The sequence below is a fragment of the Pseudomonas sp. I8001 genome (assembly GCF_013385345.1).
In the GTDB taxonomy this organism is placed as follows: domain Bacteria; phylum Pseudomonadota; class Gammaproteobacteria; order Pseudomonadales; family Pseudomonadaceae; genus Aquipseudomonas.
This window is the reverse complement of record NZ_JACAQC010000043.1, coordinates 57,672-115,342: the sequence shown is the minus strand read 5'-3', so window position 1 is coordinate 115,342 and position 57,671 is coordinate 57,672. Positions and strand designations below refer to the sequence as shown.

The window sequence follows — 57,671 nt, the reverse complement described above, 5'->3', positions numbered from 1 at the left end:
CCAATGGCCATTGCTGCTCGCGCGGCAGCGCCTGGACGCTGGCGGGCTCACGCACAAAGCCGCTGGCCGAGCCGGGAGGCACATCGTCCAGCAGCAGACTGATGCCGTTGTTGAGCTCGGCAATGCCCGGTACGCCGCGATGGGTATTGGCGTGCGTTTCGCCCACCAGCGCGACCCACTTGTGTGGCCCCTGTTGAAGCTGGTCGGCGCGGATCACCTGGGTCGCAAAGTAGTTGAACATTGATGTCCTGGAGGCGGGCATGCCGTCCACCCGCAAGCTGGCGACACAGTCGAGTGCGCGGATCCGCACGTTATGCTTCATCGCCACCTGCACCAGGCTGACAAAACCGTAGGGGCTGTCGGCCGGTACGCCGTGGCCTTTGTCCAATGCGTTGAGGTAGCTCCACAGTTCATCTGGCATAAAGCCCAGGCTGTGGACGATATCCAGGTCGGCCTGATGCAGCTCGGTGGTGAGTTGCTCCATGTACAGGGTTTTTACTTCTCGCGGGCCCTTCAGGTATTCCATGTGCCGGCTGAGGAAGCCTTTGCTCGATGTACCGGCGTGGGCTTCGCCGACTACCAGGCCATCGGCGGTGTCCAGCAGTTGATCGATAAATTTCGCCTCATCCAGGGTCGGGTCGACCGCAGGCAGTGCTCCCCGAGCAGGCGGTGTGTGTTCGGTAAAAAACGCCTGGGCCTGATCCTGAAGTTTTTTGCGGGTCTGGTCGAAGGTGGTTTGCGCCGCGCGACGGCTGCTGGCGGTCTCCCTGTAGGCGGTGGCGAAGAGCGCTTCACGCGTGCCTATCGGCAAGGTGATTTCCTCGCTGATCAGGCCCAGGTGTTCATGGGGCAGGTCAAAGGTGCTGAAGTGGCGCGGCGCCTCAACAGGCAGAGGGCGCGTTGGCCGTAGCGCGTGTGAGCGCTCCACCGAGGGCCCCGGGTGCGGCGCCGGTTGGCGTGCCGTGTGCAACGACAGCTTCAGGTCGCCCTTGGCCAGGGCATCGCCGGGAATGCCGCCGGCCACATCCGCGATGACTCGGGTGGGTTGGTCGAAGGCGTCGTCGACCCGCAGGGCAATGCTCTTTTGCAGGTCGGCCAGGCCCGGCGTGCCGCGATAGGTGCTCATGCGTTTTTGATCAACCAACGCTATCCAGCGTTCGCCCGGTTTTTTCGCCTGGTCGTCGTTGATGAGGGTGTGGGAGTAAAAGTTGGTCAGCCGGTTGGCGCGAATCGGGGCCGGGCGTGAATCAAACAGGCACAGGGTGTTTTCCAGGTCGTAGGAGCTTGAGGCGTTCAACGGGCGAACCTCAATCCCGTGCTGTTGCGCGGTGTTTACCAGCATCCAGTGGCCGTACAACCCTTCGGGGTCGCGGTAATTTTCCTTGTCGATGGATTTGAGCTGGCCCTCGGCCCGTTTCGAGAAACCACTGGAAAACCGTGAGTGGGTTTTCAGGTGATGAATGTCGCGCCACAGCGGCTCGATATAGAGAACCGTGACGTTCAGTTCGCGCAGGTATTGCATGTTTTCGATCAGCACCTGTTTAGCCGCGGTGGAAAACGGTGCCTCGCCTACCACCAGGTTGTGCGCGTCATCGATCAGCAGCTTGAGCAAGTCACGCAGGGCAATGTCTGGCGCCGGGTTCAGGGTTTCGGCCCGGGGAACCACGGCGGGCAACCGTGCAAAAAACGCGTCGGCGTCATCCGTCAGGGCCCTCACATTGTCCAGGTGCTGTTTGAGTGCCGGGGCGAGTTGCCGACGCGAGATCCAGATGCTGTGGGTATTGAGGTCTCGATCCAGGTAGGCGATCTGCAGGAACAGCGCCGACCTGTCCTCGGGGGCGATGACGGCCGCTACGTCCCGGCGAAACTTTTCCGACAACTCATAGGGCTGCCCGAGTCTTTCAGGGCCAGGCATGCCACCGATGACACCGGAGCGCTGCCACTGGCCGTCCACCGTCTGGTTCACCAGCTTGCCGGTGGAGCGCAATTGCCCGCTGGTGTTGTCGTAGCGAAACAACAGGAATCGCCCCAGGCTGTCCGGGGTGTGCGAGGCCCACAGGCTGTCGCCGGCAAACAGCACAGGCTGCATGCCCTGGGGCAATGGGGGCTGCGGTTGCAGTTGCTTGATCAAGGTCATGGCCTGTTGGTCCTTGGTCACCCGGGCAATATGGCGTAAAGGCGGACGGGCGAGCTTGACGGGGGCGAACAGCAGGGGCCGCAGGTCGGTCAACAACGTCCCGCCGGCATTGAGCAGCGCACCCAGATAGTGTCCCAGCGCGGCGGCGGTGTCGTTGCGGCTGTAGGCATGCAGGGCGAGCATCGAATCCTTGAACACCAGCAAGCCGCCCAAGGCCAGGCTCAGTGCCGGGAAGGGCGCGGTCAGCACGGCAATGGTGATTTCGCCGATCACGCTGACCAGCTCCATGATCATCTGCAAGCGCCCGGTGGTGGTGCTTTTGACTTCGTCGATACGGTGACGCAGCTTTTTGTCGTAGGTGTGGTAATGCAGGTTCTTGAGCGGCAGTGCGGTGCGAGGCACTTCGTCGAACACCGGCTTGGAATACAGCCCCTTGAGCTGTGCCGGCAGGCCGGCCACCAACGCATGCAACCTCGGCTCGAACGCCGCGCGCTCAACGCTGGCGACCCGGCTGATGTAGTAGGTGTCCATGCCTTCAAGGTTTTTCAGGCGTTCGTTGAATTCCCGTTGCGGCCTGAAGGCGATGCCATCCGGTGCGTGCGGGGTGTAGAGCAGGGGCAGGTCGTTGGCGTGGTGGAACAGGTAGCAGCCATCGATCACTTGCCCGCTGATGTGCAGGGGATAGAGCCGATACCGATTGCGCACGGCATCGCTGTTATCGGCCAGGCTGTCGATGCTTTTTTCCAGCCAGGCCAGGTCGCTTGTTGCCAGGCAGCCTTGCAGGCAGCACTCAAGCGCAGCGACGTGCATGTGCAGTTGGGCAACCTCCAGGGCCATATTGCGGCGCCATGCATAGTGGGGGCCTTGCGGGTCCAACAGGGTTTTCTCGACCTCGGCGACATAGCGGTCACCGATCCAGGTACCTCTGACCGAGTTGCTCACCGTTTGCGCGGTGAGTCGACTCAGGTCGACGCCGGGCGGTCCCTTGAACTGCGCGGTGGTGCTGGCGTCGGGGTTGATAAAGCCCAGGCTGGCGTCGTAGCCGTTGCGGTACAGCGTGGTGTAGCTGACGCGTTCGCGCGGGGTGATCACGCCTACGAGGTTTGGGTCTACCGCCGGGATCGGGTTGCCGAGCAGTTGGTTGAGGGCGGCTTTTGCCGCCTTGTGCAAGTAACTGTCGAAGTCGGGAAGCTGTTGCGGGCTACCCGGGCTTGCGGCGTAGGCCTGTGCCGCGCCCAGTGCCTGTTCCTTGAGGTCGGCGAGTTTCTGTCGGTCGGCTGCCGATGCCTGGCTCAGCCACTTTGGCATCTGATGCAGGTATTCATCGGCCTGCATGGCCAGCGTCGTGGTGCTCATTTCCACCAGGCAGGCCTCATAGGTGGAGGGCGCGCCGAAACTGATCATCAAATACTCAAGGCTGGCCGGGGTAAAACCCAGGGCGGAAAGCATCGCGCTGTATTTGGGCCGGATCCGGCTGACCAACTGTTCAAGCAGGTAGTCTTTCATGCTGCGCGAACCGGGAGCGAACGCTATCTCCTGGCTCCAGCCGAGGATATGCGCCTGCAATTCCCGCTCGCTGCCAAAGGCCTGGAACTGTTCGGCGCGTGGCGCGTGAGGCGTGCACAGCAGCAAGCGTTTGACCGCGCCCGTTGCATCGGTCTGGCGCAGCACCCACAGGTCCTTGAGCGGAGCCTTGTGCAGGAACAGGCAGCAGGCAGTGAGTGTGGGCGAGGGGCCTTCACTGAGGGTTTGCAGCAGTGCGTAGTCGTCCGCGCTGATATGGTTTTGCAACGATGCACTGTAGGCCAGCGCGTGCAGGCGGCTGTCGAGCATCTGCTGCATGGCTTCCTGTACGGCGGGCAAACTGTGGGCGCGCTTTTGTTCTTCGGCGAAGCTCAGGCTTGGTTGAACCTTGGCCAGCAGGTCGGCGAGGTAAGCCGGGGTGACGTCCCGGAACTCGGGCGGCAATGGCTGCTGGGCGTAGGTCAGTTGGGTGTGCTTGAGAAACTCGGAACCGGCGTGTTCATCGCCACGGTGCAAGCCACGTACCGCCAGTTGCACCAGGTTGTTGTGCTGGTTGTACGAGTTGCCTGACTTCAGGGTGCGCTCGGTGCTGATCTGCAGTTGCTCGGGGATCAGGCCCTGGATATCCAGGTCGTCGTCCAGGTGCTCAAGCAATTGCAGGCGCGCCATGGCCTCCGGCGAGGCCGCCGGGCCGAGCAGCGCCAGCACTTGCAGGCTGAGGTGTTCGTAAGTGCGCAGGTGTTCGGCGAGGGTTTTGCGCTGGGCCTCATTGGCGCTGCGGTACCAGTCGGGGGCGGATTCGTGGAGCAGTTTTTCCAGTAACTGTTGCGCGCGCAGTTCCAGGCGCGAGGACAAGTCCCAAGGCGAGCAGCGCAGCGCCTGGTCCAGTTCGAGGGTCATTCTGGCGACGTCTGTCGGCGCGGGGTGGCCGTCCAGGCCAAGGGCAAACGCGATGTCCTGATGTTGTTTGTCCTGCAGGGCGTTGTAGGTGTGTTCGTTCAGCGGGAGGCTGTCGATAGGGCCTGGCACCAGCGGCCAGATACTCGCCGCGCGCAAGTGCTGGTAACGGCGCGGCAGGTGTTGCAGCAGTTCCTGACGCCAGGCCGCCTGCTTCATGCGCTCTTGCAGCGTGCGATCCAGATGCTTGAGCGAGGTGAAAGCCTCCAGGCCTCTGGACGGGGTGAACAGCAATACATCACCGTCCTCTATCTCCAGGTGGGTGACCGGTGTCTGGCTGCGCGTGAGGACGAACACCCCGGCGAACTCGATGGCCTGCTGGCGGTAGCGAAACGTCAGGCGATGGATACCCGGGCGCAGCTCGGGGCCGCTGACGATATTCGTCACCAGCAGCTGGTCGGCAGGGCTGAGCAGGCGATCCTTGACCTTCAGCCTGGCCTCGGCCTCCAGCATCGGCTGATGGCTGTCGAGTATCCAGTTCTTGCGTAAATGGCCGTTGGGCCGCCGTTCGATTTCCAGGGCGGCCAGCTTCTTGTGCAATGCCTGGCTGATGCGCGTGCGGTTCAACCGGCCGGGTTCGCCCTGGATCACCCAGTCGCCGGGGACGGTGTAATGCACTTGCGCGTTCTGCAGGCTCCAGCGGCTTTCTTCTGCCAGGGCGGCGTGCAATGCCTGCACCTCCAGCAACTCGGTAGAAGACTGCGCTGCCGGTGCGTGGCCGTTGGGGAAAATCTGTAGACGATGACCGATTTGCAGCAGGTAGCCGTTCAGTTGTTCCGGGGTAAGTGGTGATGTGTTCGGGGGCTGGGCGGGCATGGCCGGTCCTCAGGGTGGATTGATCCCTGAGGGTGCGCAGTCTTGCAGTGTCGATGGCGGTAGTTAGTTACTCGTGGCAGGCGCCTCTTTCATCACTGCTCGACGAAATAGTACGGCTGACGGTTGATCGCCATCTCCTTGACCACCCTCACCGGGACGTTCAGCCGGTCAGTATTGTCCACCAGGGCCACGTTACCGGGCTTGGCCGCGAGGTAACTCTTGAGTTCCTCCGGCGTCTGCAGAATCGTCAAATAGCCCTGCATGTAGAACACCCCGGCGCCGGCGATTCGCTCGTTGGCCTGATACAGCACCACTTCCTTGCCCTGCGCCTGCATCGCCTGGATCTGGCTGATTACCGGCACAAACGACTGGCGCACATCGGCCTTGGGCGCGAACCAGAAAGCGGCAATCAGGTAGCAGGTCACTACCACGGTGAAGAAGCCACCTACCAGACCCCGTCGGTTTTCATAAACGTGTTCGGCAACGTGTGAAACCTGCCCACGACTTTTCAGCCAGCCCAGCAGCACGCCGCCATACTCGGCGGCCAGCACTGCCGCGGCGGGCGTCAAGGCCATCAGATAAACCGTGCGCTTGCTGGAGGCGAACGTCAGCAGGGTGAACTGCGCCACCAGCCATACGCTGAAAAACAGCCGGTAGCGGTTGCGCACCAGGCTCTTGCGGAAGTGCCACAGCCCCAGGTACACCAGGATATTCCAGGGCAAAAAGGCTTCGGGCAGTTTGACGATGTAGTAATAGAACGGCTCGTAGTGACCGGCTTCGACAAATGAACCGCTGAAGCGTCCAACGCTGTTGGTCAGCAGCACTTCACGTACCCCCTGCAACCCGTCGCGCTGGTACAGGAAACCCAGCCAGATCATCAGCGGCACTAGCGCCAGCAGCGTGAACAGCCCGGGCTTGACCCAATCGCCGAGCTTGAAGCGTTTATCCATCAGGCTGGTGCTGGCCAGATAGACGAAGATCACCACGCCAGGCATGGCCAGGCCCAGAACACCTTTACTCAGCGTGGCGATGACCATCCCCAAGGTGAACAGCAACCAGGTGCCCAGGTTGGAACGGTCGCGCTCCGACTCGGGGCGGTTGGCTTGATAAAACGCCAGCAGGGCCATGGTGACCCCGAGCGTGAGCAGCGAGTCCTCACCCACACCGCGCACGTTGCTCCAGTAACTGGCCATGGTCGCCAGCATCAGGCCCGCGACAAACGCCAGCGTCTTGGGCCGGCCAAACTTGCGCAGCATCCCGTACAGCAGCATCACGCTGAACAGCCCGGCAAATGCGGACGCCAGACGCACTGCCCAAGTGGTACCGCCAAACAGCCGGATCGCCCCGGCGTCGAGCCACAGGCTCAGCGGCGGTTTCTCCAGGAACGGTTCACGAAACAATCGCGGCACCACCCAATCGTTATCCAGATGCATGGCCATGGCGATCCCGGCCACACGGGCCTCGGTCGAGCCTTGCAACTCGTGATTGCCAAGGGCAAAGAAAAACAACAGCGCAGCGAGCAGGAGCAGCAGAGGAGCGGAACGCGTCATGGATTCTGGCTACCGGGGCAGGGGGCCGTTCGGGGGAACGGCCCGGGCGATCGGTGAGTATACGAGGGCGATTCTTAATAATTCGTGAATGAATGTGAGGTTTTTGTAGGGTCAGGGTTGTTTCAGCAGTGGCCAGTGGGTTAGCCAGTCTTTGGAGGTGATGCGTTGTTGGTAGATGGCGTGTTTTTCCTGGGTAAAGCGGGGCGTGGGTTTGAGTTGGAGATTGAACAGGTCTTCCAGGCCGAGAGGGGCTGAAACTTCACATAGGTCTTCTGCGGTTCTCCTGACGGCTACTGCGGTGGCGGTTTCGGGCCAGAAGCGCATGGCGTCGCTGGCGTTGCGGTAAGGTGCATCGCCGTTTCGCAGGTGCATGCGGGCCTGGTTTTTGACGGACCAGTCGATGGAGGGTTCGGCTGCGTGTAAGAGGGCTTCGAGGCGGCGGTCTTCGTCGGGGCTGGTGCAGGTGGCGTCGAACCACAGTACGTCGACGTCACCGGTCGGTGGTGATAGGGGGCGACCGTGGAGGTGATCCCATACCGCGTTGCGTACGAAGCCGGCGCCGATCCAGCAGTCGGGGAGGGCGAGGGCGCGGACGATGTCCAGTAGGTGCCAGCGTTGGGCATCGCTGCTGATCAGGGTCTGGAGGGCTTTCTCGCTCAAAGGATAACGGCCTCTTTCACAACGATCCCCAGGTCATTGCTGACTTTCACCACCCTCACTTCATCGCGATAACCGATCCACGTGGGGCGGCAGATTTTAATCGTATTATTCAGCTCAGCATCGAAGACCGTGATTCCGCTGCAGCTTTTACTGCCGCCTGACGAATATTCGTAGTGAGCCGTATAGCTGCTGCGGGTGCCGCCCGAACATAAAATGGCCAACGAAAACAGCGTCACCGAGACCAGCGTGCATAAGATGAACATCCCGGCAAACGCCTTAAGCAGGGTCCATTTTTTTTCGAGCCGCAGCTGAGGTTTTCTTACCCGCCAGACAATCACGGACGCAGCCAGGGTCAGGACGAGAGATACGGATAAACAGGCTTTCTCCGCGACCGGTTTGAAGTGGATGGCGGGTGAGATGCTGAACTGCCATATAAACAGCACGGCCAACAGAAGCTGTACGCCCAGCACGACAGGTATCAGGTAGGCGTAGGAATTCTTGTTCACTGCGGCACACATCCTTATGTTCAAAAAAAGTGACGGATTTATTGTCGCAGAATAGCTCCGTCACCTTTTTCACTTCTGGCGCGTTGCGGCAGATTCGTTTTTTTAGTGTTAAGGCGATGTCCTGCCCGTTCCTTCCGAATCTACTGATGGCACAAGAATGTCCAGTGCGCGCGTCACCAGCAACTCACCGAGGACGCTCAATTGCTGGGTGGCCAGGAGTTTATGGCGAAAGGCACCATCGAACTCGAAAGCCAGGTCGGTAGTGAGCGCGTTCAGTGAGGCGAGGGTTTCGCAGGCCTGTACGAGCAGGGTTTCGGGGTCGATGTTTTGGGCAATACAGAAGATATCCGCGCCGGATTGGCTCGGGCATGGAGGATTGGGGCTGTGCTTTTTCATGACTGCAACTCCTTGATTGGTGGAGTCGCCAGACATCGCTGCTAAACGAAAAGGGTGGCGACTGTACGCGGGTTAGCAGACCAGGAATCAAGGAACCCAGCGCACTCGAAAGTGCCCCACGCACAGCCGCCATAACGCGGACTAGCGAACGCGGATGCTTCGCTTGAACGGATGGTGGCATTGCATGCCTTGATATTAACCGAGCCGCTAAACCCGGTCGCTGATTTTGCAGCGACGTTTCAAGGCTAGTCGTGTCGATTGATGAGCACCAGTTCATCAAGGGCTCGATGTCTTGCGGGAAAAATCCGAAGGGCTAATCTGCTGTGTGTTTCCAGGAGCACAGAAACAACAAAACCCGCACAAGGCGGGTTGGGCCGGGGTAATCTGAAACGTTTCCCCAGTGAATTGATTTAAAAGGGTATTTTCTGTTTGAAGATGTACTTGGAATACCGTTTGGAATAACGCAAGCATCGGGTTGGCGACGCGGAGAGTACGGTAGGTGCCGAGTTGCCCTCCAGTTACTCTCAATAGGCGCCACCCGGTGAGTCGGGTGAGCTTTTTCGATTTGGAGTACGTCTGTAAGCGTAAGCAAACGTGCGTGAGCGTTTCCTGGCCGAGATGAATGAAATCAGCACCTTAGCCGTTTGCCGATACTGGCTCGAAGCTATCCAACCGGTTAAGGTGTGGCATTGATCATATATATCTCACAGGGATGCGGCGAGAACGCCCTCCCTGCTTCTGTGTAAGGAACGTGCGCGTGAACCAGCAGACCCTGGCCCCCTTCATATGGAATATCGCAGATCTGCTTTTGGGAGCCTTCAAGCCCTCCGAATATGGCCGCATCATCCTGCCGTTCACCGTGTTGCGTCGTCTGGAATGTGTGCTGGAACCCTCCCGCGGCAAGGTACGCAGCCAGTATGAGGCGATGAAGGCCAGTGGCGTGGACATGGACCTGATTTTGCCGACCACGGCCGGCGCAACCTTCTACAATGTCTCGCAGTTTTCCCTGCACAGTGTGGGCTCCACCAGCACCCGCGCCAACCTGGAAGACTACATCGCCAAGTTCTCCGCCAACGCCCGCCAGGTGTTCGAGCACTTCGCCTTTGACCGTTGGTTGGAGAAGCTGGAGAAAGCCAACCTGCTTTACCTGGTCACGCAGAAGTTTGCAGCAGTCGATTTGCACCCAGACAAGATCAGCAATCACGAAATGGGGCTCGTCTTCGAGCACCTCATCCGCAAGTTTGCCGAGTCATCCAACGATGATGCTGGGCAGTACTTTACGCCGCGCGATGTGGTGCGCCTGGCCACCACCGTGGTCTTTGCGCCGGATCATCAGGCACTCAACGGCGATGGTGTGGTGCGCACCGTGTACGACTGCGCCGCCGGCACGGGCGGCTTTCTATCTTCGGCCATCGAGCAGGTTTACGAGTGGAACTCCAATGCCCGCTTGGTGCCCTACGCCCAGGAGCTGAACCCGGAAACCTACGCCATCTCCGTGGCGGACAAGCTGATCCAGGGCTACGACACCCGTAACATCAAGCTCGGCAACACCCTGTCCGACGATCACCTGCCCCATGAGCAGTTCGACTACTGCCTGGCCAACCCGCCGTTCGGCGTGAAGTGGGAGAACGTCCAGAAGCAGGTGCAGGCCGAGCACTGCCAGCAAGGCTTCGCCGGCCGCTTCGGCGCCGGCCTGCCGCGCGTGGGCGATGGTTCGCTGCTGTTCCTCATGCACCTGCTGTCCAAGCGCAAACCGCTTGAACTGGGCGGTAGCCGTATTGGCATCGTGCTGTCCGGCTCACCGCTGTTCAATGGCGGGGCCGGTTCGGGCGAGTCGGAGATCCGCCGCTGGATTCTGGAGAACGACTGGCTGGAGGCGATCATTGCCCTGCCTACTGACCTGTTCTACAACACCGGCATCGGTACCTACATTTGGGTGCTGTCCAACCATAAGGACGCATTGCGTACGGGCAAGGTGCAACTGATCGACGCCAGCGCCATGCACGCGCCAATGCGCAAGAGCCTGGGCAGCAAGCGCAAATACCTGTCGGGTGAACAGATCGCCGAAATCGCCAAGCTGTATGAGGCGGTCGAGGATGGGCCGAACAGCAAGATCTTCGCCACTACCGACTTTGGTTATCGCCGTATCACCGTCGATCGCCCGCTACGCCTGCGTTTCTCGGTCACGCCGGACAAGCTCGCTGCCTACCAGAGCACCAAGGGCGCCGACCAAGCTGACTCATTCGCGAGCGTTGCGGGCGAGCTAGACAACCTGCCGGCCTTCCTCAAGGCCGCCGGTATCAAAAAACTTGGCAAGGGCGCGTTGAAAGCTGCGCTGGCCTGCTTTGGCGAGCGTGACCCCAACGCCCAGCCGATGCTGGACGACAAGGGGAATGTGCTGGCCGACTCGGACCTACGCGAGTTCGAAAATGTGCCGTTGAATCAGTCCATCGACGACTACTTTGCCCGCGAAGTGCTGCCGCATGTACCAGACGCCTGTATCGATACCAGCAAGACGGATGCGAAGGACGGCAAGGTCGGCATCGTCGGCTACGAGATAAACTTCAACCGCTACTTCTATGTCTACCAGCCGCCACGCGAGCTGGCCGAGATTGATGCAGACCTCAAGGCCGTGGAGGCTGAGATTGCTGCTCTGCTGGGCGAGGTGACTGCATGAGTCATTACAAGCCCTATCCGGCCTACAAGGATTCCGGGGTGGAGTGGTTGGGGCGAGTGCCTGACCATTGGGAAGCGCTCACTCTTCGACGAGTGGTTGCAGCTGTAAAAACTGGTGGAACTCCTTCCTCCGAGTCGCCAAGTGCAGATATTCCCGATGGGGTTGCCTGGTACACACCAGGGGATTTCGGAAGCGAAATGGTCCTGGAGGCCGCTGGAAAACGTGTTAGCCGAACAGCTATTTCAACCGGCGACGTCAAGGTTTTTCCAGCAGGGTCAATCCTCGTGGTCAGCATTGGTGCAACCCTTGGTAAAGTTGGTTTTGTTGCTGAAGAGGTATCGGCCAACCAGCAAATCAATGTAGTGATTCCGAACGCCCGTGTAGATGGCTATTTCTTGGCATATTCGCTATCTGTCAAAACCGAAGCGATGTGGTATCTGGCCAATGCCGCCACTATCGGAATCATGAACCAAGAAAAAACAAAGGACATTTGGCTAGCAATCCCTTCAATTGGGGAGCAGAAGTCAATCGCGACTCACCTCGACCGCGAAACCGCCCGCATAGACGCGCTCATTGAAAAGAAAACCCGCTTTATCGAACTGCTGCGCGAAAAGCGCCAAGCGCTGATCACCCAGGCCGCCACAAGGGGCCTCGACCCCAGCGTTAAGATGAAAGACTCCGGTGTGGAGTGGTTGGGGGAAGTGCCGGAGCATTGGGAGGTTCGTTCCGTTTCCTCCGTGAGCACCAAAATCACAAACGGCTATGTTGGGCCAACCAGAGATATCCTGGTTGAGGAGGGAGTGCGCTACCTTCAATCACTCCATATCAAGGGCAATCAGATTAAGTTTGATGTCCCTTACTTTGTGACGAAGGATTGGAGCAATCAGCACCGGAAGTCCATCCTCGAGACCGGAGATGTGCTGATTGTTCAGACAGGTGATATTGGGCAGGCCACTGTTGTAACCGATGAGTTTGCTGGGTGCAATTGCCACGCTCTCATTATTGTTGCGCCTGAGCGAAGCATCATTTGGGGGGAGTGGATGTCGTGGGTTTTCAACTCCAGCTACGGCTATCACACGCTGCTATCCATCCAGACCGGTGCTATGCACCCACATCTGAACTGCGGCAACGTCAAAGATGTGTTGCTCCCGGTGCCGCCACTCACTGAGCAGCTTGAGATCGTGAAGCATATCGAGCATGAGGAGCGGAGAGTTGCTGCATTGGCTGGCAAAACTGAGCGAAGCATCGAACTCCTAAAAGAGCGTCGATCCGCCCTGATCACCGCCGCCGTCACTGGCCAGATCGACCTGCGGGAGGCGGCATGAACCAAGGCCGTAGCCTGCGTCTGTTTCTGTTGGATGGCACGCCCAACGGGCTGCTCACCGCCGATATCATGAACTGGACCGGCCATGTGCAGACCTGCCCGTGCTCCAAGTTGGCTGAACTGGTGATGCGCCCCGAATGCGCGCGTACCAGTGCGTACTTTGTTGTCGGCCCCGACCCGGACGACGACCTGCGTGCGCGGGTGTATAGAGAATAAGATCGAGCAGCCGCAGCGGTTGATCCTGGTACGCCACGAGAACATCAGCGTATACGCCAGGTAATTTAGATTCGGTCTTTGGATTTGTCGCAGTAAGGGATTAGGCGTCGATGAAACTCACCACCAGCTGGTTGAAGCCACCCTATGCAAGTGGTGGTATTGATCACCTCGGCACTCAGGCGCCCTGCGTAATGATCTATGGCCAGTTACTGCCTGGCATTACCAATGTCACTGATCGGGCGCGCTATTACTCGTTTTATCCTTGGTTGGTATGGTCCTATGACCAGCGTTACGCGAAGAATGACTACAATCACTTTGTCGAGCGGTTTCGGCGTGCAGACTGCCTATTCACCCTGATTGCCGAGCAGCACGCACAGGTGACCGACCACAACAACGAGCGACACGGCGTCGCTATGGTCGGTCGCACCAAGCTGGTTCCATCACTCGCCAGTCTGAAAACCGGTGAACCACTGCGGCTATCGCTCTACGCGACGACCGAGGAAACGCCACAGCGCTACTTCATGAATAGGCTAGGTGGTCTTTCGCAGTACTACGCGGGCACTCTGGCCGATCTGCAATTGATGGAGTCGTCCGGCCGTTCCTGGAGTTTCTATAGCAGCCAGTATGGCGCGCCACTGGCGCAGAGTGTCGATGCGTCTGTACCTGGTGAGCGGTTCTGGCAGGTTGTAGAAAACGACTTGGTGACACTCGAAGAGCTCGACGAGCTGAGCGGTTTCTGTGCCTGCAACGTTGCTGGCAGCCGACGCGAGCATCAGCAGCTCACTGATATTTTCTTCGATACAGGCAACCGCTATTCAGAGGAAGGCACTCAGCGACGCCGAAGCCTGGGTCTGATTCAGCAACTGGCGGAATCCCTGCCGAACGGATGGGATCTGACCGAGGATGTGTTCCGAGCCTGTGTCTATAGCGCCACTCTACCCTATGGTACTGCGTGGGAAATTCCCGATGCCTTGCAATCCACTCAGGCGCACTGGGCTGTCTATGTGCGTAATGACCTCATGTCGGTGGCCTTCCAGACGATCCTCGCCATCTGCCTGCAGGAACTGCAACCGCAATCAGCGGCGCAGCGGCGGGTATTTCATAGCGTCGAGATGTTCGCTGACTGGTTTGCCGGCTCGGCAACGGTTGCCGGAGTACTGAGTAATCTGGGGGCGGGCAGTTTTGCAGATCTGGTTGCCAGCAGCAGGGCGAACGCTCCGGCGCTTACTGACTGGACAAACGACGCGCATGAGATTCAGTTGGGTTGGCAGTTAATTGGTGGCTGGCAGCCGGGAGTGGATATTGCGCCGCTGCTTTCAAATAGCCTGAGCCTGCTGGCAATGTTAGTCGCTCGCGATGATCCAGGGGCGCAGCCGTATTCAGGGTTGGCAATTACTTATGAGGCACTCAGGGACTATCCGATCAACCTCATCAGCTTCCGCAGCCGTGGTGTCGACTGGCTGACGATGTCTCTCGAGCATGTGGTTACCGATCTGGTCGTTTGGTGTCTGGATACCCATCTTCGAGTGGCACTGCGCAAGCTCCGACAGTCCAACCGCTCGACCTTCCATTTGCGACCGTCCGAGCGAGGCCTGGAAGTTGTGGGTGACCAGGTCCCGCCGCCATCCCAGACCACTCCTCGTTTCCGACAGGCGGTTCAGATTCTTCGCGACCTTGGAATGCTGGTGCGTGATGACAACCACATGACCAGGTTGACTGCATCTGGTCGGACGCAGATGGAGGTTGCTAGTGTCTGACGACGTATCCCTCCTAGACGTGATCAAACGTGGGGGTTACGAGGCCTCGCTGATCACCACCTTCAACGCGACTCTGCCTTTCTACGAGGAGGTGTTGCTGCGCAAGCTGGTAACAGCCGGATGTCGGCATAACGTGGTGCTGATGGATCGGGGCCAATGTGCAGCCTCATGGGAAAGCCAGGCGACCCGGCCTCGGCTGGCTGGTCATGCCTACACGCTGCTACCGATTGGCGTCAGCGGCGCGTTTCACCCGAAGGTCTGTCTGTTACTGGGGGCAAAGAAGGCGACGATTCTGGTCGGCAGCCACAATCTCACGCTCTCGGGGCTTGGCTTCAACCGCGAAATCACCAACTGGATCGAAGTTGGTGGTTCCAAAGATGGTGAGGGTATCGCCGTTCTCAAGGCTGTTTGGCTGATGCTTCGTGAGTGGATCGAGCTGGAACGCGGCAAGGCTCCTGAGCCTCTATTGGAGTCGGCGCTGGCAATTGGCCGTTTCATCAGCCCTTTAATTGCCACGGCCGGAGACATGGGCTCGCCTGCGGTCTTGGCGCAAGGTCCGAGAGGGCTGGCGTTGATCGATCAAGTTGCTGAGCGGATTACAGCTCCGGTCAGGAGGATTGCTGTGCTGGGGGCGTTCTTCGATCGGGAGCTGGCTCTGCTCAAGGAGTTGAAGGCACGTTGGCCCGCTACAGATATCGTGGTGGGTATCGATCCCGACTCGGTCCATCATCCAGGCAACTTTGATAGCGAAATCGTTCGGTATGTGGATGCGCGAGAGGTTGCTAATCGGGCCGGCTATCTGCATGCCAAGGTGCTCTATTTTGAAACGCATGGCGCTGCGCCCGATGTGTTTGTCAGTGGTAGCGCGAACCCCAGCCGTCCCGCCTGGATGGGAGGTGTGAATGTCAATGTCGAGGCCATAGTGCTTCAGGCAGGCACTGCCGCCCGAAGTGCTGCTGAGGCCACTTCAATGCTCAGCCTGTTCGAGTTGCCCGAGCTGGCGCCAGAGGAGTTCGCTGCGATCCAAGAGCGCAACAAGACCATCGAGATCGAGCAGCAGACGTCGTTGCCACTACTTTCGGGATTTTCGGATGGGGGGAGTGGCCTGATACGAATCAGTTATCGGGGCGAACTGATGTCGGTGACTGCAGCTGTAATGCTTGGCCCGAACCAGGAGAAGCTGGAGACGCTTGCCCCACTGGAAATACGTGACGACGAGGTCGTGTTCAGAACCAATGTTGAGGCGACAAACATTCGCTCCTGTCTATTGGAGCAGAACGGCAGGTCGATCGCCCGGGCGATGATTCTGCACCCCTCGATCCTTGAGGCGAGCTCCCGGTCCTCTAAGCAGTACCAGATTCGTTCGGCACTCAGTGAGCTGGGCTCGAGTGAGGCCGATATATCGAAGGTCATCGCCACCGTTGAGAGGGTGATCTTCGCGGAGCAGTCCGATCACGAGATCCAGATGGCAATCCGCGAGTGTCGGGATAAGAAAGATGCGCTTCCAGTTGAGGACGGACCACCATCGTTGGTGATTAGTGTGAGCGACATGGCTCGGATGAGGCGCAAGCAACGTGTGTTGAAGTCCGGTGACTTGGCCTACCTGATCGATGTGCTCATGCGACGCCTGAGCGACGGTCTCGAGGTGCAGAGTGTTGAGGTCGATCAGGCTGGGCGGAGCGAAGAGGAACAGGTTGGCCAGGAGGACGATGGCGGCGATAAAACGAGCGATCCAGTCGACAAACCCCAGTTCTGGGACGCTGAAATCGCTTTGGCAGTTGCCAGGAAGGCAAGGTCATTGAGTAGAAAAATGGTCGAGCAACTGAAGCTGGCCAGCCAGGACGAGTCAAGGAAAGTCAGTGCGTCGATCCAGTTGATTGCCGTATTGGCTCTGATTCGTGAGCTACGCCATCTCGACAAGCAGAAACGCTGGCGAGCAACCGGGCAGGATCTCGTGGAAGAGCGAGATCGTCGTTATCTCCTCGATGAAAGTATCAGGTATTTGCTCGGTTCGGGGGCGCGGCTCCTCGAAGTGATCGACAAGTCGATCGACGACGATGCCGATGAGACGATGCAGCTAACTACCTTGCTGATTTGGCTGGCTTGGGACCTGGGTGATGAATTGACGGCCAGGATCAGCCTAATGTGGGGTACGGATGAAAAACTCCGGAGGTTGCAGGCGAATGCGTTGTTCCTGAGGTTAATGCCGTCAATCGCTGCCGACCAGGATGCGAGTTCAGAGCTGCGCGAGAGCATTCAGCGAACACTCAAGCCAACTCCGAGCGCCTCCATTCAGGCAGAGCAATGGCTAATCCTGCATCTGGCTTATGGTTCATCGTGGTCGCAGGGGCAGAAGGAGACCGACGAGTTGGAGCTCGGCGGATACTGCAGGATTTTTGGTTTGGACGATAAGCCGAGAGTCATCGTGGAGATTGATCAGAATAACGTCGGCTTCTGGGATTTCGATGACGTACGGAAGTTTAAGCGTGACCGGGTAGTTGCACTGATGCCGACACAGCCAGCAAGTTACGCCCCGAATTGAGCCGCATCGGGACAAACTGTAGAGAAGCGAGACTGAATATATGAGCCACATCCACCACGAATGCGAACTGGAACGCCATATTGTCGAGCAGCTTGAAGCTGCCGGCTGGCTGGTGGGTAAGTCTGCTTATGACCAAGGGCGGGCGCTAGTACCCGAGGATGTGCTGGGTTGGCTGGAGGAAAGTCAGCCCCAGGCTATGGCTAAGATCCTCGCCATGAATGGTGTTGGCACGCGTGATGTGGTGCTGGATCGGCTGGTCAAGCAGTTGGAGAACAAGGTCGATGGCGGCACGGTGAATGTGTTGCGTTACGGCTTTGCCGTGGCCGGTGGCGGCACCCTGGCTATGAGCCAGGCTCTGCCCGAGGACGCGCGCAACGACACGGTGATCGCACGTTATGCGGCCAATCGGCTGCGCGTCGTGCCACAGCTGCGTTACTCGTTGGACAAGGCCGACGAGATCGATCTGACCTTCTTTATCAACGGCATTCCGGTGGCCACGGTGGAGTTGAAGACCGATTTCACCCAGTCAGTCCAGGCTGCCATGCAGCAGTATTGCATGGACCGCCGACCTGAGCGCAAGAGCGGTAGCCTTGAGCCGCTGCTTACCTTCAAGCGTGGGGCGGTGGTGCATTTCGCCATGAGCGATAGCGACATACGCATGACCACCAAGCTGGCCGGGGACTCGACCTTCTTCCTGCCGTTCAACCGGGGCAACGATGGTGCCGCCGGTAACCCACCGGGTGAAAACGGTAGCTACCCGGTGAGCTACTTTTGGGAGCGGGTGCTGCAGAAGGACAACTGGCTGCACATCTTCCACCGCTTCGTGCTGCAGGAGCGTAAGGAAGCCCAGGACGTCAACGGCAAAACCTACTTCAAGGAAGGCCTGATCTTCCCGCGCTTCCATCAGTGGGAAGGTGTGACGAGGATGATCGACACGGTGCGGGTAGAAGGGGCAGGGCAACCGTATCTGATCCAGCACAGCGCCGGCTCGGGCAAGACCAATACCATCGCCTGGACCGCGCATTTGCTGATTCGTGTGCGCCGTCCGGACGGTGAGCCGTATTTCCACAGCGTGATAGTGGTGACCGACCGCCAGGTGCTGGACCAGCAGTTGCAGGATGCCATCCAGCAGATCGAGCATCAGGCCGGCGTGGTGTGCGCTATCGACCGCCAACAGTCGAGCCTGCCCAAGAGCCAGCAGTTGGCCAAGGCCATGCTCGATGGTGTGCCGATTATCGTCTGTACCCTACAGACGTTCCCCTATGCGCAGAAGGCCATCCTCGGCGAGCAGAGCCTGCGGAATCGCCGTTTCGCCATCATCATCGACGAGGCGCACAGCTCCACCGGGGGCAGCACGGCGGATGACCTGCACTATGTACTGACCGGGCAGAGCGAGGCGGAGTGGGAGAAGCTCTCCAAGACGGAGCGGTTGTCCGTGTGGCAGAGCTCGCGCTCGCGTCCAGGCAATGCCAGCTACTTCGCCTTCACCGCCACGCCCAAACATTCGACGCTGAGCCTGTTCGGTCGTCCGCGCAATCCGGCGCAGCCGGTGAGCACCGATAACCCGCCGGCGCCGTTCCATCTTTACACCATGCAGCAGGCCATCGACGAAGGCTTCATCCTCGATGTGCTGAAGAACTACACCAGCTACGAGGTGGCGTTCAAAATTGGCAGCGAGATGATCGATGACAAGCGCGTGGACGAGAAGAGCGCCGGGCGCAAGCTGGCCAAGTGGCTTTCGCTCAACCCTGTAAATGTGGGGCAGAAGGTCGAGCTGATCACCGAGCATTTCCGCAAGAACGTGGCGCACCTGCTCGGTGGCCAGGCCAAGGCGATGGTGGTAACTAGTTCACGTGCAGCAGCAGTGAAGTACCACCTGGCGTTGGAGGATTACTGCAAGCGCAAGGGCTACAAAAACGTGCAGGCCATGGTGGCATTCTCCGGAGAGGTGGCCAACGCCGATGTGGAGGAATCCAACCTGCCGGTCGATCACCAATTCAGCGAGATCAACCTAAATCCAGGCCTCAATGGCCGTGATATGCGTAAGGTGTTCGATACCCCGGACTACCGCGTGATGATCGTGGCCAACAAGTACCAGACCGGCTTCGATCAGCCGAAGTTGGTAGCTATGTATTTGGACAAAAAAATCTCCGGAGTTGAGGCCGTACAGACGCTCTCACGCCTGAATCGTACCTTCCCTGGCAAGGATAAAACTTTTGTGATCGACTTCGCCAACAAGGCAGAGGAGATCCTGGCGTCGTTCAAGACCTTCTACCGTGATGCTCAGGTGGCGGATATTCAAGATCCGAACATCGTTTACGACGTCAAGCAGCGCCTGGATGGCATGTTCATCTACGAGTTGGCCGAAGTGGAGGCCTTCGGCGATGCCATCGTGGATCCGAAGGTGACGCACCAGAAGCTGTTCTCCCTGACGCAATCGGCAACCGATCGCTTTAACGGCAAGCTTAAGACACTTAACGATGCCATTGATCTGTGGGAGAAGGCCTGGGAAAAGGCCCATGATGAAGGCAACGAAAAGGACATGGAGTACGCTGACGTACAGCGCTCAGAGTACTGCAAGGTTCGCGACGAGCTGATGATCTTCAGTGAAAGCCTGACCAAGTTCGTGCGTAACTACGAGTACATCGCTCAGCTCATCGACTTTGGCGATCCAAGTCTCGAGGCATTTGCCAGCTTTGCGCGCCTGCTGCGTAAGCGCCTTAAAGGTATTACAGCCGAGCAGGTGGATCTGGGCGACCTCAAGCTCAGCCATTACAAAATCAAGAAGGGGAATAACCTGGGCGGTGTAACCGTCGTGTCGGAAACGCCCAGCCTTTACGGTATAACCGACAACGGACTACGTGATGCCCGCGATCGTGAGAAAAAGTACCTCACCGAACTGATTGAGAAACTCAACAATGCTTTCGGCAAGGACATCACTGACACTGATCAGGTGGCCTTCGCAGTGCATGTGTCTGAGAAGCTGCGCGCAGATAACGTAGTGATGGCTCAAGTGCACAACAACACCATGGAGCAGGCTATGAAGGCTGACCTTCCATCCAAAGCCGTCGCCGCAATCGCCGCAGCGATGAGTAGCCATACCAGCATGGCAACGAAGCTACTTAGTGATGAGTCTACGCGAGATGTGTTCCTGACGGTGGTGTACGAGCTGCTGAAGAAGGGTGCGGGGAAAGATCTTTTTGACTTAGCGAGGCCGAATATTTAGCACTCGTGTAGCTGATAAAATTTAAGCGTGCAAGCAGCCACTGAGGGCTGCTTGCCAAGTATTGTAGGAAATCCTGTTAAACCTAACCGTTACCTGAATAGTATGGGGAATACATTTTGGCTTGGGGCGTCTTATTGGTAGTGTTAATGAAGACGGTAATTTGAGGTCTATATGTTTTTAGGTAGATAAAGCTTTGACCAGAATATGAGCTCAATTAAACTTAGGATTGAAGATCTTAGGGTGTAATTACTAATATAATATTTTTCAGCGGGGTCCGCATGGATGTATTTTCCACACACCCAGTAAAGAGAGTTTGCTAGGTTAAATATAGCTGAATTATGGTATTCCGTCTTTGTTGGAGTGAAATTGGCGGATGGGTATCCGTTAAGGTGCTTCATTAATTTGTTGAAATCTAACATTCCGTTAGGTCTTATCAAGCTGTCTGGGACGACGGGCTTATTGTATAGATTGATCGTTTTATAGATGGTCTCCTGAAGCGATCTGATGTCTCGAAATATGCCGCCAAAGCGAGGGAAGCTAGTCTCATTTTCATTTTTTAGAATCTCTACAAGAGTTGACTCAGCACTTTGGTTGTAGCCATAGTTTCTAAGGACGGAGAATGCTTCGTTGTGTGCTATGGTTATTTTTATAAGTTCAGAGTTCTCGCAGTAAAATTTTAATTTTGCGATGGCTTCGTTTAGGCCGTCTGGAGTCTTTTGGTAGATGTTTTTTTCTTCTGCAAAGCGCTTGAAATTATTGAAGGCATCATCGTCGCCAGTGAGCACGATTCGAGGGAAGTTTGGGAAATTGGTGTCGAGGTATTTAAGTGCGGTCCCAATGAAGTTCTCATTCTCAATTGCCTGATCATCAGAAATCAAGCATTTTATATCGAGAACTACTGCGGATATGGAAGCGTGATGCTTTGGCATCACATCTTGTAAGCCTTCAAGACTTTTTCTATGTATTAGTCGAAGGTCATTATTCTGAGCCTCGATTTGAAATGTATCTTTAAAGTTTTCGTCGTCATCGATGAGGAGAATATTATTCATTTATCGCTCTTCCTTGTTGGGTATTTCGATTTTCATTGAAAAGCCTTTGACTTTGTTTTCGTCTATTTCAATGTCTCCATCATGCGCTCGAATTATTCTATAGATGTAGTTTCCGCCAATCCCAGAGCCGTTGCTTGATTTGCTCTTGGTGAAAAACTGAATGTAGTCTGATTTTGTCAGTGTGAATGGCTTTCCGTTGTTGCTGTATTCTATGATCGCAATTTTTCTTTCTTTATCTTCCTTTACGGTAAAGGTTATTCTGTCTTTGCTGGATGGCGCTGAAAATGCGTGGTGCTCAGCGTTTGCTATAAGTTGATCTATTACTTGTAATATTGAAGCTTGATGTATGTTTGCTTCAATGTCGTAGCCCTTGATCTCTATTTTGTACTTGTGAGGGCGTTCAATTGTCTTATCTCTAAGGTGCTCGCTCAAAAAGTTCAATAGCCTGGTTTTTATGAATTCTGAAGGCTTTAAGTTCAGGGTCATAATTTCTTTAACAAGTGACAGTGTGTCGTTTAGCTCTTTAGAGTTGATGGCTATTTTTTGAGACACGGATCCAATGTCAAGGTTTTCAGGTTGCTCAAGTAGTCCCATAAGGTCATCATCTACTCCTAGCTCCTCTTTGTCGTATTGAGCAAGCGAAGAGATGTTATGCTTTTCAATGATTCGAATAAGCTTGTTGGATAGGGAGTTGATTTTGACTAGCTTTGGGCGTAGTTCGTGAACCAGTGTGCTTATTAGTTCATTCTCCTTCTGGATATTTTCCTCTTCAAAGCCTATTGCTCGTAATCTTTGGGTAACTCTTTCTTTTTCCGCAGATATCAGATTAGACTTTTGTGTTGCGATAAATTCTCTTTGGGAGTCCAACGGCATCATTGGAATGATTATTTCTGAAAGTAGCCGTTTGCTAATGAAAGGCATCACAGTACCAATGCGCCTCTGCTCCACTTGTTTTTGTATTAATGGTGAGTAAAGTTGATAATATAGGTACTCAATGTCAAGAGATGATTTTGGAAAAGGGCGTAGGGTAAGTACCCCGTTGTGCGTTATGATTTCGGGAAGCATCTTGGAAGGCTTAAATATTGTAGGCTTTAAATTGTCGCCAATGCGGGCAATAAGCAGCGACTCTTCCCTGATTAACGATTTTTCTGATTGCTTGGTTTTAACTATGCGTGAGTTGGACTTTCCTGAGGAAAGACGCATGTCCAAAATATCTTTTTCTAGACTCTCAATTTTAATAAATGGGGTGTCTTCGGCGACGGCTTGAGTATCTCGTGTTATGGTGCCAGAGATTATTTCAACGAGCTCGCCAAGTTTTCGAGCCTTGCCACCCTTTAATAACTTTCCAGCTTCTTTAAATTCGTCGGTGTAATAAGATGCACTTAAGCTTTTTTGAGAGGCTACTTCTTCTGCGCTGACTATCTGTGAGTTCAGGGAGTCAGTATTTTTTTCTTGATACTGTCCGAGGATACTAGATATGTCGAGAATTGGAAGTTGCGACGCTGGTGCTAAATTCTCAGCAGTTATAAATTTTATTCTGTTGATTAAAAAGGATGGTTTTGATTTGTTTAGAATGATTATTGACGATTTGCCGTTTGTATATGGTTTTAAGCTGCCTGCCGGTAAGCTTATGATGCATTCTATGATGTCGTTATGTAAAAGATGGTCTCTGTAGTTCTGCTCTTTTCCTTGGGATAGTAAGAAGCTGTCTGAAACTGTTAATACTGCTTTGCCGTGCTCGGCAAGTTTTGAAATTACAAATTCAAGTAGAGGAATAAAACCTTTTTCCTTCCAAGGAGATACATGGCTGGTAAAGCCTGTTAGAGGAAGGTCGCCAATAATGAAGTCGTAGTATAAGCCGTCGTGTATCTGATTTAAGCAGTTTTCTGAAATGATCTCGTAGTTCGGAATTTCGTGCATCTCGAGATTCATTAGTGCAATCTGAGCAATGCTATTCTGAATTTCACTACCTTTTATATATGGTTGTGCATCAGCTATTCTGGATACATGGCTAAGTAAGCTTCCTATTCCGCACACGGGATCATAAACGACCCCGGATTTAGGATTTAATAGTTTAGCCATTAGCTCAGAAACTTGCGGCGCTGTACCAGTGACGTATTTTTTTTGCGCCGAGGGTGTTCGTGTTTCGAGTATGTATTCGAAGGCAGTGCTAAATTCACTTTTACTGAAAAGTAATGTATCTACTTGCTGTATCATGTTTATGATGTCTTCTAATTTCTCAGGCGGGCATTTGCTGAGAAGGCTAGAAAAATCATTGAAGAGGCCTAAGTCGTCTTTCTGGTAGTTTCTGGCAGACTCAATGGAGTCGAGCCATGCTGCGAGTATGCTCTTTGAACTTAAGTTTTTGTTGTGGTTGATTAGGCTTTTTGATTCGTTAGTTGCGCCGTGCCCCTCGTGTGTATCAATAAGCCTTTTGTAATAAAATAGAGCGATCACAAGAAAATGTAGCTCATGGCTTTTGTAGTTGGCTTGAAGTGTGCTTAATAAATACCAGTGCGCCCTTATTAGTTCTTTCCATTTATAGTTGGAAATTGATATTATTTTTCCATTGATTTCTTGGAGTACCTCTTGGTTTTTTTTGACTGTATCGATTACATCGATGATCGAGTGTTTTCTGCTGCGTCGAAAATTTAATTCTTCTGCGATTTCTGATGCAGTAAGAGGGCGCTTCTCTACAATGCCTACTATTTCTTCAGTTAATTGCACTGGAGTCTCCGGCGAGGTAGTGGGTAAATGATTTTGTGCTGAGCTCAATGCAGGCTTCTTCTGGTTTGATGTTTAGGTTTGTGTTGAGTGATCTAGATCTTTTGCGATTTGTTGGCTCAGGATCTTTGGTGTCAACTATACAAAAAAATTTATGGACTCTGCAAAGCGATTGCCTGTACCAGCGAAACTCTCGAGTCGTCTGTCTATAGAAAGCGGGATTGGTTATTTTAGGCAATGAGTTTTTTGCCCAGGGAGGGAGAAAGACGGGCCTCTGCGCCGGGAGCTGGAGCACTTCAGGATACAAATGTAAGAGAGCCCAGTCTGAGGTCATTCTTTAATCGTCTCCAGATCAAGATGGCAGTGAGTTGGTAATAATAGCGCGTGGCGCTGGAATGGTCTTTCAGGTGGTGAGCGAAAAACCAGCGAAAGTGCTTTACTTGCCATGTCCAAGGATTGTCCCTCTGCCATCGCTGCTGAATGGCAGCTTGCATGATTCGGGCTTGTCGTAGGTGGCGGTGCTGCGTGGCCTTTGAGCCACTTAGCAGGCCCATAAGGAACAGCTCCATATCGAAGGGCTTGGTCACGCTCGCCCTCCAAGGTAGGCCGACATAACATCGATCCGGTTATGCCCGAGCTCAAGGCTGATCTGTTGGCGTGCCTGTTGATCAAGGTCGCGGTCAATGCGATAGCAGTGGCCACCGTTGACGGGGGCCGATTGATTAGTGAGTTCTTTGTAGCGATCGCGGGCGTAAGCTGCCCGCAACTCATGAAAGCCCTTCAGCCCTTGTTGATGCAGCGCTTCGCGGGCGGGGAGCACGGTCTGTTGCAGGAACATGGCGTAGCTTTCGTCTCGGGCCAGCAGGTTGCGGCTGCCCGTCGGCGACGCATTATTGGCAAAAAGGATTGCTTCTTTCACCTCATTGCCGGCTTTAATCCACCGTGGTGCCGACGCTCCGGATCTGCCGCCTTTGGTACCGTTCTGGATATTGATGCAACCAAACTGCACGGTTTCGCGTTGCAAGCGTGGCAGGTCAGCCAGGATTGCTTCGCGCAGGCGCATACCGGTTGCTCGGGCCAATAGAACAATCGCGGCCACCCGCTCGTGTTGCTGTTTGCAAAGCACCTCAATCACTCGCTGCACCTGTTGGTAGTCTTGGCCATCCGGTGCGCGGGTGCGTACGCTTGAGCGCTTCTGTCCCAACGCCTGACTCGGGCTGGCGATCCTCACGTCCTGATCACCGCGCAGCGCGGCGAGGGTGCGGTTAACGCTGCTCAGGCGGTTCTGTGCGGTCGCGATGCCGAGTTCACCTTGCTGGATCTGCTGGCGCAGATAGGCGGCGTAGTCCTGCAGCGTCTGTCGGTCGATCTGGCGCGCATCGTTGTAACCAGGACCGTTCTCTGACCGACACCAACGCACGAACGCTTGCCAGCGATCACTATGCGCTTTGACCGTGGCGAAGTGGCCGCCAGCAAATAGATCCTTTAGCGCTTGTGGGCCGGCGTAGCTCAGTTGGCGACCGTAGCCAAAGTTGCGACCATCACGCCGACCGACCAAGGCCATCGTCATCACCGTTTTCGTTTGTTTGCAGAAAGAGCAGCAAGGCTTTCCAGTGGGGGCTGAGCCTGTCCATCTGCTGCCAATGTGTCGGGCGGATCAGGAGGGCGTTCTCCTGGTGTTGTAGCAGCGCCCCTTCCTCACGCAGTTGCTCGATCAGCCGGGCTAGGTTGGCAGGATCTAGGGGGTGTGTGGCGACAGCGGCGACAGTGGCGACAACCCGCGTCGTTTCTGGCCTGGCGCGTGGCGACAGGGTGGCGACAGCGGCGGCGACACGCCGCGATTCTGGCTGTGGTTGATGTTTCGCCTGGTAGCGGCGCACCGCGTCATTGAGGCGAAACATGGCGGACCTCGAAAGTTTTTCCGTCGCGACTGCTCAGCCAGCGATGAGTGATCAGCACGACCAATAAAGAGGCGGTATGGTCAGCGCTCTTGCGGGCAAAACGAGGGCCGTTGCGATTGACCTCGCGGACGGTGAAGTGGGTCCAGCCTTTCTGCACCAGCCAGCGCAGCAATCGATCCGCCTCTTCGCATCTGCTATTGACCGGCGCCTGTTCGGTCAGGCGCTGGATCTCGGCCAGGTAGTAATCCATCAATGTGGAGGCGCGCTGGATGTGTGCTTCGTCCAACGTACTGGCCTCTTCAATCATGGCCAGCACGCCCGCGATACGCAGTACATTCGCCGCAGCCTTGCCCGCGACAGGTTGGACGCCGGCCAGCTCGCCGAACTCGCCAGACTGACATTCGATGGTGTCGTGAATATCAATCCAGGCACGACGGGCACGGGAGGTCAGCTCCAATGTGGCGGGATTGAGTGAACGATCCTTGTGAAGCGACCAGGGCTGTTGCAGCAGGGCGGTGATCCGTTGTTGGTAGCGCTGGACTTTGGCATCTCGGGTCAGGTCGATCGCCTTGTAGAGTCGCTGGCCGGCCAGGCGCTCGGGCCAACTGATCAGGCAACGGCCGAGGATGCCTTGGCCATTGATCACCGGGTCTTTGAACAGCTGGTTGGCCAGATAAGGCTGTAGCATCAGGTGTAGGCTGAGGCGGCGATCATAGGCACGCAGGCTTTCTCCGGCCATGGAGCGCGCCCGGTCGATCGGGCTGCCATCCCACAGTATCGACAAAGTGGTGATCGCCTTGAGTAGGTTCTCTTTGCTCATGGTGCTGCTGCCCAAGAACTGGCCACCTTCATCATTGAATAAGCCCATGCTGGGCAAGCCCTGGCATAGACTTTTGACCAGAGCCTCAATGGTGGGCTCGGCAATGATCAGTCTCGGTGGTGCCGGCTCGGACAGCTCACCGCCTTTTGCCTCAGCACGCTTTGTTGAGGTTTTGGGTTTGGCCATGATGGTGGTAGCGGCGCGATAGGTTTTGAGCTTTTCCGCATACAGGGCCCACTGCTGCCGTTCCCAGTCGCGCGCAGCCTTCAGTGCCAGATGGTCCACCGCGCTTTTGCGATCACCCGAGGACGCCACCGTCAGTAGGTAGAGGGACAGCGGATAGGTTCGGCCGTCGAGTTGTACATTGGCATGACCCTGGCTCACTAGGGCAGCAGTAGCCAGCACCGATTGTGCAGCCATGGCGCAGGGTACGCCGATCACCTCGGCCAGTCGTTCGACCGCAGGGCCCAACAGATTCCCGAGTGCTTCGACCGGGTACGGCAGTGGCGTCTGCTGGCAATCCAGCAGGGGTTGTGGTGGTTCGAACGCTTCGCACAGTTGCATCGCCATTCTCCTGAGATGATCGGCTTCGTCCTCACTCATCCCGCCACGGTTGTTGAGTGTTATCAGGGATCAAAGCCCCTGCGACCTGTGAGGTTTGTCCACTAGCGCGTGACTGACGGCTCCTTACGGCCGGGAGCTTGGGCATCTCATGATCTGGCCTCCTGAACACCGATACCGGTGGGCGGGTGGAGGCTGCACTGGCTGACGAGACCAGTGCCGCGAGATCCTGAGTCGGGTAAAAGCAGCGATGTGATGACCGGGGGCATGCCTGACTGTCAGTCAGGTGCAGTCCATTCCTTGGTCTGCGGCACCATCATCTGCAGCGCTGTTGCTGGTTACAGCGGCGTTTGTCACGCCGATTGTCACGAGGAGGAGAGCTGCAAAGGCCCGTGCGAGCGGGGCTGCAGCACTGTGAGATGCGCCCGTCTCTTTTCTGGAGAAAGAGACGGGCGAAGGGTTGGCGCAAAAAGTTGGCCGGGCAGGCTCGTTGCTGCAGGGCTTGAGGGTTAGCGGGTTGCCGCACTAGGCGGATCGTTAAGTAGGCGTCCATCACTCTGGTGAATGACTGTGCGAGCCTCCGGGCGCGAATCGCACTTAGGGATGAACCACCGTGATAGCGGCATGACCTTGAAGGTTCTGGCCATCTTAGGTGCTGCCGATGGCAGCGCTTTGAAGCTTTGTTTTATCGGTCGCAGGGGTATGGGTCAATCGGGGGAGAGCGTCTGGAAATTTGCCAGGCACATGGTCTGGCCTGCTTTGGAGATCAGTGGCAGTCATTAGCAAAGTGGCCGTTTGTCGCTTTTATAGTGTTAGCCCCTGAGCATGGGGATGCGAAGCCTCCCCATGCTCAGGGACTTAGCCGGAGAGGCTAAGAGCAGGGAGGCGTTGGCGACTGTCGCCATCTGCTCCGACGGCAATGATGTAGACGCCACGCGGTCTGTCGCCGTTGTCGCCGTTGTCGCCGTTGTCGCCACCCTAGCGGATCGGGATGCATTGGGTTGTGAATCTCGGGAGTTGTCATCAAGGGCGAGATGGCTGGGAAATGGCAATTCATGATTTGGTTCAATATTCGTCGGGACAGTCTTCTGCTCAAATAGTTCCATTTCAACGGTCGTCGACCTTTACGCACGAAAATCTGGTGGTTATTGTGATCGCAGTCACACACTAGCGGCCTATATGAACTCGTGACCGAATGCGCGTTCCCAGCCGTTTTTCAGCTTCCCGCTGCCCCTGAACGCTCGTATGGGCTGGCTCGGCCGCGCCCCCTAGGAATTCAGCATGGACAAGAAGTCGCTCTCGGTACGAGACATCTTCAGCAAATTTACCTCACCGGCTATCGCCAATAGGAGATGGGGCCTGCGCAAGCCGGTGCGAGAGAAAGTCGGCTTGATCAAGGGCGGTATCGTCGTGCGCGGTAAGTCGCATCTGAATTTGTTGTGGGAGGCGACGTTGAGCAATTCAACATCTCCCTTGCTAAATAACACCTTGTTGTCGCCAAGGTTGATCAACTAACGCCACTCTGCAACTAACCCTGCGCCCGCCTCAACCAAACATCGTCAGAAGCGTGAGCCTCTGACCAATGTGTTGGTGGAAAAGGCTGCTTACTTACTGCTTACGCTGATCCTCTGGACCGATATCATGGAATTCTTGAATCACCTGTTGCCCAACTTTTCCTTGCTGAAGAGCGGTAGTACCGAGGCCCTAGGTGTCGTGTTCTGGTTGATCATGGCGGCACTTTTCACCTATTCGGTCATCTCTTTGATTCGCAGCGGGCTGAGCTTTAGGGCGCGCATGCGTGCGCTGAACACCCTTGTCGCTGGACAGACTCGTGAAAACCTGGCCCTGAATCGTCGAGAGACCTTGCAGAAAGCGCTTGGGCTCAAGGTCAAGCGAGTCGGTGTACTGTGGCACGAGTTTGACGACAGCCTGGTTAGCTCTAGTGATCACAAACAGTTGTTCAACACTCTAGATGCTGAGCATTTCTTCAATGCGCGCACTCTGGCTCCGGGCCTGAGCGGAAGTCGGTTTTTCGGTTCGCTGCCTGGTTTATTGGTCGGTTTGGGCGTGCTGGCCACGTTTGTGGGCCTGACCATCGGCCTGTCTAAGCTGAAGTTAGACAGCAGCGGAGGAGTAGATCAGTTACGGGCAGGAATCTCCGTGATGATCCAGGGCGCAGCTGTTGCTTTCATGGCATCGGTATGGGGCGTTGGGTTTAGCCTAGTGCTGAACTTGATCGAGAAGATTACCGAGCGCTGGGCGTTAGGTCGGATACATGATCTTCAGCACCAGATCGACGCGCTGTATCCACTGATTCCTGCCGAGCAGTCGCTGGTACATATCGCGGATTACAGTCGCGAAAGCAAGGAAGCCCTTCAGGAATTGCACGAACGTATCGGTGATCGCCTGCAGGAAAGCCTTGTAGGTATGAGTGAGGCGATGCAGACGGCACTCACCGATGCGTTGAACAACATAATGGCACCTGCCATTCAGACGCTCGTCAGCACTACCAGTCAGCAATCCACCCAAGTGCTTGAACAGTTGGTAAGCAACTTCACACAAGGACTGACCTCGGCTGGGCGTGAGCAGGGCAATCTGATGCAGCAGGCTGCTGCGGATGTGAACACCGCTGTGGGTAGCATGACGCAGCAACTGAACCAGCTGTTCCAGAGTTTGAGCGACCAGCAGGGACGCCAACAAGAAGTCGTCCGTCAGCAAAACGGAGAGTTTCAGGACCAGCTGAAGCAACTATCCAATTCAGCTGATCAGCGCCAGCAGCAATTGGAGACGCGTTTCAATGAGCTGATGAGCGGGTTGACGGGGCAACTGGACATACAACTCAGCTCCGTCGAAAGACGGGATGAGGAGCGCCAATTGTTGTTCGAACGCATTCTGGCCGAGGCCAGTGCGAGCCAGTCCGCGTTGCTTGAGAAGTCCGCCAGCGCCAGCCGTGAGCAGCTGAAGGCCATGACCGAGGCCGGCAATGAGCAACACAGGAGCCTGGAGACAGTTTTCTCGCGATTGATGATGACGATGAACTCCCAGCTGGATTCGCAGATGGGCGCTGCAGAAACACGTGAGCAAGAGCGTGCCCAGCGTCACGAGCATCAACAGGCCGCTTCACTGGCCCAACAGCAGCAATTGATTGGTAGCCTAGGGCAAACCAGCCAGCAGCAAATCAACGCTATAGCTGAGACCGCTTCTGCTCAGCAGCAGGCATTGGAAGTCACAGTCGGTAAATTGTTGGGTAACTTCAGTGAGCAGATGGCAGGCCATGGGCAGCAAGCGGAACATCGCGAACAATCGCGTCAGCAGCGTTTTACCGAGCAGTTGGAAAACATGGCGCTGCAACAACAGGCGCTTCTTGAGGGTATAGCCACGGCCGTTCAGGCGACTCAGCAGCAGAGCAGGCAGATGACTGAACAACATCTGCAACTGATGGGCCGCCTACAGCAAGCCAGTGAAGCTGCCGCTGTCAGCAGTCGGCATATGGATAGTAGTGCCAACCAGCTCGGCCTGCTTTCGACCAATGTTCGCCAAGCGGCTGAATTGCTCGGCCAGCGCTTGGAGAGCGTGACGCATCGTATCGAGTCTGCGGGTGAGCAGAACGCTCAGCTGGCTGGCCACTTACAGAGCCAGGCCGCTGCGTTGGCACAACTTCAAGGCGCCCTGCTGGAAAGTGCACAGCGCTTCGAACAGGCCGCCACCGAGGCGCGAAACGGATTTGGTGAGATGGGGAGCCATCAGCAGGAATTCCTCGCGGGTGTGCGTGGCGAGTTCACGGCCCTAGGGGAGGTGCTGCGTAGCCAGGTACAAGGCATAGAGCAGCAAGCAGAACAATGGTTGCGCAATTATTCCAGCGAGGTGCGTGATCAGGTGCATGAGCGCATGGACCAGTGGAACAAAGAGACTATGAGCTTTGCCAACCAGATGCATGCCGTAGTGAAGGTGATTAACGACGTGGTCGATGAGCTGGAGGCCCGCTGATGCGCTGGCGTAAATCTAATGACGTTCCAATGGAGGATGAAGATCCGTACTGGAAGTCCTTCGTAGATATCATGTCGGCCCTTCTAGTGCTATTTATCCTCGCTTCAGTTGTTCTGATTCTTCAGTTGATGGAGAAAAGCGCGGACTTCGATCAGCAGGTCGAGCAACTGAAAAAGGCAGAAACGGTTCGACAACAGATTCTCGATGAAGCAGTCGAAAAGCTGCGACAGCGGGGCATCAAGGTAGAGGTTAGTGAAAACCATACGGTGTTGCGTATTCCCAACGAATTACTTGGCTTCGATACTGGCGCTTACGAGATCCAGCCGCGTTATCAACAAACGGCACTGGAGATTGGTGAGGTCATCAATCAGGTGGTTAGCCAGGATGACCGCATCAACTATCTCGACACCATTTTTATCGAAGGCCATACGGACAACCGTCCGTTTCCTGGCTTCATGGGGAAAGGTAACTGGGGGCTTTCGACGTTTCGCGCAATCTCGCTTTGGCAATTCTGGAGCACTGAGATACCTGAGGCTGAGCGCCTGAACCGGCTGAGTAACCAGGATGGCGAACCACTGTTTTCAGTTAGCGGTTATGCAGAGACTCGACCCGTGAGCAAGCAGCAACGAGGTGAAGAGGATTATCGGCTTAACCGCCGCATTGACATCCGTTTCACTATCCGTCGCCCGCAGAGTGCTGATTATGAGGCAGTCAAGACCTTGCTTGGGAATTCCGGCCAGTGAAGCTGCCGCCGATAGACAACAGCCCCGGTGAATGGCCGCCTACAGTCATTGAGGGTTGGGTACGGCTAGTGGAAAAGGCCAATCGGATGAAGGCCAAGGTGGGGGGGAGTAGTGCGTTCGAACGAATGCTCGCTCAATTTCGCGACATGGCTGGCAGCGGGCGTTTCGACGGACTTAAAGAGTTGCTGACGCGTCGACTTGGCGCGAGGGCGCTGACTTGGCTCTGGTTGCATGACGAAGTTGTAGGTTTCCGACTGTTCAATGCGCGAATGCTCGATGTGCTGATTGAGCACCAGAAGCCTCGACTTAGCCGACTGACGTTAATCCAGCTGATCCAGCTGTACTTCCGCCATTTCGATCATTTGGACGAGCGCGAAAAACAGGCAGAAAGCAGCTTACGTGGTCGATTGGAACTTCATTTGTTGGACCAGCTAAAGCGAATGCCTGCGCCACGCCAGGCATTCGGTAGTGATTCACTCGTAACCCTTAGACGGGAAGGTGAGTGGCTACTGACGCTTGATGGCCCACTGATTTTGGTGAAGTCAGTCCGCAGTAAGGGGGAGGAGCTGGGCCAGACCTTTGAAACCCTTGGTCTAAGTGGCTTCGATGTCGGGCGTTATGGCGATATTTGTCGCGCGCACTACTATCTCGAAGTACTACGCCAGCTGCACCCTGGAGAATGGGATGACGTGCTTGATGAGTTGCTCAAACCTTCGGTGAGTAAGGCTCCTTATGAGGGCGACAAACGAATAGGTCATGCCGCCTTGGAGATAATGATCGACCGATCGGGGGACGATCCCGGTGACGCTTGGCAGAACTTCTTCCTCACTCTCGCCGGCGACCCGAGAATTGCCAGTTCAGCGCAGAACTTCCGTGAATGGTGGAAGCCATTAGGCGAGGAGCGCATTGCCAAGGTCTGTGGCTGGCTGTCCAAAGAGGACTTGCGGTTGTTCTTGCAGGCAGTCGAACAGTATGGCTTGGAATCGGGAAAGGAAGATCTCAAGCGAATGTTCCCGGCGCGCAAATTGTTTTTGGAGGGTTTGTTCAGGCTCGGATTGATCCGGCACACGAGACTGATGCTCGGTCGCAGTGCCAAGCATTCCGTAAAGCGTATTCTCGGGGGCGAGGTAAAAACCAGCTTCGCGAGCATGGACTCAATCATGAACGACAAGGCTGTGATCTATCTGGACTGCGGCGATTTCCATCTGGTCGAGGGGTCACACAGCTTCAAGATCTGGGTGTATCTCGGCCAGCCTGGGCACTGGATCAAGTCTTACGAACGCAATCAGTTTTCGCATTACGATTTGACCACGTCGTTGCCGGGGCAGTACAAGGCTGCCTACCCGACTCTTCCCTACGAGGCGGTAACCCACAATGGCTCTTGGCAACGAAAGGTATTCGACTTCCTGGCGGAAAACGGTATTTCAGTGGATATCGAGAAACTGCTGAGCCGATCTGAGTACAAGGCATATCTGAGCAAGTACGGCATGCCGGTTGTGGGTTGGAAGAAAGCGCGAGTTGAGCCCCTGGCGCAACAAGGCACAACGCCTGATTTAGCCCTAGCCACCAAGCCATCAACGATTGCGTCTGTGGTGGAGCAGCGTGTGGTTATGCCACGTGTAATGACGGAATACGCTCACGCTTCGGTGGTGCCTGGTACCGTCGACAAGGAGCTGACCGATAATCAGCTGTCCATTTTGACTTATCTGGCCGATCATCCAGGAAGTTTGATGGGAGATATCCGCCGGGCTTTAAAGGGAGATGAGGCGCTCTTTTATGAGATTCAGGACAGCCTCCGCGGAAGCCTTTCAACGTACGTACAGCAAAATGGTGCCTTCCAATGGTCATTGTCCGACAAGGGCAATGCATTGCTGCGTAAAACCGCTTTAGCATCGGTAGCGGCGAAAGTAGTTCGGTCACCTGTAGCCATTGACTTAGGGCGACTTGGAGTATTTGAGTTACAGGTGCTCTGGTATTTCAAAGAGAACCCGGGGGACAAGGTTCGACACGCGGCAAATGTGCTGGGGGTCGATGCACGTGAAATTAATCGGGTGCTCAATGGGCCCTTAAAGAGTGCGTGCGAGCAAGGCAGTGGCTTCTGCTGGTCGGTAAAAAAAGAAGTTTCTTTGGCATTGGATCGCCAGCCGGCGGGGAAGTGAGATGATCATGGGACTAGCTGACATCTTCAAAAGCTTGCTGGGGGAAGGGGGGGTAACGCTAAGTAACCAGCAGGGCTTCTCCCACGCGGCGGACTCGGATGGTGTGAATTTCTATCTGGAAAAGACAGCGTATACAGCGTTGTTGGAGGGAAAGGGTAATTCCTTGCAGAAGGTCCAGATGGTCGTTCTGCGCATGATGCAGGAGCAGGGCATAGCTGAGCCCCTGGCCAATGGATTCCATGTTGCTGCCGAGGACGTTGCAGGCACGGATGAAGAGCAGGCGGAAATTCTTCGGCTGCCGCGACGCTTCAACATGACCTTCGCCAGTAAGATCGGTGGTAGAACGGGGAATAGCGGTTTCCGCATTGATCTGGCGGTTCTATCCGAGTCCGTTGAAGTACCTTTCACTCGCAAGGGGCCACTGCTTTTTCTCACTTCAACAGAGTCCTATCGACTGACCCCGGCCGAGTTGATGGGTTTGATGGCTTGGGAACGCCACCAGAATTTGCTTCCCGAGCAACGAGGGGAGGCAGCCAATCTGCGTATGATGGCCGAGCTGCAGACTGCGGCTCGTAGTGGTATGCGTATCGACCTCAGTCATTTCGACAGGCTGGATGTGGTGGTGCCTGAAAATATCGGTGTCATTGCAACTCGATTGCTCGATGGCAGCCTAATGCTCAGCCCCAGCTTGGGAGATGGCTCTACGCCGGACCAATTAGAGAAGCGCTGGTCGCAATTGGATATAGGGGCCGATGGCGGCGTGTTGCGAATCGACAATCGCGTGGTGCTTCTCGAGCCGCAGAAAATGGCGGCGATCAAGGAGGTGCTGAGTAACAAGCGTATTCCTGCTGACAAAGTGGCCGAGTTCATCGCTACTCCCAGTGCTTTCCTGGATGCGGCCCTGGTCAATCTCGATCTTGGTTTCTCAATTCGTGTCACCGGAATCGGCAAGCTCCAGCACATGGAGTTTGGTGACCTGGACAATCGGAAGAATGACTGGTTCGCGCTTGACTCACGGCCGGCGCCCGTAGAGATCATTCCGACCCTGGTGCAATCCGAAGAGGACTTGGTACGCTTCACCGAAGTCTACAAGGCTGCCAAGGAGCAGGGCGCAGACAGCATGATTTTCGCCGGAGAAGTCATTGATATCTCCGACCATGTTCGAATCGATGAGCTGCTGAAGAAAGTCGAGAGGTCCTTGGTAGACCCGGAAACCGACTTGCCTTCTGATGAGGAGCCATCGGTGGGTCCGAAGGAGCGAGTCAGCGTACTGCTGCACGATGCCGACGAGATCAACAGTGCTTTGCTGTGTAAGGCAAGTGAGGCCAAACCGGCGCATGAGCCTAATTGGGGAGCCTATGCTCGCCAGCCGTTCCCGCACCAGCGGGAGGGTGTCGAATGGATGCTTGGGCTGCTGGAGTCGGCAGTTCAGGATGATCATGGTGATCTATACCGGCTTCAGGGTGGACTGCTGGCCGACGACATGGGCCTTGGCAAAACTTACATGTCATTGGTGACGGTGGGTGAATACCTTGCCCGTCAGAAAGTTGCGGAACGTGCGCAGAAGCCAGTTCTGGTCGTGGCACCCTTAAGCCTCCTGGAGAATTGGGAGGATGAGGTCAATCAAACTTTCAAGGGCATCCCTTTCCGGGACATCGTGGTACTACAGTCGGGAAGGGATCTGAGTCGCTTCAAGGTCAAGGGGGCTGAGCGGGAGTCGGCACAGCTGGCTTCTCTGATTGATGAGGATGGAGTGATGGCTGACGATGCCATTCGTTACGCTCTTTCTATCGGCCCGGAGGCTGGGGTACATCGCCTGGACATGGATCGCCGCCTTGTACTGACCACTTATCAGACACTCAGGGATTATCAGTTTTCACTGTGCAGGATTGACTGGGGCTTGGTGATCTTCGACGAAGCGCAGAACATCAAGAATCCCAATGCTGCGCAGACGCGAGCGGCAAAAGGACTGAAGGCGGATTTCAAGCTGCTGGCAACTGGCACACCAGTCGAGAACAGCCTGGGGGATTTCTGGTGCCTGATGGACACCGCGCAGCCAGGCATTCTCGGAGGATGGGGCCAGTTCCGCGATAGCTGGATCAAACCAATCCTGTCCGCAGCAGAGGATGAAAAGGATGAGATAAGGCGGAAGTTCGGCGCGGGGCTACGCGAGGCCGTCGGCAGGTTTATGCTCCGTCGCATCAAGGAAGATCAACTGAAGGGGCTTCCCAGCAAGACCATCCATAGCGGTGTGGAGCAGCCGAAGGGCGGCCAGCAGCTACATGCGGCACATCTTTCCGTTTGTATGAAGGGTACCCAGCTACAGGCGTACGATGCAGTACTAAATGATTTTCGTGCTCGACGTGCGACCGAGGACATGCGAGGTACTGCACTGGCGGCATTGGCCCAGTTGCGTGAGATCTCGCTCCATCCGCGTCTTCGCGAAGAAACAAAACTGATGGCCAGCAGTGCCAGCGAGGCGCGCGCAAACATGGCGCAGTCGGGGAAGTTGGCAGTGCTGCTGGAGTTACTTGATCGTATCCGGCAGAACGAAGAGAAGGTCATTTTGTTCATGGTCACCAAGCGGCTTCAGAGAATCCTGAAGCTTTGGTTGGACCAGATCTATGGACTGGATGTGGCAGTTATCAATGGTGACACGGCAGCAGTTGCAAAGAAATCTGACGAGTTGACTCGCAAGAAACTGATCACTGTTTTCGAATCGAAGCCTGGTTTCAACGTGATGATCATGTCACCAGTAGCTGCAGGGGTTGGATTGACAGTGGTTGGTGCCAACCACGTTGTGCACTTGGAGCGCCACTGGAACCCTGCAAAGGAAGCGCAGGCATCTGACCGAGTCTATCGAATTGGTCAGAAGAAAGACGTGCACATTCATCTTCCTGCTGTACTACACCCGCAATTTGATTCGTTCGATGTTCATTTGGATCGCCTACTTCGAGGCAAGCTGATGCTAAAGGATGCGGTCGTGACGCCTGAAGCGGTTAGCGAGAGTGAGATGATTCAATCCATGGGGCTCTAGCTGACTCTACACAAAGGTAATCAGGAACTGCTGTTAACCAATCTCGCCGAGTAGCGACGCAGTCCAAGTCAGCGCCGTTGTCACTGCTCTTGTAGCGCCAATCAGCGGATTGGTACCACATTCCTGTCTCTGGCTTGACCGTATGCCGAAGCGAGTAGGCTACCGGTGGCAGCTTTCTGGATATACTCACTCCACCAGGCCATCATCGGGCGCCGGCGTTCGATGTAGTCGGCTCGGTTGTAGGCACTGCGTACCTCATCCTTGTCGACGTGCGCCAGTGCGACCTCAATGAGCTCCGGGTCCCACCCATGCTCATTCAAGATGGTACTGGCCATCGAGCGCATGCCGTGACTGACCAAGCGATCCTGGAAGCCCATGCGTTTCAACGCCATGTTGGCGGTCTGGCTATTGGCATGGGTGCGCGGATTTCTGTCTGCCGGGAAGACGTATTCGCGATGGCCGCTGTGAGTCTTCAATGACTTCAACAGTGCGACAGCGTGATCACTCAACGGGATGCTGTGTGGGCGGCGCTTCTTCATCCGCTCCGGTGGGATAGCCCAGACACGCCTTTCAAAGTCGATGTCAGCCCAGCGAGTAGTCGCCGCCTCGGCAGGGCGAGTCATGGTGTGCAACTGCCATTCGATCAGGCATCGGGTCGTGCGTTTGATGCTGGCGTTCGCGATCTCCAGCATGAGTTCGGGGAGCTCCTCGGGTGGAAGCGCAGCCATGTTTTCTTTCTTGGGCTTCTTGAATACTGCCCTGATACCGCTGAGAGGGTTGGCGAAGATCAGGCCGGAGTTCACACCGTAGGTCATGATCTCGTTAGCCGCTGGCTAAGACGCTTGACTGTCTCCAGGCTGCCTTTCGCTTCGATTGGACGAAGCAGCTCGATCACCATCGGCGCGGTAATTTTCGCGAGTGGTGTCGTCTTCAAATCGGGGAGCACGTGCAGCGTGAGCGATCGCCAAATGTCCTCGGCGTAGGCCGGGGTGACCGAGTCTTTTTTGAGCTCGAACCAGGCGGTGGCTACGTTCTCGAAGGTGTGTTCCGTTTCTGCGCGCTTGGCTTCATTCAGCGTATTGCGCTGCACCTTCGGATCGATGCCTTGGGCGAGCAGCTCGCGCGCTTCGACTGCTTTCTTTCGTGCGTTCGCCAGTGACAGTTCGGGGTAGGTCCCGAAGCCGATATTGATGCGCTTTTTGGTGAGCGGTTCGCGGTAGTTGAAATTCCACAGCAACGAGCCGTTGCTGCGTACGCGGAGCTGCAAACCGTCACCGTCAGTGAGGACGTAATCCTTGGACGCGGGTTTGACTCCCTTGAGCTGTCGATCGGAGAGGCGAAGGTTTTGGGCTGGCATGAGATTGTCCTCAGGCACTGATTCGGCATTCCAAAGATTAGCACCGGATGGCCTGGAATACCGTTTGGAATACCCGAATGGCTGGAACTCAAAAAATCTCAGAAGACCGCAAAAGCGATGGAAGCCGCGTTTTTACTGGGTTTCAGGCACAAAAAAAGACGTCCGTGGACGTCTTTGATTGATCATTTGGTGGAGCCGGGGGGATTTGAACCCCCGTCCGCCAGTACTCCGCTGTCGGTACTACATGCTTAGCCGTTTCTATTAAGTTAACCCTCAGCGACCCGAAGGGCAGGGTGCTTTGGGCGAGTTGTGTAAGTTTTAGCCGCTTCGTCCACAACGTACTGCACGGCGATTCTGTTCTATATGACAATCACTTTGGGTTTACAGACATCCCCTGATGATTGCTGGACCCGAAGGTACCAGGAGGGAAGGGCTAAGGCTGCTTACGCAGCGAGAGCGTATTCCCCGTAGGTTTCGTCATTGGCAACTATAAGAAGTTGCAACAGTGGATTTACGAGTTCTGTTACCAACTCGGCATGCACCTAAAGTTTCGCAACCGGCGTCGAATCCTAAACGGCCCCGTGCTTGTAACTCGTTGTTTCTTAGTGAGTGACAAGCCTGTGCAGTGTACGTCAATCGGTCACAGAAGGCCAACCCGAAGGTTGGCCTGAGCAATCAGCGAGTCACTGATTGCCGCCTTTGTCCGAGTCTTGCAGGCTTTGCAGGGCCTTGGAGGTGATCTCGATGCATTTCTTGTCATCGCCTGCCGCATGGGCTGCCTTGGCTTGGGAAACGGCGGTGTCGATTTCGCCAGATTTGCCGCTGGTGTCGGTGGCGAGCAACGCTTTACCGTTGTTGATTTTGTCCAGGTTGATTTGGCACAGATCGTCTTTTGTTCCGGCCGCAAACGCGGGGGAGGCCAGCATCGCAGCGGTAATGAACAAACCAGCAAGAGCGGAACGCTTCATGGGTATCTCCTTGTGCAAATAGGGCTCGATGCTGCCGGTTTTCCGTGCAGCCAGCGAGGTCACTGATGAGCCTCGTTTGTCGAGGCCTATGCAGAGGACTACGCCGGCGCGCAGGGGTTCTGTTTTGTCGCTGGATTAGTCGAAAAACCCCGAAATCATTAGGTTTTGCACCCAAAGAGGGCGGCCCTAGTGGGCGCGCGCCTGGGTTACTCGATCCACCAGGTACACCAGGCCGTGGTAATCAATTCCACCGTGTTGTGTCAGGCCAATCTCACACGTACGGCTGGTGGAGATGCCCTCGCTGCAATACTGCACGGCGTCCTTCAGGCTGCGCAGTGAGTGCGCGTTCAGCTCTGGCGTGGTGAAGCCTTTGTCGCCGGCAAACCCGCAGCAATGAATGCCTTCGGGGATCACCACGTTTTTGCTGCACTGCCTGGCCAGGTCGATCAGCGCCTGGCTCTCTCCCAGGTGTTGGGTGCTGCAGGTGACGTGCACGGCGATCGGGGCTTCCTGGGGGGTGAAGTCGAGGCGGTCCATCAGGTGCGTGCGGATAAAACGCACGGGGTCGTAGAGGTCGAGACGGGTTTCGGCCAGGTCCTGGACCAGGCGCAGGGTGCACGGGCTGGTATCGCAGTAGATCGGATCGAGGCCGCCACGGCTGGCGTGGAGCAGGGCGCCGATCAGTTCCTGGCGTTTGTGTTCGGCTTGTTCGGCGTAGCCCTTGGATGCGAATGGTTGGCCGCAGCAGAGGTTGTCCTGATTGTCGGGGAAGACTACCTGGTAACCGGCTTTTTCCAGCAGGCCACGGGTTTTGTCGTACAGCGACATCTGTTCGTGGTCGCCGGCTGCCGGGCCCATCGCGCGTGATACGCAGGCGGCGAGGTACACCACGCGGGGTCGCTCATCGCTCACGGCGGGGCTGAAGCGAATGGCCTTTTCCGGTTGCGGCATGGCGTTGGTCCATTGGGGGATTTGCCCCTTGGACAGCCGGGTTACCGTGGCCGAGAGCTTCGCCAGTCGCGGAGCGCCCAGCAGCATGCGCGCACCGTTGGCCACGTGCAGGGTGAAGCGCGCACCTTGCAGTGCCGTGGCGAAATGCGCCGACAGCCATTCGGCGGTTTTCGTACGGTCGGCGTCGCGGCTGCGCAGCTTTTTCACCAGGTCGCCGGTATTGATTCCCACGGGGCAACGCTGAGCACAAAGCCCGGTCGCCGCGCAGGTGTCGATGCCCTGGTATTGATAGGCCGCTTCCAGTTCAGTGGTGTCGATACCGGCGCGTTTCCTGGCCTGGATATCACGCCAGATCACAATGCGCTGGCGCGGGCTCAGGGTCAGTCCTTTCGACGGGCAAACTGGTTCGCAGAAACCGCACTCGATGCACTTATCCACAAGCTCGTCGGCGGCGGGCAGTGGCTTGAGGTGCTTGAGGTGGATTTGCGGGTCTTCGCTGAGCACCACGTCCGGGTTGAGAATGCCATTGGGGTCAAGCAGGCGCTTGAGCTGCCACATCAATTGGTAGGCATCGCTGCCCCATTCCAGCTCGACGAAGGGCGCCATGTTGCGACCGGTGCCATGCTCGGCCTTCAGCGAGCCGCCAAACTCCACGGCCACCAACTGGGCGACGTCTTCCATGAATGCCTGGTAGCGTGCGACTTCTTCCGCGCTGTTGAAGCCTTGGGTGAACACAAAGTGCAGATTGCCTTCCAGGGCGTGTCCGAAAAGGATCGCTTCGTCGTAGTGATGTTTGTCGAACAGCTCGATCAGGCGATTGACGCCAATGGCCAGTTGTTCCACCGGGAAGGTCACGTCTTCGATAATCACGGTGGTGCCGGTTTTACGCACGGCGCCCACGGCGGGGAAGGTGTCTTTGCGAATCGCCCACAGGCGCGCGTTTTCCACCGGGTCTTCGGTGAAGTCGACTTGTTTCTCCACTGGGAAGCTGGCCAGGGAAGCCATGATCAGCGCCAGTTGCTCATGGAGCAGCGAGGGCGAGGCGGCGCGGGATTCGATCAGCAGGGCGCAGGCATTTTCCGATAGCTGCTGTACGAAAGCCGGCATGCCGGGTTTGTCCTGCACCGAACGCATGCTGCGGCGGTCCAGCAGTTCAACCGCTGAAACAGGTTGGGTTTTGAGTACGGTCACCGCGTTGCAGCAGGTTTCCACATCGGGGAACACGATCAGGGCCGAGGCTTTGTTCGGGTGATCGATCACCGTGTCGTAGGTCACTGCGCTGATAAAACCCAGGGTGCCTTCGGAGCCGACCAGCAAATGGCTGAGGATATCCAGTGGCTCGTCGAAATCCACCAGGGCGTTGAGTGACAAGCCGGTGGTGTTTTTCAGACGGTATTTGTGGCGGATTTTTGCAGCCAATTCGGCGTTGGCCCGGGTTTCTCGACCGAGTGCCGCCAGGCGGTCAAGCAGCTCGCCATGGCGTTGGCGAAAGGCCGCAACGCTGGCCGGATCTTCCGTGTCCAGGCGGCTGCCGTCGGCCAGCACCAAGCGAATTCCTGCCAGGGTGTGGTAGGTATTCTGGGCCGTGCCGCAGCACATGCCGCTGGCGTTGTTGGCGACGATGCCGCCAATTTTGCAGGCATTGATCGACGCCGGGTCCGGGCCGATCTTGCGCCCGAACGGTGCCAGCCAGGCGTTGGCCTGTGCCCCGATCACGCCGGGCTGCAAGCGGATTTGTGTGCCCTGGCCGCGAATCTCGCGCCCGTTCCAATTGTCCCCCAGCACGATCAGTACCGAGTCGCTGATGGCCTGTCCCGAAAGGCTGGTGCCCGCCGCACGAAAGGTCACCGGCACGCGGTCGCGCTGGGCCAGTTGCAGCAGGGCCACCACTTCATCTTCCGATTCAACCCGGATTACCAGTTGTGGGATCAGTCGGTAAAAGCTGGCGTCGGTGCCGAACGCGAGGGTGGAAAGTGGATCGTCGAAACGACGATCTTTCGGGATCAGTTGTGCGGCGTCGCTCAGAAAAGCAGCAGGCAGGCTCATCGGTCCTCCAGAAATAGCAGACGCCGGAATCGCTGCCCGGCGTCGGTTCTTACCCTATCGCGTGCAGGTCTTAGTGCACCAGCATACCGGTGAACCAGTAAGCCTGGGCCAAGGTGATCAGCCCGACGATCGTCGCGAAAAACAGGCTGTGCTTGAGGGTAAAGCGGAACAGGTCGGATTCCTTGCCCACCAGGCCAGTGGCGGCGCATGCCACGGCGATCGACTGCGGCGAGATCATCTTGCCGGTCACGCCGCCGCTGGTGTTCGCCGCTACCAGCAAGGTGTCGTTGACGCCGATCTGGTGCGCGGTGGTGGCTTGCAGCGAGCTGAACAGTGCGTTGGATGAAGTATCAGAACCCGTCAGGAATACCCCGAGCCAGCCAAGGAATGGCGAGAAGAACGGGAATGCCGCGCCGGTAGCCGCCAGCACCAGGGCCATGGTTGATGACATGCCCGAATAGTTGGTGACGAAGGCAAAGGCCAGCACCATGCCGATGGAAAGGATCGGCCAGCGCAGCTCATAAAAAGTTTCTTTCAAGGTGGTCAGACCAGTTTTGAAATCAATCTTCAGCACCAGCATCGATACCAGGGCGGAGAAGAAAATCGCCGTGCCGGTGGCGGAAATCGGATCAAGCTTGAATACCGCCGGGATGGCTGTCGGGGTGGCAACGATGGGCGCGACCTTGATCACCAGTTGATCCAGGTGCGGGATCGCAAAGTTGAATACCGAGCTGTACATCGCGCCGCCGGCGGCGAACATCGCCTTGAACGGCTTGAGGGTCCAGATGGTGACCAGCACGGTCAGGATCAGGAACGGCGACCAGGCCTTGAAAATTTCCCCCAGGCTGTAAGGCGAAGCCAGGGTGTTGCGAGGCAGGCCAAAGCCACCGGCGCTGGCAGTGACGGCAGTGCCGGACGTTGCGCCAACGATTTGCGCGCCGGCACTGCGCTTGGGCTGCCAGACTTTCAGGAACAGGGTCAGGGAAATCAGGCTGGCCAGGGCCGAGGTGATGTCCGGCAGTTCCGGGCCGATGTAGTTCGAGGTGAAGAACTGGGTAACGGCGAAGCTCAGGCCCGCAACCAGCGCGGCAGGCCAGGTTTCCTTGACGCCGCGCAGGCCGTCCATCATGAACACCAGCCAGAACGGCACGAACAGCGACAGCAGCGGCAGCTGGCGACCGGCCATGGCGCCGATCTTGAACGCGTCGATCCCGGTCACTTGCCCGGCCACGATGATCGGAATCCCCAGTGCGCCGAACGCAACGGGGGCGGTGTTGGCAATCAGGCACAGGCCGGCGGCGTACAGCGGGTTGAAACCCAGGCCTACCAGCAGTGCGGCGGTAATCGCCACCGGTGCGCCGAAACCGGCGGCGCCTTCCAGGAACGCGCCGAAGCAGAAGCCGATCAGCAGCACTTGCAGGCGCTGGTCGTCGGTAATCGACAGCACGGAGCTGCGGATGATTTCGAACTGGCCGCTCTTGACCGTCAGTTTGTACAGGAATACGGCGGCGACGATGATCCAGGCGATTGGCCATAGGCCGTAGGCGAAGCCATAACCGGCGGCGGCGAGCGCCATGTCGACCGGCATCTGGAAGGCAAAGATCGCCACCAGGATCGACAGTGCCAGGGTGATGCTGCCCGCAACGTGGCCTTTGAGGCGAAACACCGCCAGGGCCAGGAAGAAAAATACGATGGGAATGACGGCGGCCAGTGCGGACAGGCCGAGGCTGCCGAGCGGGCTGTAGAGCTGTTGCCAGGTTTGCATATGGGGTGGCCCCTAATTGTTGTTGGTCAGGCACTGCTTGGATGATTTGGGTAATTGGTATTACCAATTTACAATCACCGTTGGCTAGGTTAAAAGCCTTCTGGGGGATGTGTCAATTTGCCGCTTGTGAATCTTTGGTCGTAGGTCGGGGTTGGTGGGTGCTGATTGGCTTAAACGAGGGCGTTCTGATAGGTGCCGGATACGCGGCGATAGGCCAGAATAGGGGCCCCGGCGAGTGGTCGGGATGGTGGAGAGTGAGTTATGGGGTTTGATCAGGTGCGTCAGCGCCGTTTGTCTGACGACATCGTCGAGCAGCTTGAGGGCATGATCCTTGAGGGCACGCTGAAGTCTGGCGAGCGCTTGCCGGCCGAGCGCGCACTGGCCGAGCAGTTCGGGGTGTCGCGTCCGTCGTTGCGTGAGGCGATCCAGAAGCTGGTGGCAAAAGGTTTGCTGATCAGTCGCCAAGGTGGTGGCAATTATGTGGTGGAGTCGCTGGGTTCAACCTTCAGTGATCCGCTGCTGCATCTGCTGGAAAATAATCCGGAGGCTCAGCGTGATCTTCTGGAGTTTCGTCAGACCCTGGAGGCCTCGTGCGCGTATTACGCAGCGTTGCGTGCCACTGAGGTGGACCGCGAGCGGCTAACGGCAGCGTTCGAGGAGTTGCAGGATTGCTACACGCGGTCGGATGAAGTGAGCCGGGCGGAAGAGGGCGCGGCGGATGCGAGGTTTCACCTGGCCATCGCCGAGGCCAGCCATAACGCGGTATTGCTGCACACCATTCGTGGCCTGTTCGACCTGCTCAAGCGCAACGTGGTGACCAACATTGGTGGCATGTACCAGCAGCGTACGGAGACCCGCGACATGCTGATCAATCAGCATCGGGACCTGTACCTGGCGATTATCGAGGGGCGTGCCGAGCAGGCACGGGAAGTATCAACACGTCACCTGCTGTATGTGCAGGAAGTGCTGGAGGAAGTGCGGCAGGAGGTTCAGCGCATGGCCCGGGCGGAACGGCGCAAAGGGATGTAGCAAATGCTGTGGATGAGGGAGCGGGCTCCGTCATCCACATCAAGTCACAAGAAAGTCAGTCTTCCTTGCCCTTGTTGCGCACGGCACGCTGCAATTCCCGGTTGGAATCGCGCTCGCGCTCGGTATCACGCTTGTCGTATTCCTTCTTGCCCTTGCCCAGTGCGATCTCGCACTTGACCAGGTGCTTGCTCCAGTACCACGACAGGCAGACACAGGCGTAGCCCTTTTGCTGCACAGCGGCGTGGAGTTTTTCCAGCTCGCGGGCATTGAGCAACAGCTTGCGCGTGCGCACCGGGTCGGCGATCACGTGGGTGCTGGCGGTCATCAGCGGCGTGATATGACTGCCGAGCAGCCATGCCTCGCCGTCTTTGAGCAGCACATAACTGTCGACCAGCTGCAGCTTGCTGGCACGCAGACTTTTTACTTCCCAGCCGGCCAGGACCAGACCAGCCTCGAAACGATGTTCGATGAAGTAATCGTGTCGCGCCTTTTTATTTTGCGCGATGGTCCCTGTTGGGTGTTTCTTTTGTTTAGCCATAGGGGCGGCATTATAGGGAGTTGCGAGCGCGTCGGCTACGGTCAACCTGCGTGCTTGAGCGTGTTGAATGAATCCCGGACAATGCAGGCTGGTTTTTGATTTTTTTCTTTCGCGAATCCTGTTGTCCTTTCGCGATGTTTGCCGCTCAGCTGTGGAAATAACGCTCACATGACGACGCATATTCAACGTTCGGCCCTGCTGCCTTATCCGGCACAGGCGCTCTATGACCTGGTCAACGACGTGGCGCGTTACCCGGAGTTCCTGCCTTGGTGTTCGACTGCCGAGGTGTTGGAGAACAGTGATGAGCACATGGTTGCCAGCGTGGGGGTGGCAAAGGGCGGCTTGAGCCAGCACTTTGTCACGCGCAACACGCTGGTGCCCGGGCAGTCCATCGAGATGAATCTCGAAGAAGGTCCGTTCACTCAGTTGCACGGTGTGTGGGTGTTCAAGGCGTTGAACGAGAAAGCCTGCAAGATCAGCCTGGACCTGTCGTTCGACTATGCCGGCCCTATCGTGCGTGCCACCCTGGGGCCACTGTTCAATCAGGCGGCGAATACTCTGGTGGACGCGTTTTGCCAGCGCGCCAAGCAAATGCATGGCTGAGCCATTGGTTGAAATCGAGGTGGTGTACGCCGCGGTGGATCGCCAGGTGTTGATGAGCCTGGCAGTAGCGCCGGGCTCAACCCTCAGGGCCGCAGTGTTGGGCTCGGGAATGGCTGCGCAATTTCCGGAGCTGAATCTGCAGGATTGCCCCTTGGGGATTTTCGGCAAGGTGGTGGCAGACGCTGACGTGCGTGTGGTGCAGGCTGGAGACCGAATCGAGATCTATCGGCCATTGCTCGCAGATCCGATGGAGATACGTCGTTTGCGTGCGGCCAAGGCTGCCAAGGCAAAACAGCAGAATTCATAGCTTGAGAAACGGCAGACAACAAAAAGCCCGGCATGCCGGGCTTTTTATCGAGCGTTACAAACTTACTGCGGGCTGGCGTCCAGAGGTTCTGGAGTTGGCACCGGAACGGTTTGCACGCCGTCGACGCCTTTCTGGATCTCGTCCAACAACGAGCCAGGCTTGGCCGGTACTTCGGACTTCGGCTTCTCCTCGTTCTGCGCGGGCGCAGGAGCGGTGGTGCCGTTGTCCTTGCCCAGCAAGGCTTCATCGCGGCTTACGCCCGGTTTGAAGTCCCCAGACAGGCTGACGAGCTGGTCATTGCCATTGAAGATGACACTGACCCGCTCCTGCTGGCGTTCACCGCCACCAGGTTGGATGCTATAGAGATAATCCCAGCGATCGGCATGGAATGTGTCGGTCAGCAGGGGATTGCCCATGATAAACCGTACTTGCCGTCGGGTCATTCCCGGGCGTAACTGGTCTATCATGTCCTGCGTGACGACATTGCCCTGCTGGATGTCGATTTTGTAAACCCCGGGGAATGAACAACCGGCGAGTGCGAGCAGTCCCACAAAGGTGAAACTGGTTAGCAAGAGCTTGGTGTTTTGCATCGGTGGGCGACTTCCACTATCTTGGCTGGGACAACGTAAACGCCGATCATACCCGTATTAAGAGAAGCTGCGAAGCAGCATCCGCGAGAAAGCTAACCATGGTTGAAAATAGCGAACTACGCAAAGCCGGTCTTAAAGTGACTCTGCCACGAGTCAAGATTCTACAAATGCTCGATTCTGCTGAGCAGCGCCACATGAGTGCCGAGGATGTATACAAGGCGCTGATGGAGTCTAACGAGGACGTCGGCCTGGCCACGGTTTACCGTGTTCTGACCCAGTTTGAAGCAGCAGGACTGGTGGTTCGTCATAATTTCGACGGCGGTCATGCAGTGTTCGAATTGGCCGACGGCGGTCATCACGACCACATGGTTGACCTGGATACCAATGAGGTTATCGAGTTCACCAGTCCGGAAATCGAGAAGCTCCAGCATATGATCGCTGAGCAGCATGGATTCGATTTGGTGGACCACAATCTGGTTCTCTACATACGTAAGAAAAAGTAAGAAAGCTACGCAGATTCGCTCTGCGAAACGATCGAAGGCGACCCTAGGGTCGCCTTCGTGCTTTCTATAGAAAGAAAATACTCAGTAAGCCAGGCTTCAGACCTTCGCGGTTACCACCATTTTTTTCGCGTGAGCCAAGGACTCCTTGGTCAGGTCGATGCCGCCGAGCATCCGCGCCACTTCTTCTACCCGTTCGGTCTTGTTCAGCTTGGACACGGCGGTATGGGTCGCATCGCTGCCTCGCACCTTGTGCACGAACAAGTGCTGATGCCCTTGGGCGGCTACTTGTGGCAAGTGGGTAACGGTCAGTACCTGGCCGCGATCGCCCAGCCGGCGCAGCAACTGGCCCACGATCTCGGCAGTCGGGCCGCCGATCCCTACGTCCACTTCATCGAATACCAGCGTTGGCACGCGAGAGGTCTGGGCGGTGATCACCTGAATCGCCAGGCTGATCCGCGACAGCTCGCCGCCGGAAGCTACCTTTGCCAGTGCCTTGAGTGGCTGGCCCGGGTTCGCGCTGACCAGCAGTTCTACCTGTTCAAGGCCGTTGGGCAGCAGTTCATTGCTGGTGTTAGTGTGCAACTCGATGGTGAAGCGCCCGCCGGGCATGCCCAGGCGCTGGATTTCCTGCTCCACCGCGCTGGCCAGGCCGGTCGCTGCCTGATGGCGCAGGTCGCTGAGTTCTCGGGCTTTCTCGTGATAATGGCGAGCAAAGGACGCCAGCTCTTCACCCAGTCGCTCGATGGATTCGTCGTTTGCGTTCAGGGTTTCAATTTCATCCAGCAGCTTTTGCTGCATGGTTGCGACTTCGGTCGGCTGGATCCGGTGTTTGCGCGCCAGGGTGTAGATGGTGTCCAGGCGCTCTTCTATATCCTGCAGGCGGGCTGGGTCGGCGTCGAAGTGATCGAGAAAGCGGTTCAGCTCGCCCACGGCTTCTTCTACCTGGATTTGCGCGCTGGTCAGCAAGGTGGTGGCTTCGTTCAGCGAGCCTGATGCGTTATTCACGCTGGATAGCCGGTTCAGGCTGGCAGTCAGGGCGTTGAGCACATTGCCGGAGTCACTTTCGCTGCACTGCTCCACTACTTGCCGACAGATACCCAGCAGGGTTTCGGCGTTGGTGAGGTTCTTGTGTTCCTGTTCCAGTTGCTCCAGTTCCGTCTCGCCGAGCCCCAGGCTTTCCAGTTCTTCCAGTTGGTAGCTGAGCAACTGGTGACGGGCGCGCTGCTCATCGCCGGAGTTGGAGAGGCGCTCCAGCTCCTGGCGGGTCTGGCGCCAGCGCTGCGCAGCCAATTGCACCTGGCGCGCAAGGTCCGTGGCGCCGGCGTACTCGTCGAGGAGTCGGCGATGGGTGTCGGTTTTCAGCAGGGACTGGTGTTCATGCTGGCTGTGGATATCGATCAGCAGTTCGCCCAGGGCTTTCAAATCGCCGAGCGGGCAGGGCGTGCCATTTATATAGCCGCGGGAGCGCCCTTCGGCCGTGATCACCCGGCGCAGGATGCACGGGCCTTCATTGTTAAGGTCGCGCTCGGCAAGCCAGGCCTCGGCTTCCGGGATATCGGCCAGGTCAAAGGTGGCGAGGATATCGGCCTTGTCGGCGCCCGGGCGTACCACTCCGCTGTCGGCGCGATCACCCAGGGTCAGGCCCAGGGCGTCGAGCATGATCGACTTGCCGGCGCCGGTTTCGCCTGTGATTACGCTCATCCCGCGATCCAGTTCAAGATCCAGATGTTCAACGATGGCGTAGTTATGTACGGACAGGTGCACCAGCATGACGGCCGCTCCCAGGCTTTAGGTCTGGTTATTTATACAGTGTTTTGTTTGGAGGTGACAATCCTGATGCTTAGTCCGATTTGCTTGAATAAATCGCTTTTTAAGCGCAACAGGGAATGATTGATAAGAATTGATCCAGGACAAGTGAAAGACTTTTGGTAACGCCTCAACCCTTGAACCTGAAAATTGTGGCCCCATATACCGGAACAGAAGCGCGAGTCGAGTTCGCGCATGATTTTGAAAGGAGAAATCTATGGCTGACGAACAGACGCAGGATACGCAAAATCCAGACGCCAACCAGGCCGCGGGTGAAGACCTGGCCGCTCGTGTGCAAGTGCTCGAAGAGCAATTGGCAGGCGCACAGGATCAATCGTTGCGTGTTGCCGCCGATCTGCAGAACGTCCGCCGCCGCGCCGAGCAGGATGTAGAAAAAGCTCACAAATTCGCCCTGGAAAAATTTGCCGGTGATCTGTTGCCGATCATCGACAGCCTGGAGCGTGGCCTTGAGCTGTCCAACCCGGACGACGAAAACATCCGCCCAATGCGCGAAGGGATCGAACTGACCCTGAAAATGTTCCAGGACACCCTGAAGCGTTATCAGCTGGAAGCCATCGATCCGCAAGGCGGCGAGCCGTTCAATGCCGAGCATCACCAGGCAATGGCGATGCAGGAAAACGCTGATCTTGAGCCGAACAGCGTATTGAAGGTGTTCCAGAAGGGTTACCAGCTCAACGGTCGCTTGCTGCGCCCGGCAATGGTTGTGGTGAGCAAGGCTCCTGCACCGGTTGCACCTTCTATTGATGAGCAGGCTTGAAATAAGTCGTAACGGCCCCATCTATAAGTCAAGCGTTTAAGTACTGCCGCAGTTAGCCACCACTGCTGCGGCAAAAAAATCTAAGTTTCGGGAGAGTAAATCATGGGCAAAATTATCGGTATCGACCTGGGGACTACCAACTCCTGCGTCTCCGTGCTGGAAAACGGCGTATCCAAAGTTATTGAAAACGCCGAAGGCGCACGCACCACTCCGTCCATCGTGGCTTATGCCAACGACGGCGAAATCCTGGTGGGCCAGTCCGCCAAGCGTCAAGCTGTGACCAATCCGCATAACACCCTGTACGCGGTGAAGCGTCTGATCGGTCGTAAGTTCGACGAAGAAGTCGTACAGAAAGACATCAAGATGGTCCCGTACAAAATCGCCAAGGCTGACAACGGTGACGCCTGGGTTGAAGTGAACGGCCAGAAAATGTCGCCGCCACAAATCTCGGCTGAAATCTTGAAAAAGATGAAGAAAACCGCCGAAGACTACCTCGGTGAAGCCGTGACTGAAGCGGTGATCACCGTTCCGGCCTACTTCAACGACAGCCAGCGCCAGGCGACCAAAGACGCCGGCCGCATTGCTGGCCTGGACGTGAAACGTATCATCAACGAACCAACCGCAGCCGCTCTGGCCTACGGTATGGACAAGGCCAAGGGCGACCACACTGTGATCGTTTACGACCTGGGTGGCGGTACCTTCGACGTTTCCGTGATCGAAATCGCTGAAGTCGATGGCGAGCACCAGTTCGAAGTGTTGGCCACCAACGGTGACACGTTCCTGGGCGGTGAAGACTTTGACATTCGTCTGATCGACTACCTCGTTGACGAATTCAAGAAAGAAAGCGGCATGAACCTCAAGGGTGACCCGCTGGCCATGCAGCGCCTGAAAGAAGCCGCTGAGAAAGCCAAGATCGAACTGTCTTCGAGCAATTCGACCGACGTGAACCTGCCGTACATCACTGCAGACGCTACCGGTCCTAAGCACTTGAACGTGAAAATCTCCCGCGCCAAGCTGGAAGCGCTGGTAGAAGACCTGGTTCAACGCACCATCGAGCCTTGCCGCATTGCGCTGAAAGACTCGGGTATCGACGTTGGCGCGATCAACGACGTGATCCTGGTGGGCGGTCAGACCCGTATGCCACTGGTTCAGAAGCTGGTGACCGAGTTCTTCGGTAAAGAAGCGCGTAAAGACGTGAACCCGGACGAAGCAGTTGCCATGGGTGCTGCCATCCAGGGCGCGGTATTGGCCGGCGACGTGAAAGACGTTCTGCTGCTGGACGTAAGCCCGCTGACCCTGGGTATCGAAACCATGGGCGGCGTGATGACTGCGCTGATCGAGAAAAACACCACGATTCCTACCAAGAAATCGCAAGTGTTCTCGACTGCCGACGACAACCAGGGCGCCGTGACCATTCACGTGCTGCAAGGTGAGCGTAAGCAAGCCGGTCAGAACAAGTCCCTGGGCAAGTTCGACCTGGCCGAGATTCCACCAGCACCACGTGGCGTGCCGCAAATTGAAGTGACCTTCGACATCGACGCCAACGGCATTCTGCACGTAGGCGCCAAAGACAAGGCCACCGGCAAGACTCAGTCGATCGTGATCAAGGCTAACTCGGGTCTGTCCGAGGAAGAAATCCAGCAGATGATCCGTGACGCTGAAGCCAACGCTGACGAAGACCGCAAGTTCGAAGAGCTGGCCGCTGCCCGTAACCAGGGTGATGCACTGGTTCACTCGACTCGCAAAATGATCGCTGATGCTGGCGACAAAGTGACTGCTGAAGAGAAAACTGCAATCGAAGCCGCAGTAGTTGCCCTGGAAGCCGCCGTTAAAGGCGACGACAAGGCTGCTATCGAAGCCAAGGTTGAAGAGCTGTCGAAAGTCTCTGCGCCAGTGGCTCAGAAAATGTACGCCGAACAAGGTCAGCCGGCTGACGGTGCTGCACACCAGGCAGAACCTGAAGCCAAGCACGACGACGTTGTCGATGCCGAGTTCGAAGAAGTCAAAGACCAGAAGTAACTTGGTCGCCCGGTTGACCGCTCACAAGCGGTGACTGGTAGGATGTCGCCGCGCGGGAGCTTGCTCCCGCGTTGGCGTGTCTGGGGTACGCGAATTTTTACAGCATGCGACAACGCTCGGATGCTGGCGGTGTGATCGGGAATGCTCCTGCTTTCCGGACGACAGTCACCGCGTTTTTGGCCGGTTTCCGGTTGAAAGCAGTAACGACCAGGATCGTTGAATTGACGTGAGTTGGGTCCGGGCCTGTATTGGGGCTCAACGAGTTTGGCAAGGCTCAGGAGGGTTTTGCCGGACGTCCTTAAGAGTGCAAAGACTTATGGCAAAGCGTGACTATTACGAAGTGTTGGGTGTGGAGCGCGGCTCCAGCGAGGCGGACCTGAAAAAGGCTTACCGTCGCCTGGCGATGAAGCACCACCCGGACCGTAATCCGGATAGCAAAGAATCCGAAGAGCTGTTCAAAGAGGCCAATGAGGCCTACGAATGCCTGTGTGATCCGAACAAGCGCGCCGCTTACGATCAGTATGGCCATGCCGGTGTCGACCCAAGCATGGGTGGCGGCGGTGCCGGTTTCGGCGGGCAGAACTTCTCCGATATTTTCGGTGACGTGTTCAGCGACTTCTTTGGCGGCGGCCGCGGTGGCCAGCGTGGCGGTGCCCAGCGTGGCAGCGACCTGCGTTACACCCTGGAACTGAACCTGGAAGAAGCGGTGCGTGGCACCAGCGTCAATATCCGTGTTCCGACGCTGGTCAATTGCAAGCCGTGCGACGGTTCGGGTGCCAAGAAAGGCTCCTCGCCGATCACTTGCCCGACTTGCGGCGGTATCGGTCAGGTACGCATGCAGCAAGGCTTCTTCTCGGTGCAGCAAACCTGCCCGCGCTGCCACGGCCAGGGCAAGATCATTTCCGATCCGTGCGACTCGTGCCACGGCGAAGGGCGTGTCGAAGAGTACAAGACCCTCTCGGTGAAAGTGCCGGCGGGTGTTGATACCGGCGACCGCATTCGTCTGTCGGGCGAAGGCGAGGCGGGCACTCAGGGCGGCCCGACGGGCGACCTGTACGTGGTGATCAATGTGCGCGAGCACTCGATCTTCCAGCGCGACGGCAAGCATTTGTTCTGTGAAGTGCCGATCAGCTTTGTCGATGCGGCCCTGGGTGGCGAGCTTGAGATTCCGACGCTGGACGGTCGGGTCAAGCTGAAGATCCCTGAGGGTACGCAGACCGGCAAGCAGTTCCGTATCCGTGGCAAAGGCGTTGCGCCGGTGCGCGGTGGCGGTGCTGGCGACCTGATGTGCCGTGTGGCGGTAGAGACGCCGGTGAACCTGGGGCGTCGTCAGCGCGAACTGTTGGAAGAGTTCCGCAGCTCCCTGGCCGGCGATGACACTCATTCGCCAAAGACCACCGGCTGGTTCGAAGGCGTGAAGCGCTTCTTCGGCGACCTGTAAGGAAGTGAGTATGCGACGTATCGCGGTGATGGGCGCTGCCGGGCGCATGGGCAAGACCCTGGTCGAGGCCGTGCAGGCACGCTCGCCGGCCTCCGGGCTGACGGCGGCGATTGTTCGTCCCGGCAGCACCTTGATTGGTGCGGATGCGGGTGAGTTGGCGTCCCTGGGGCGGATCGGCGTTTCGTTGTCCGGCAATCTGGAGCAGGTTGCCGACGAGTTCGACGTGCTGATCGATTTCACCCTGCCGGACGTGATGCTGAAAAACCTGGCGTTCTGCCGCAAGGCGGGCAAGGCCATGGTGATCGGCACAACGGGCCTGAGCGCCGAGCAAAAGCAGCTGCTGGTGGAGGCGGGCAAGGATATTCCAATCGTGTTCGCGGCCAATTTCAGCGTTGGCGTCAATCTGTCGCTGAAGCTGCTCGACATGGCGGCGCGGGTGATGGGTGATGAGGCTGACATCGAGATCATCGAGACTCATCACCGGCACAAGATCGATGCGCCGTCCGGTACGGCATTGCGTATGGGCGAGGCGATTGCCGATGCTCTCGGGCGGGACCTGTCGAAGGTGGCGGTGTACGGTCGCGAAGGTCACACCGGTGCCCGCGCTCACGACACCATCGGTTTTGCCACCGTTCGCGGCGGTGATGTGGTGGGCGATCACACGGTGTTGTTCGCAACCGAGGGTGAGCGTCTTGAGATCACCCACAAGGCCTCGAGCCGCATGACGTTCGCCAAGGGTGCCGTACGTGCGGCGCTGTGGCTGGAGGGTCGTGCGCCGGCCCTGTACGACATGCGCGACGTGCTGGACCTGCATTAAGAAGTAGCTAAAACGGGGTCTCAGGAATATGCTGAGGCCCCGTTTTTACCCGCTAGGCGACGTCCTGTCGCATTCCCCTGCCTTTAAGGCTCATTAGCGGTGGACCAAAAAAGCCTTTTTCTGTAAGCTACAGCTTTAGTGTGTCCACTAAAAGCGCGCAGAATAATTCAGTGAAGAAGCGGGGTGACGTGTCCATACGTCACTCCGCTTTTTTACAACCTGCGATCGCCCTTTCAGGCTTTATTTACGGGAGGTCTTCTTGACTAAGCCAGCCATACTCGCCCTTGCTGATGGCAGCATTTTTCGCGGCGAAGCCATTGGAGCCGACGGTCAGACCGTTGGAGAGGTGGTGTTCAACACCGCCATGACCGGCTATCAGGAAATCCTTACTGATCCTTCCTACGCCCAACAGATCGTTACCCTGACCTATCCGCACATCGGCAACACCGGTACTACACCGGAAGACGCCGAGTCTGATCGTGTCTGGTCGGCTGGCCTGGTCATTCGTGACCTGCCACTGGTAGCGAGCAACTGGCGTAACACGATGTCCCTGTCCGATTACCTGAAAGCCAACAACGTTGTGGCGATCGCCGGTATCGATACGCGTCGCCTGACACGCATCCTGCGTGAAAAAGGCTCGCAGAACGGCTGCATCATGGCCGGTGACAACATCTCCGAAGAAGCAGCGATCGCAGCGGCCCAAGGTTTCCCTGGCCTGAAAGGCATGGATCTGGCGAAAGTCGTCAGCACCAAGGAAACGTACGAGTGGCGCTCCACCGTCTGGGACTTGAAGACCGACAGCCACGCGACCATCGAAGCTTCCGAACTGCCGTACCACGTCGTGGCCTACGACTACGGTATCAAGCACAACATCCTGCGCATGCTGGTCGAGCGCGGTTGCCGCGTGACCGTGGTGCCTGCGCAGACCCCGGCCAACGACGTACTGGCCCTGCAGCCGGACGGCGTGTTCCTGTCCAACGGCCCGGGTGACCCGGAGCCTTGCGACTATGCCATCAAGGCGATCAAGGAAGTGCTGGAAACCGAGATCCCGGTGTTCGGCATCTGCCTCGGCCACCAACTGCTGGCCCTGGCCTCCGGCGCCAAGACCCTGAAAATGGGTCACGGCCACCACGGTGCCAACCACCCGGTGCAGGACCTGGACACTGGCGTCGTGATGATCACCAGCCAGAACCACGGTTTTGCGGTGGATGAAGCGACGCTGCCGGGCAACGTCCGGGCGATTCACAAGTCGCTGTTCGACGGTTCCCTGCAAGGTATCGAGCGCACCGACAAGAGCGCGTTCAGCTTCCAGGGCCACCCTGAAGCAAGCCCGGGCCCGAACGACGTAGCGCCGCTGTTCGACCGTTTCATCAATGAGATGGCCAAGCGACGCTAACTGAGCGGCCTGAGGGCGGCCCGGGAAACCGGCGGCCCCCTCGGGCTCTTCAAAGATTGTTCAAGACGGCTTGCCGACTGACCTGCGGATTTGAGTGACAAACCCATGCCAAAACGTACAGACATAAAAAGCATCCTGATTCTCGGCGCTGGCCCGATCGTGATCGGCCAGGCCTGCGAATTCGACTACTCCGGCGCCCAGGCCTGTAAAGCCCTGCGCGAAGAGGGCTACCGCGTCATCCTGGTGAACTCCAACCCGGCCACCATCATGACCGACCCGGACATGGCCGACGCCACCTACATCGAGCCGATCAAGTGGCAGACCGTTGCCAAGATCATCGAGAAAGAGCGTCCGGACGCCCTGCTGCCAACCATGGGTGGCCAGACCGCCCTGAACTGCGCACTGGACCTGGAGCGCGAAGGCGTCCTGGAGAAGTTCGGCGTAGAGATGATCGGCGCCAATGCCGACACCATCGACAAGGCTGAAGACCGTTCGCGTTTCGACAAGGCCATGAAGTCCATCGGCCTTGATTGCCCGCGTTCCGGTATCGCCCACAGCATGGAAGAGGCCAACGCGGTCCTTGAGCGCCTGGGCTTCCCGTGCATCATCCGTCCGTCCTTCACCATGGGCGGCACCGGCGGCGGTATCGCTTACAACCGTGAAGAGTTCGAAGAAATCTGCGCCCGCGGCCTGGACCTGTCTCCGACCAAAGAGCTGCTGATCGACGAATCCCTGATCGGCTGGAAAGAATATGAGATGGAGGTTGTCCGCGATAAGAAGGACAACTGCATCATCGTCTGCTCGATCGAAAACTTCGACCCGATGGGCGTGCACACCGGTGACTCGATCACCGTTGCGCCGGCACAGACCCTGACGGACAAGGAATACCAGATCATGCGTAACGCCTCTTTGGCGGTGCTGCGTGAGATCGGTGTGGAAACCGGTGGCTCCAACGTCCAGTTCGGCATCTGCCCGGACACTGGCCGCATGGTTGTGATCGAGATGAACCCGCGTGTATCGCGTTCTTCGGCGCTGGCATCGAAAGCTACCGGCTTCCCGATTGCGCGCATCGCCGCCAAGCTGGCGATCGGTTACACCCTGGACGAGCTGCAGAACGAAATCACCGGCGGCGCAACGCCAGCTTCCTTCGAGCCGTCGATCGATTACGTCGTCACCAAGCTGCCACGTTTCGCTTTCGAGAAATTCCCGAAAGCCGACGCCCGCCTGACCACTCAGATGAAGTCGGTCGGTGAAGTCATGGCCATCGGCCGGACCTTCCAGGAGTCCCTGCAGAAAGCCCTGCGCGGCCTGGAAGTGGGTGTTTGCGGTCTGGACGAGAAGCTCGACCTGAGCAACCCGGAAAGCATGAGCGTGCTCAAGCGCGAGCTGACCGTGCCGGGTGCCGAGCGTATCTGGTACGTGGCCGATGCTTTCCGCGCCGGCATGACCGTCGAAGACATCTTCGGCATGAACATGATCGACCCGTGG

At 56.9% G+C, this 57,671-nt stretch carries 38 protein-coding genes, 1 other RNA gene and 1 pseudogene (2 of these 40 cut by a window edge); 21 read left to right on the top strand and 19 right to left on the bottom strand.

Translation table 11 applies throughout. From position 1 onward, the window contains the following. From HX839_RS25725 to HX839_RS25705, 5 genes are all read right to left on the bottom strand, one after another. Positions 1–5,434 carry the 5' portion of a membrane-targeted effector domain-containing toxin gene (locus HX839_RS25725; protein WP_177067896.1) on the bottom strand. It extends 311 nt beyond the left edge of the window, so 5,434 of the gene's 5,745 nt are visible here — the first part of the coding sequence; its start codon is at positions 5,432–5,434; its stop codon lies off the left edge, out of view. 92 nt (positions 5,435–5,526) lie between these two features. Then, positions 5,527–6,984: a glycosyltransferase family 39 protein gene (locus tag HX839_RS25720; protein ID WP_177067895.1), complete on the bottom strand. Its 1,458-nt coding sequence runs from the start codon at positions 6,982–6,984 to the stop codon at positions 5,527–5,529. 111 nt (positions 6,985–7,095) lie between these two features. Further along, positions 7,096–7,644, bottom strand: a complete 549-nt coding sequence (locus HX839_RS25715) for a nucleotidyltransferase family protein (RefSeq protein ID WP_177067894.1) — start codon at positions 7,642–7,644, stop codon at positions 7,096–7,098. After that, complete coding sequence (locus HX839_RS25710; protein WP_177067893.1) at positions 7,641–8,150, bottom strand: hypothetical protein; 510 nt, start codon at positions 8,148–8,150, stop codon at positions 7,641–7,643. Before HX839_RS25710 ends, HX839_RS25715 begins: the two co-directional genes overlap by 4 nt. 108 nt (positions 8,151–8,258) lie before the next feature. After that, positions 8,259–8,546 (bottom strand): DUF6124 family protein, encoded by a 288-nt coding sequence (locus HX839_RS25705; protein WP_134325699.1) that lies wholly within the window; start codon positions 8,544–8,546, stop codon positions 8,259–8,261. A 757-nt stretch (positions 8,547–9,303) separates the two neighbouring features. Between HX839_RS25705 and HX839_RS25700 the strand changes: the two genes are divergently transcribed. The 6 genes from HX839_RS25700 (at position 9,304) to HX839_RS25675 (ending at position 20,288) form a co-directional block, all read left to right on the top strand. Continuing rightward, a complete protein-coding gene (locus HX839_RS25700) occupies positions 9,304–11,223 on the top strand; it encodes a class I SAM-dependent DNA methyltransferase (protein WP_177067892.1) in 1,920 nt (639 codons plus the stop codon). Beyond that, positions 11,220–12,548: a restriction endonuclease subunit S gene (locus HX839_RS25695; RefSeq protein ID WP_177067891.1), complete on the top strand. Its 1,329-nt coding sequence runs from the start codon at positions 11,220–11,222 to the stop codon at positions 12,546–12,548. Before HX839_RS25700 ends, HX839_RS25695 begins: the two co-directional genes overlap by 4 nt. Next, positions 12,545–12,763, top strand: coding sequence for a hypothetical protein (locus HX839_RS25690; protein WP_371315650.1), 219 nt, complete (start codon positions 12,545–12,547; stop codon positions 12,761–12,763). Before HX839_RS25695 ends, HX839_RS25690 begins: the two co-directional genes overlap by 4 nt. Before the next feature lie 110 nt (positions 12,764–12,873). Continuing rightward, positions 12,874–14,520, top strand: coding sequence for a hypothetical protein (locus HX839_RS25685; protein ID WP_177067890.1), 1,647 nt, complete (start codon positions 12,874–12,876; stop codon positions 14,518–14,520). Beyond that, a complete protein-coding gene (locus HX839_RS25680) occupies positions 14,513–17,062 on the top strand; it encodes a hypothetical protein (RefSeq protein ID WP_177067889.1) in 2,550 nt (849 codons plus the stop codon). Before HX839_RS25685 ends, HX839_RS25680 begins: the two co-directional genes overlap by 8 nt. Positions 17,063–17,102: 40 nt before the next feature. Beyond that, the gene (locus tag HX839_RS25675; protein ID WP_177067888.1) at positions 17,103–20,288 is read left to right on the top strand and encodes a type I restriction endonuclease subunit R; all 3,186 of its coding nucleotides are present in this window, start codon (positions 17,103–17,105) and stop codon (positions 20,286–20,288) included. Between the two features lie 167 nt (positions 20,289–20,455). Here the strand turns inward: HX839_RS25675 and HX839_RS25670 are convergent, their stop codons facing one another. From HX839_RS25670 to HX839_RS25650, 6 genes are all read right to left on the bottom strand, one after another. Continuing rightward, on the bottom strand, positions 20,456–21,337 hold the full coding sequence (locus tag HX839_RS25670; RefSeq protein WP_177067887.1) for a hypothetical protein: 882 nt from the start codon (positions 21,335–21,337) through the stop codon (positions 20,456–20,458). After that, positions 21,338–24,064 carry an N-6 DNA methylase gene (locus HX839_RS25665; RefSeq protein WP_177067886.1) on the bottom strand — a complete coding sequence of 909 codons (2,727 nt, stop codon included), beginning with the start codon at positions 24,062–24,064 and terminating at the stop codon, positions 21,338–21,340. A gap of 293 nt (positions 24,065–24,357) precedes the next feature. Further along, entirely contained in the window at positions 24,358–24,648 is a 291-nt protein-coding gene (locus HX839_RS31695) for a hypothetical protein (RefSeq protein WP_371315649.1), read from the bottom strand. Next, on the bottom strand, positions 24,645–25,625 hold the full coding sequence (locus HX839_RS25660) for an integrase domain-containing protein (protein ID WP_177067910.1): 981 nt from the start codon (positions 25,623–25,625) through the stop codon (positions 24,645–24,647). Before HX839_RS25660 ends, HX839_RS31695 begins: the two co-directional genes overlap by 4 nt. Then, a complete protein-coding gene (locus tag HX839_RS25655) occupies positions 25,603–25,962 on the bottom strand; it encodes a hypothetical protein (RefSeq protein WP_177067885.1) in 360 nt (119 codons plus the stop codon). The genes HX839_RS25660 and HX839_RS25655 overlap by 23 nt, the downstream gene beginning before the upstream one ends. Then, a complete protein-coding gene (locus HX839_RS25650; RefSeq protein ID WP_177067909.1) occupies positions 25,946–27,346 on the bottom strand; it encodes a YfjI family protein in 1,401 nt (466 codons plus the stop codon). Before HX839_RS25650 ends, HX839_RS25655 begins: the two co-directional genes overlap by 17 nt. Positions 27,347–28,624: 1,278 nt before the next feature. On the opposite strand from HX839_RS25650, the gene HX839_RS25645 reads away from it, so the two are divergent. From HX839_RS25645 to HX839_RS25625, 5 genes are all read left to right on the top strand, one after another. Continuing rightward, complete coding sequence (locus tag HX839_RS25645; RefSeq protein WP_177067884.1) at positions 28,625–28,858, top strand: hypothetical protein; 234 nt, start codon at positions 28,625–28,627, stop codon at positions 28,856–28,858. Positions 28,859–28,981: 123 nt separating this feature from the next. Beyond that, positions 28,982–31,330 carry an anti-phage ZorAB system protein ZorA gene (gene zorA, locus HX839_RS25640; RefSeq protein WP_177067908.1) on the top strand — a complete coding sequence of 783 codons (2,349 nt, stop codon included), beginning with the start codon at positions 28,982–28,984 and terminating at the stop codon, positions 31,328–31,330. Then, positions 31,330–32,073, top strand: a complete 744-nt coding sequence (locus HX839_RS25635; RefSeq protein WP_120125144.1) for an OmpA family protein — start codon at positions 31,330–31,332, stop codon at positions 32,071–32,073. Before zorA ends, HX839_RS25635 begins: the two co-directional genes overlap by 1 nt. Beyond that, entirely contained in the window at positions 32,070–34,232 is a 2,163-nt protein-coding gene (locus HX839_RS25630) for an EH signature domain-containing protein (RefSeq protein ID WP_177067883.1), read from the top strand. The genes HX839_RS25635 and HX839_RS25630 overlap by 4 nt, the downstream gene beginning before the upstream one ends. 7 nt (positions 34,233–34,239) lie before the next feature. Then, on the top strand, positions 34,240–37,269 hold the full coding sequence (locus HX839_RS25625; RefSeq protein WP_177067907.1) for a DEAD/DEAH box helicase: 3,030 nt from the start codon (positions 34,240–34,242) through the stop codon (positions 37,267–37,269). Positions 37,270–37,370: 101 nt separating this feature from the next. On the opposite strand, the pseudogene HX839_RS25620 reads toward HX839_RS25625, so the two are convergent. From HX839_RS25620 to HX839_RS25600, 5 genes and pseudogenes are all read right to left on the bottom strand, one after another. Continuing rightward, a pseudogene (locus HX839_RS25620) lies at positions 37,371–38,626 on the bottom strand (integrase domain-containing protein). A 187-nt stretch (positions 38,627–38,813) separates the two neighbouring features. Beyond that, positions 38,814–39,207: a transfer-messenger RNA gene (gene ssrA / locus HX839_RS25615) on the bottom strand. 102 nt (positions 39,208–39,309) lie between these two features. Then, positions 39,310–39,594, bottom strand: a complete 285-nt coding sequence (locus tag HX839_RS25610) for a hypothetical protein (RefSeq protein WP_008436825.1) — start codon at positions 39,592–39,594, stop codon at positions 39,310–39,312. A 186-nt stretch (positions 39,595–39,780) separates the two neighbouring features. Continuing rightward, complete coding sequence (locus tag HX839_RS25605; protein ID WP_177067882.1) at positions 39,781–42,591, bottom strand: FAD-binding and (Fe-S)-binding domain-containing protein; 2,811 nt, start codon at positions 42,589–42,591, stop codon at positions 39,781–39,783. A gap of 70 nt (positions 42,592–42,661) precedes the next feature. Then, positions 42,662–44,356, bottom strand: coding sequence for a lactate permease LctP family transporter (locus HX839_RS25600; protein WP_003212243.1), 1,695 nt, complete (start codon positions 44,354–44,356; stop codon positions 42,662–42,664). A 261-nt stretch (positions 44,357–44,617) separates the two neighbouring features. On the opposite strand from HX839_RS25600, the gene HX839_RS25595 reads away from it, so the two are divergent. After that, positions 44,618–45,385 (top strand): FCD domain-containing protein, encoded by a 768-nt coding sequence (locus HX839_RS25595; protein ID WP_003212240.1) that lies wholly within the window; start codon positions 44,618–44,620, stop codon positions 45,383–45,385. A gap of 55 nt (positions 45,386–45,440) precedes the next feature. Here HX839_RS25595 and smpB read toward each other — a convergent pair whose 3' ends face one another. Next, positions 45,441–45,923 carry an SsrA-binding protein SmpB gene (gene smpB / locus HX839_RS25590; RefSeq protein WP_003212238.1) on the bottom strand — a complete coding sequence of 161 codons (483 nt, stop codon included), beginning with the start codon at positions 45,921–45,923 and terminating at the stop codon, positions 45,441–45,443. Positions 45,924–46,091: 168 nt separating this feature from the next. On the opposite strand from smpB, the gene HX839_RS25585 reads away from it, so the two are divergent. Both HX839_RS25585 and HX839_RS25580 read left to right on the top strand, forming a co-directional pair. Continuing rightward, complete coding sequence (locus tag HX839_RS25585) at positions 46,092–46,526, top strand: type II toxin-antitoxin system RatA family toxin (protein WP_177019335.1); 435 nt, start codon at positions 46,092–46,094, stop codon at positions 46,524–46,526. Next, positions 46,519–46,833, top strand: coding sequence for an RnfH family protein (locus tag HX839_RS25580; RefSeq protein WP_177009217.1), 315 nt, complete (start codon positions 46,519–46,521; stop codon positions 46,831–46,833). Before HX839_RS25585 ends, HX839_RS25580 begins: the two co-directional genes overlap by 8 nt. 62 nt (positions 46,834–46,895) lie before the next feature. Here HX839_RS25580 and HX839_RS25575 read toward each other — a convergent pair whose 3' ends face one another. Continuing rightward, positions 46,896–47,423, bottom strand: a complete 528-nt coding sequence (locus HX839_RS25575) for an outer membrane protein assembly factor BamE (protein WP_003212232.1) — start codon at positions 47,421–47,423, stop codon at positions 46,896–46,898. Positions 47,424–47,521: 98 nt separating this feature from the next. Here HX839_RS25575 and fur point away from each other — a divergent pair, with 98 nt between their 5' ends. Next, positions 47,522–47,926, top strand: coding sequence for a ferric iron uptake transcriptional regulator (gene fur, locus HX839_RS25570; RefSeq protein ID WP_003212228.1), 405 nt, complete (start codon positions 47,522–47,524; stop codon positions 47,924–47,926). A 96-nt stretch (positions 47,927–48,022) separates the two neighbouring features. On the opposite strand, the gene recN is transcribed toward fur, so the two are convergent. Further along, positions 48,023–49,696 carry a DNA repair protein RecN gene (gene recN, locus HX839_RS25565; RefSeq protein WP_087693402.1) on the bottom strand — a complete coding sequence of 558 codons (1,674 nt, stop codon included), beginning with the start codon at positions 49,694–49,696 and terminating at the stop codon, positions 48,023–48,025. Between the two features lie 253 nt (positions 49,697–49,949). On the opposite strand from recN, the gene grpE reads away from it, so the two are divergent. From grpE to carB, 6 genes are all read left to right on the top strand, one after another. After that, positions 49,950–50,510, top strand: a complete 561-nt coding sequence (grpE, locus tag HX839_RS25560; protein WP_003212224.1) for a nucleotide exchange factor GrpE — start codon at positions 49,950–49,952, stop codon at positions 50,508–50,510. 102 nt (positions 50,511–50,612) lie between these two features. Next, positions 50,613–52,529 carry a molecular chaperone DnaK gene (gene dnaK, locus HX839_RS25555; RefSeq protein WP_003212222.1) on the top strand — a complete coding sequence of 639 codons (1,917 nt, stop codon included), beginning with the start codon at positions 50,613–50,615 and terminating at the stop codon, positions 52,527–52,529. A 316-nt stretch (positions 52,530–52,845) separates the two neighbouring features. Continuing rightward, positions 52,846–53,970 carry a molecular chaperone DnaJ gene (dnaJ, locus tag HX839_RS25550; protein WP_003212219.1) on the top strand — a complete coding sequence of 375 codons (1,125 nt, stop codon included), beginning with the start codon at positions 52,846–52,848 and terminating at the stop codon, positions 53,968–53,970. Positions 53,971–53,980: 10 nt separating this feature from the next. Beyond that, complete coding sequence (gene dapB, locus HX839_RS25545; RefSeq protein ID WP_003212216.1) at positions 53,981–54,787, top strand: 4-hydroxy-tetrahydrodipicolinate reductase; 807 nt, start codon at positions 53,981–53,983, stop codon at positions 54,785–54,787. A 259-nt stretch (positions 54,788–55,046) separates the two neighbouring features. Continuing rightward, on the top strand, positions 55,047–56,183 hold the full coding sequence (gene carA / locus HX839_RS25540; RefSeq protein WP_003212214.1) for a glutamine-hydrolyzing carbamoyl-phosphate synthase small subunit: 1,137 nt from the start codon (positions 55,047–55,049) through the stop codon (positions 56,181–56,183). Positions 56,184–56,288: 105 nt separating this feature from the next. Beyond that, a protein-coding gene (carB, locus tag HX839_RS25535; RefSeq protein ID WP_003212212.1) for a carbamoyl-phosphate synthase large subunit crosses the window boundary here: on the top strand, positions 56,289–57,671 show its 5' end (the start). Its footprint extends 1,839 nt past the window's final position; only the first 1,383 of its 3,222 coding nucleotides appear in the window; its start codon is at positions 56,289–56,291; the stop codon falls past the right edge of the window.

Excerpts from the sequence above, each read along its gene's own strand:
- HX839_RS25610 (WP_008436825.1), bottom strand. The coding sequence starts at position 39,594 with ATGAAGCGTTCCGCTCTTGCTGGTTTGTTCATTACCGCTGCGATGCTG.
- HX839_RS25685 (WP_177067890.1), top strand. The coding sequence starts at position 12,874 with ATGAAACTCACCACCAGCTGGTTGAAGCCACCCTATGCAAGTGGTGGT.
- dnaK (WP_003212222.1), top strand. The coding sequence starts at position 50,613 with ATGGGCAAAATTATCGGTATCGACCTGGGGACTACCAACTCCTGCGTC.
- recN (WP_087693402.1), bottom strand. The coding sequence starts at position 49,696 with ATGCTGGTGCACCTGTCCGTACATAACTACGCCATCGTTGAACATCTG.
- HX839_RS25690 (WP_371315650.1), top strand. The coding sequence starts at position 12,545 with ATGAACCAAGGCCGTAGCCTGCGTCTGTTTCTGTTGGATGGCACGCCC.
- grpE (WP_003212224.1), top strand. The coding sequence starts at position 49,950 with ATGGCTGACGAACAGACGCAGGATACGCAAAATCCAGACGCCAACCAG.
- HX839_RS25670 (WP_177067887.1), bottom strand. The coding sequence starts at position 21,337 with ATGAATAATATTCTCCTCATCGATGACGACGAAAACTTTAAAGATACA.
- HX839_RS25660 (WP_177067910.1), bottom strand. The coding sequence starts at position 25,625 with ATGGCCTTGGTCGGTCGGCGTGATGGTCGCAACTTTGGCTACGGTCGC.
- HX839_RS25695 (WP_177067891.1), top strand. The coding sequence starts at position 11,220 with ATGAGTCATTACAAGCCCTATCCGGCCTACAAGGATTCCGGGGTGGAG.
- HX839_RS25720 (WP_177067895.1), bottom strand. The coding sequence starts at position 6,984 with ATGACGCGTTCCGCTCCTCTGCTGCTCCTGCTCGCTGCGCTGTTGTTT.
- HX839_RS25650 (WP_177067909.1), bottom strand. The coding sequence starts at position 27,346 with ATGCAACTGTGCGAAGCGTTCGAACCACCACAACCCCTGCTGGATTGC.
- HX839_RS25655 (WP_177067885.1), bottom strand. The coding sequence starts at position 25,962 with ATGTTTCGCCTCAATGACGCGGTGCGCCGCTACCAGGCGAAACATCAA.
- HX839_RS25645 (WP_177067884.1), top strand. The coding sequence starts at position 28,625 with ATGGACAAGAAGTCGCTCTCGGTACGAGACATCTTCAGCAAATTTACC.
- smpB (WP_003212238.1), bottom strand. The coding sequence starts at position 45,923 with ATGGCTAAACAAAAGAAACACCCAACAGGGACCATCGCGCAAAATAAA.
- fur (WP_003212228.1), top strand. The coding sequence starts at position 47,522 with ATGGTTGAAAATAGCGAACTACGCAAAGCCGGTCTTAAAGTGACTCTG.
- HX839_RS25625 (WP_177067907.1), top strand. The coding sequence starts at position 34,240 with ATGGGACTAGCTGACATCTTCAAAAGCTTGCTGGGGGAAGGGGGGGTA.
- dapB (WP_003212216.1), top strand. The coding sequence starts at position 53,981 with ATGCGACGTATCGCGGTGATGGGCGCTGCCGGGCGCATGGGCAAGACC.
- dnaJ (WP_003212219.1), top strand. The coding sequence starts at position 52,846 with ATGGCAAAGCGTGACTATTACGAAGTGTTGGGTGTGGAGCGCGGCTCC.
- HX839_RS25635 (WP_120125144.1), top strand. The coding sequence starts at position 31,330 with ATGCGCTGGCGTAAATCTAATGACGTTCCAATGGAGGATGAAGATCCG.
- HX839_RS25605 (WP_177067882.1), bottom strand. The coding sequence starts at position 42,591 with ATGAGCCTGCCTGCTGCTTTTCTGAGCGACGCCGCACAACTGATCCCG.
- HX839_RS25580 (WP_177009217.1), top strand. The coding sequence starts at position 46,519 with ATGGCTGAGCCATTGGTTGAAATCGAGGTGGTGTACGCCGCGGTGGAT.
- HX839_RS25675 (WP_177067888.1), top strand. The coding sequence starts at position 17,103 with ATGAGCCACATCCACCACGAATGCGAACTGGAACGCCATATTGTCGAG.
- HX839_RS25595 (WP_003212240.1), top strand. The coding sequence starts at position 44,618 with ATGGGGTTTGATCAGGTGCGTCAGCGCCGTTTGTCTGACGACATCGTC.
- HX839_RS25575 (WP_003212232.1), bottom strand. The coding sequence starts at position 47,423 with ATGCAAAACACCAAGCTCTTGCTAACCAGTTTCACCTTTGTGGGACTG.
- HX839_RS25600 (WP_003212243.1), bottom strand. The coding sequence starts at position 44,356 with ATGCAAACCTGGCAACAGCTCTACAGCCCGCTCGGCAGCCTCGGCCTG.
- HX839_RS25585 (WP_177019335.1), top strand. The coding sequence starts at position 46,092 with ATGACGACGCATATTCAACGTTCGGCCCTGCTGCCTTATCCGGCACAG.
- HX839_RS25705 (WP_134325699.1), bottom strand. The coding sequence starts at position 8,546 with ATGAAAAAGCACAGCCCCAATCCTCCATGCCCGAGCCAATCCGGCGCG.